Consider the following 55,377-nt stretch of genomic DNA (forward strand, 5'->3'; position numbering starts at 1 on the left):
TGCGATGGCGATGGCCTGAGCCACCTGCTCATCCACCAGGCCCTCGCGGTACTCCAGCCAGCCCGCAATGGCGCCATCGTCGCGCCCCTGGTCCAGCTCCAGCGTCAGATCGGCGCGGGCCACAGGCAGGGGAACGGCCTGTCCCGTCAGCAGGACATCGCCGGCCGCCTCGCGCAGCGCAGGCAGCGCCTGGAAGACAAGCATGGCCTGATACAGCGGCTGCACCCCCGGCAGGCGCGGCGGGTTGACCGCCTGCACCACGGCCTGCAGCGGCAGGTCCTGGTGGGCAAAATCCTCAAGGCAGGCTTCGCGCACGCGCTCCACCAGGGCTGCAAAGCCGGGGTCTGCGCGCAGGTCGGTGCGCAGCACCAGGGTCTCCACCAGAAAGCCCACGGTGCCGCCGGTGTGGGGACGGTGGCGGTTGGACACGGGCACGCCCACGGCCAGATCGTCCTGGCCGGTGAAGCGCGCCAGCACGGCATTGAAGGCGGCCAGCACCACGGTGAAAGGCGTGGTGCCACAGGCGGCGGCGAATCTTCCCAGTTCCGCCGCCAGCGCGGGCGCAAGCACCACCGCGATACGGCCGCACCGGTCCTGACCCGCCTCGCGCGGCCCGGCAAAGGGCAGCTCCAGCAGCGGCGGCAGGCCTGCAAGCCTGTTGCGCCAGTACGCTGTCAGGGCCGGCAAGGCCTGCTGCCGGGCGCTGTCGCCCAGCCAGGCGACGTAGTCGCCAAAGCGCTGCGGCTGCGGCAGGTCTGCGACCGCCCCGCCCAGTTGCGCGGCGTAGAGAGCGGCCAGCTCGCGCAGCACCAGCGAGGCCGACCACAGGTCGATGATGGCGTGGTGAAAACCCAGCAGCAGCACCTGCTCGCCGTGGGCGCGCAGCAGATCGGCCCGGAAGAGGCTGCCCCGCTCCAGCGAGAAAGGCCGGGCCGCCGCGTCCTGCAGCGCCTGCGGCATCGATGCCGGGCCGACATCGTGCACCGCCAGCGGCAATGCATCCAGCGCATCGAAGACCAGGCGCGCCGCTTCGCCATCGGCATCCTCGAAGCGAGCACGCAGGCTTTCATGGCGCTGCGCCAGGGCGGTCAGTGCGGCCTGCAGCGCGGCCACATCGGGCGTCGCGCCACCAAAGCGCACGGCAAGGCCAAGATTGAACTCGCCGCGAGCCCCGTGAATGCGCTCCATCATCCACAGCCGCTGCTGCGCCGACAGCGCGATCACGGGCGCATCTGCGGCACGTGGCGCGGCGCCTGGCGCGTGCGTGTCTGGCAGCTCGAAGCCATCCTCTGCCAGCAGGGCCGCCAGCAGATCGTCGTCGGAAAAACCGCCCGTGCTCATGGCAGCGCCTTGGTTGCTGCAGCGCCGTGGGCGGCCGCCTTTTGATCAGGGGTCATGCTTTCGATCTCGAACAGCCGGCCCGCAATGGCCAGCGTGATTCCCGGGCGGGATTCCAGCGCAATCACGCGCTGGCAAAAATCTGCCATGCAGGGGTGGCGCAACAGCTCGGCCATCGATATATCGACGCGAAACAGCTCCCGCGTGCGCGCCGCGATCTGCGCCGCCCCCAGCGAATTGCCGCCCAGCGAGAAGAAGTCGTCGTCCACACCACAGTCGGCCAGGCCCAGTGCCTTGCACCACAGGCGCACCATGTAGCGCTCGAACGCATTGCGTGGCGCTGCGCTGGATGCCATGCCCGCAGCCAGGCGCAAAAGGGCCGCGCGGTCCAGCTCCCCCCGGGCATCGGTGGGCAGGGATGCTACGTTCAGCACCGGCACGCTCATCGGCCGGCCACAGGCATCGTGCAGCCACCGATGCGGTGCGGACGGGTCACCGCTGCCGGCCACTTCATTCACTTGATCCACTTGATCCACTTCGCCGGCACGGCGCGCGTCGACCGCGGCGCCTTCACGCACCCAGACCAGCTCATCGGCACCGTAGATGGCGCCCTCGCGCAGCGCGGCATGGCGGGGATGGCCGAGGTCCAGGCCCACGGTCATGACAGGCTGCTCGCCGCGCACCGCCAATTCGAAGGCCTGCAGGCCCTGCGCCTCATCGATCGACAGATAGCCCGAGGCAGCGAACAGCGCCGGGTTCGACACCTGGCGGCTCAGGCCGATGTCCCGCCACGCCGAAAAACCGAGGTAGCGGCAGCGGGCGCCACCGGCGCTGTGCGCCTGTCGCTCCACAAAGGCCATCTGCCAGGCATCTCCCGCCGCATAGGCCGCCACGCGGCGCCCCCCCAGCAGGCCCATGACCGAGCCGGCCACCAGGAACAGGGCCCGGGGATCGTGGGCGATCAGGGCGTGCAAGTGGCGCGTTCCCTCCACCTTGGCGCGCTGCGCCCGGGCAAAGCATTGCTCGTCTTCCTCCGCACACAGGGCCAGGCGCGACTCGGCCGCCAGTTGCACCACGCCGGCCAGCGGCTGTCCGAAGTGCTGCTGCGCCTGGGCCACAGCGGCCTGCAGGGCGGCGGGGTCGGTGACATCGGCCTGCACGTACAGGAGCGCCCCGCTGCGCGCAAGCAGTTCCAGTGGCTGCCGGCGCTCCACAGCAGGGGCACGGCCGACGATGAGCAGCCGGGCGCGGTACCGGCCGAGCAGGTGCCGGGCCAGCAAAAAGCCCACGCCCCCCAGCCCACCGGCCAGCAGGTACAGCCCCTGCTCCTGGAATCCCTGATGCCCTGCAGCATCGGGAACCAGGGGCACCAGGCGCCGCACCCGCCGCACGCCGGCATGCCACAGCACCTCGGGCTCGCGCTGGCTGCAGCCCAGTTCCGCACACAGCCCGGCGGCATCAAGAACGGCGGCATCGGCAGCGACACTGGCGTCGGCGTCGGCGTCGGCGTCGGCGTCGGCGTCGGCAGAGGCACCGGCGTCGCCCCAGGCGACATGGCGGCAGCGCAAGGCAGGCATTTCAGACTCCAGACTGCGCAGTACCGCGCGCGCCATCGCCCGCTGGCCCTCGTCCTGAGCCGTACCTGCGCAGACCAGCAACCGGCCTGGCACATGCCCGCCGGGGGCGGCGAGCCAACGGGCTGCCTGCAGCAGGCCAGGGGCCAGCGCCTGTTCGCCGGCCAGCACCAGCACATCAGGCACCCACTCGCGCAACGCGGCCACGGCGTCGGCCGGTGACCCGGTATCGTCCAACACCATCCAGCGGTGACAGGGCTGCAGGGCCTGCAATTGCGCCAGCGCCTGGGCGCCGGCACCACACAGCGCCACAGTCAACGCATGCGCCTGCGCAGGCGCCATGGCCGGCAACGCATCGTGCTGGCGCGGGCGCCATACGGGCCGGGCAAACCAGTCAGGCACGGTGCCTGCACCGCCGATCAGGCAGGCGGCATCCTTGATTTCGCGATCGAAGGCCCCTGTCTCCACCAGGCGGCGCAGCTCCACGCGCTGCACCTTGCCGGCACCCGTGCGCGGCAGGCGCTCGGGCGGCACGGCAATGAAATGGTCCACGGCCAATCCCAGGTCCTGGCCCAGGCGCATGCGCAAGGCGCGCATGAGCGAACGGCGCAGTTGCGGCTCGCCAGCGCCCGGCGCGTGAAAGAACAGCACCAGCTGGTCGGTGGCCGCGCCGGCCGGGCGCACGCCGATGGCAGCCAGCCCCTGGCGGTCCAGGCCGGGCACGCGCGCAGCGACCTCCTCGATCTCGGCGCTGTAGAAATTGGCACCGTTGACGATGATCATTTCCTTGACGCGGCCCACGATGTGCAGCTCGCCCGAACGCAGGAACCCCATGTCGCCGGTCTGGAACCAGCCGTCGCGCAGCGCCTCGGCCGTGAGGTCGGGCCGGCCGTGATAGCCCGAGAACACCGAGGGCCCGCTGAGTTCGACCCGCCCGATCTCACCCTCCATCAGGGTGCGGCCTGCATCGTCCACGATGCGCTGTGCACCGCCTGCGATCGGGTGGCCCAGGCTGGTCACCGCCTCGCCGGACGCTGTCCAGCAACGCAGCGAGAACGCAGAGACCGTCTCGGTCATGCCAAAGGACATCCAGACGGCGCCCTGCCTGAGCCCGTCCTGCGCAAAGCGGCGCTCGAAATCCACGAGGACCGGCTCCGACACCGGCTCCCCGGCGTTGATGAGCATGCGCAAACAGGACAGGTCCCAATGGCCGGGGGCCTGGCCGCGGGCTGCACGCAGCAGCAGGTCGAATGCAAAGTTGGGCGCCCACACCGCTGTGACCCGGTGCTCGGCCACGAGGTCCAGCCAGCGCGCGGGAGCCTCGAGAATGGTGGCCGTATCCACCTGGACCTGGTCCAGGCCCAGCACCGTAGGCATCACGCACAGGAACACCACGCCGCCCACATGGTCCAGCGGCATCCAGTTCAGCGCGGTCTCGCCGGGCACGAAGCGCAGTTGCTGCTGCACGCCGCTGATCATGGCGGCCAGATTGCCGCGGCTCAGTACCACGCCCTTGGGCGTTCCGGTGCTGCCCGAAGTCAGCAGCATCAGTGCGGGCTGCCCCGGCCCGGCGCTGGCCGAGGGCTGCGCGGGCGCACCCGCCTGCAGTGCCTGGGCATCGAGCAGCTGCATGCCCTGCAGCGCTGCGGCATGGGGCCGCAAGCCGGCCAGGGCTGCCGCAGAGCCGACCACGGGCGCCCTGCCCGCCACCTCCCAGCAGTTGAGCAGCCGCTCCAGGCCGGCCCCCCCGGCCGCCGCCGGTCCCAGTGCCAGAGGCGCCGGCACCAGGCCGCCGAGCACACAGCCCCAGAACACGGGCAGCAGGTGACGACTGTCCCCGGCATCCACGATGACGGTGTCACCCGCCTTCAGCCCCAGGGCCAGCAGCCCGCCCAGGGTGCGGCAGGCCTCGTCGAGCAGCTGCGCATAGCTGGTGCGGGACTGGGAAAGATCGGCAGCCACATGGACGATGCCCGCTCCAGGACGCGCAGCCGCGCGCACCAGCGCCTGCTCCAGCGCATATCCGACACCCGCGTCCGGCAGCGCAGGCGAATGGTGGATGGCAGGAATGCGCTCGTGCAAAGGCACCGCGCCGCGCCGCGCCGCAGGTGCGGGCGCCGGATCGCCCAGCAAGGGCCGGCCGGGCAGCAGATCGCACAGGTGCAGGTGGGAAGCCGGCTGCACGGCAGGCCGGGTGACCAGCGCGCTGCCCCATTGCTGCTGCGCGGCGTCGACCGCGCCCGGCGACCAGACTGGCAGTTCGGCCAGGGCGGCCTCGTCGATGGCGCCCATGTCATCCAGCGGCAAGGCGCTGACCCGCACCACCGCATCGCCTGCGCCAGCCAGGGCAGCCTGCAGGGTATCGCGCTCTCCGCCCACCACGTAGGCGACCAGACCGTCGAACCCCGCAGCATTGCGCCGTGAAAGATGCACATCGGCGGCTCCCGCCGCCATCAGGCGGGCTTTCAGACCGCCCGCTTCCGCCCCGCTGTCCGTACCCGCCATCGATCCGATCCCTTCAAAGCTGTGGCTCCGACGCCGATTCACTGCCCTGCCCAAAGACCGGCCGGATAGTTACAAACATTTTCTTTAATGTCAATGCAGCCATTCTCATTAAGAGAAGGTTCAATGGAAACATTGGCATGCCAACGCAAGAGAAACGTCGAAAGCAAAGCCTGGCAAATTCAATTGATTATTGAAAATGGATTTTCAATATATTTTCACCACATGTATATCACTGAAATCAGTGATATCGACATCGTGGCGTCAAAGAGCGGCGCCAGGAAGAGCGGGCGGCAAGCTCACGGCGAAAGCCATGCAGGCCCGGGAACTGGAGGGTGACTGCAAGAGGGCTGCTGACCTGGAACGGGCAGGGTATAGGCAGGGCGTGGGCAGGACATGGGCAGGCGGCCAATGCACCATGGCTGTGCATGAAAAGGGTCATCAGTGGCAGCCCCGCCATGAATAAGCATGCCACCCATAAATCAGTGCTGCCAGGATCTTTTTTTTGACGCAAGTGCTTATTGAAGCAATTGCGCCACAGTCACGGAAACAGCACGGAAAGCCATCGAAACAAAACAATGCAAATTCCGAGCTGGCCAGGGGCCAGGATTTGCACGAGGAAGATCGTCCAGACGAAAAAAAGCCCCTCGGATTTTATCCGAGAGGCTTTTCACCAATATATTTGGTAGGCGCGATTGGACTCGAACCAACGACCCCCACCATGTCAAGGTGGTGCTCTAACCAGCTGAGCTACGCGCCTGTCGTTTGTTGAAGCCGCAAGTATAGCAGTGCAAAACAGGGCTTCCGGGCAAGTTGCGCAGTTTTTCCGATCACAGCACCCTGGCCCGTTCCAGCATGGCGTGCATCAGCACATTGCAGCCTGCGGTGATGTCGGCCGGCGTGGCGTCCTCGATCTCGTTGTGGCTGATGCCGTCCTTGCAGGGGATGAATACCATGCCGGCCGGCGCCAGCCGCGCCATGTAGACCGCATCATGCCCGGCGCCCGAGACGACGGGCATGTGCGAGTAGCCCAGGGCCTTGGCGGCGCGCGCCACCGCATCCACGCAGTCGGCATGGAAGGGTTGGGCGGGGTAGCTGGACACCAGGTTGATCGCTATGGGCAGGCCCGTCTCCCGGCTGATGCGGTCGGCCACGGCGCGGATGTCGGCGTCCATGGCTTCGCAGTCGGCATCGGTGGCGTTGCGCAGGTCGATGCTGAATTTGACCTGCCCCGGAATCACGTTGCGGCTGTTGGGATGGACCTGCACCATGCCCACCGTGCCGCGCCCGTGGGGCGGATGGCGGTGGGCGCAGGCCACCACTTCCTGCATGAGCTGCGCGGCCGCCTGCAGCGCGTCCTTGCGCAACGCCATGGGCGTGGGGCCGGCATGGGCCTCCATGCCCGTGACCACGCAGTCATACCAGCGGATGCCCAGCACGCCGGTGACCACGCCAATGGTCCTGGCGTTGTCCTCCAGCACCGGGCCCTGTTCGATGTGGGATTCGAAGTAGGCGCCGATCGGGTGGTCGCCAGGCTCCTGGCTGCCCACATAGCCGATGCGCTCGAGCTCGCCCTTGACGGTCTTGCCTTCGGAGTCGGTGGCTGCATAGGCATGCTCCAGCGTGAAGGCCTTGGCGAACACGCCCGAGCCCATCATCACCGGCACGAAGCGCGAGCCTTCCTCGTTCGTCCAGAAGGCCACCTCGATGGGCGCTTCGGTCTCGATGCCGTGGTCGTTGAGCGTGCGCACGACCTCCAGCCCCGCCAGCACGCCGTAGTTGCCGTCGAACTTGCCGCCCGTGGGCTGAGTGTCGATGTGGCTGCCCGTCATGATGGGCGGCAGGCTGTTGTCGCGCCCGGGCCGGCGCATGAAGCCGTTGCCGATCTTGTCGATGGTCACCGTCATGCCCGCCTCGCGCGCCCAGCGGGTCACCAGATCACGGCCCTGGCGGTCCAGGTCGGTCAGCGTCAGGCGGCACACGCCGCCCTTGGGCGTGGCGCCGATCTGCGCCAGCTCCATGAGTGAATCCCACAACCGGCTTCCGTTGACGCGCAGCTGCGCGATGTCCTGCTTCACTTGGGTATCTGTATCCATTGCGGTCTCCTTGTCATGCGGGCTTCAGCGCGCCACGGCCGTGGGCTGCAGCGTGGCGGCGCGGCGCTGCACCGCGTCGAAGTTGGGGCCGAAGGCCGGGCGCTTGATATAGCGCCCCTTGCCCATCTCGGCACGCAGATCGCCCTGCGCATAGGCCATCACGCCCTGGCTGATGGTGTGGCTGGGCATGCCTTGCACGGTGCGCCCCTCGAAGATGTTGTAGTCGCCCTTGGAATGCTGGGTCCTGACCGACAGGGTGTGGGTGGCGGCAGGGTCCCAGACGACCAGATCGGCATCGGCCCCCACGCCGACCAGGCCTTTGCGCGGATAGATGTTGAACAGCCTGGCGGTGTTGGCCGAGGTGATGGCCACGAATTCGCTGGGCGTCAGCCGGCCGGTGTTCACGCCCGCATCCCAGATCACGGCCAGGCGCTCTTCCACGCCGCCGGTGCCGTTGGGGATCTTGGCGAAGTTGTCCCGGCCCATGGCTTTCTGCGCGGCGCAGAAGGTGCAATGGTCGGTGGCCGTGGTGTGCAGCTGGCCCGACTGCAGGCCCTGCCACAAGGCCTCCTGGTGGCCCTTGGCGCGGAAGGGCGGGCTCATCACGTGGGCGGCGGCCTTGGCGAAGTCGGGGTCGCGGTACACGCTTTCGTCGATCACCAGATGGCCGGCCAGCACTTCGCCATACACGCGCTGGCCGCGCGCACGGGCAGCGGCAATGGCCTGCGCCGCCTCGGTGCAGCTGACGTGCACCACGTAGATGGGCACGCCCAGCACGCCGGCGATGGCGATGGCGCGGTTGGCCGCCTCGGCCTCCACCATGGGCGGGCGGGCCAGCGGATGGCCCTCGGGCCCGGTGATGCCCATCTTGGCCACTTCCTGCTGCAGCAGGTAGACCAGCTCGCCGTTTTCGGCATGCACCGTGGGCATGGCGCCCAGCTCCAGCGCGCGCTTGAAGCTGTTCACCAGCGTTTCGTCGTCGCACATGATGGCGTTCTTGTAGGCCATGAAGTGCTTGAAGCTGTTGATGCCCTCCTCGCGCACCAGCGTGCCCATGTCGGCATGGACGCTGTCGCTCCACCAGGTGACGGCCACGTGGAAGGAGTAGTCGGCCGCAGCCTTCTCGGCCCAGCCGCGCCATTTGCGGTAGGCATCCAGCAGCGGCTCCTGCGGATCGGGAATGACGAAGTCGATGATGCTGGTGGTGCCACCGGCCAGCGCCGCCGCCGTGCCGGTGTAGAAGTCATCGGCCGTGACCGTGCCCATGAAGGGCAGCTGCATGTGGGTGTGCGGATCGATGCCGCCGGGCATGACGAACTGCCCCGAGGCATCGATCACCTGCGCCCCGGCCGGCACCAGGGCCGCCACATCCGGCCCCACGGCCGCAATCGCCCCATCCACACACAGCACATCGGCCTTCTCCTGCCGGTCTGCATTCACCACCGTGCCGCCACGCACCCATACCGAACCCTGTGATTGACCCATAGCGTCATGCCTCCTGTTGGTTGGTCCGGCCTATGCCTTGCTCAGCGCGGGTGCGCCCTTGGTCACCTGGCCTGCCATGCCGATGCGGTAGACCACGCCGGCAATGAACAGGCCGATGAACCATGCGTAGTCATAGGCATGCTTGAAGAAATCACCCACGTTCGGGAATGCAGCGGGGAACGCCGCGTGCAGGAAGCCGGGCAGGTTGGGCGCCACGCCCAGGGCGAAGGCCGCCACGGCCACCCAGTTCCAGCCGTTGGAGTAGCGGTAGGCGCCCTCTTCCCTGTACAGGTCTTCCACCACCAGCTGCTTTTTGCGCACCAGGAAGTAGTCCACCATCAAAATGCCCGCGATCGGCCCCAGCAGGGCCGAGTAGCCGATCAGCCAGGTGAAGATGTAGCCCTCGGTCGATTCCAGGATCTTCCAGGGCATCATCACGATGGCAATCGCCACCGTCATGTAGCCACCCACGCGGTAGCTGATCTTCTTGGGCGCCAGGGCGGAGAAGTCATAGGCCGGCCCGACCAGGTTGGCCGCCAGGTTCACGCTCACGGTGTCGATCAGCAGCACGATCAGCGCGATCAGCACGGCCGCGCCTGTCATGCGGCTGGCGACATCCACGGGGTCCCACAGGGCCTTGCCGTAGATCACCACGGTGCCCGATGTCACCACCACCGCCAGCATGGCCAGCAGCCCCATGGGCACCGGCAGGCCGATGGCCTGGCCCACGACCTGATCCTTCTGCGACTTGGCAAAGCGCGTGAAGTCCGGAATGTTCAAGGCCAGCGTGGCCCAGAAGCCCACCATGGCCGTCAGCGACGGCCAGAACACCGACATGAACTGGCCCGCCTTGGGGCCGCCCGGCGCGTACTGCGAAGGCTGCTCCATGATGGGGCCGAAGCCGCCGGCCTTCTGGTAGACCCAGCCCAGCAGCACGAAGCAGATCAGGATCTTGAGCGGCGCAGTCCAGGTCTCCAGCTTGCGGATGGACTCGATGCCATGCACCACAAAGTAGAACTGGATCGCCCAGAACACCAGAAAGCACACCAGCTGCCCCACATTGATGCCCAGGCCCGCGATCTTCTCGCCTTCCAGCGGATGGCCCAGCAACACGCCCAGCAGGGTGTAGATCATCATGCCGCCGAACCAGGTCTGGATGCCGTACCAGCCACAGGCCACCAGGGCCCGCAGCAGTGCGGGCAGCTTGGCCCCGTGGGTGCCGAACGAGGCACGGGCCAGCACGGCGAAGGGAATGCCGTACCTGGCCCCGGCATGGCCGATGAGCAGCATGGGAATCAGCACGATGAGATTGCCCAGGAACACCGTCATCACCGCCTGCGACCACGACATTCCGTTCGTGATCATGCTGGCGGCCAGGGTGTACGCCGGAATGCACATCACCATGCCTATCCACAGGGCGGCGAAGTGGTACCAGGTCCAGGTGCGCTGGCTCGGCAGCGTGGGTGCGAGGTCGTGGTTCCACAGGCTGCCTGCGGACTCACCGGAATGCGGGGCATGCGACATTGCGAAGCTCCTTCTCGAAGAGAGAAATCACCAATCCATTGCTGATCCAGGGTCTGACCTTTTCCATCAAGCGCATTTCGTGCCAGGTCGGCCCGGATGCGGGCCGTGCGCCGACCTGCCGCAATGCCCCCTCTAGCCCTGCGCCGTCACGGCCTGGCGCATGGGGTTGTTCGGATGCGTGGTCCAGTTCGCATACTCCCCGGTGACCGTCTGGCCGGTGCGAGGGTCCACCTCGCCCGGCTGCAGGCTGCGCATGGTGATGCACTCGGGCACGGGGCAGATGGACACGCACAGGTTGCAGCCCACGCATTCGGTGTCATCCACCTCGAACCGGCGCACACCGCCCTCCTTGCTGAAGGTGATGGCCTGGTGGGAGGTGTCCTCGCAGGCCACGTGGCAGCGCCCGCACTGGATGCAGCTGTCCTGGTTGATGACGGCCTTTTCGATGTGGTTGAGGTTGAGGTCCTTCCAGTCCCTGACCGTGGGCACGGCCCGGCCCTGGAAGTCCTCGATGCGCGCAAAGCCGTGCGCGTCCATGTAGTTGGACAGCCCGTCGCACATGTCCTGCACGATGCGAAAGCCGTAGACCATGGCCGCCGTGCATACCTGGACATTGCCGCATCCCAGCGCAATGTATTCGGCCGCGTCCTTCCAGGTGGTGATGCCCCCGATCCCCGAGATGGGCAGGCCCGCCGTCTGCGGGTCGCGCGCGATCTCGGCCACCATGTTCTGGGCGATGGGTTTCACGGCCGGGCCGCAGTAGCCGCCGTGCGAGCCCTGGCCGTCGGTGCTGGGGTGCATGACCAGGGTGTCCAGATTCACGCCCATCAGCGAGTTGATGGTGTTGATCAGGGACACCGCATCCGCGCCCCCGGCCTTGGCCGCACGCGCGGGAAAGCGCACGTCGGTGATGTTGGGCGTCAGCTTCACGATCACGGGCAGCCGGCTGTACTGCTTGCACCACTGCGTGACCATCTGGATGTACTCGGGCACCTGGCCCACGGCCGCGCCCATGCCGCGCTCGCTCATGCCGTGCGGGCAGCCGAAGTTCAGCTCCAGCCCGTCGGCGCCGGTGTCCTCCACCATGGGCAGGATGCGCTTCCAGCTTTCCTCCACGCAGGGCACCATCAGCGAGGCGATCAGCGCGCGGTCAGGCCAGGCCTTCTTCACGCGGGTCATCTCCTCCAGGTTGGTGCGCAGCGGCCGGTCGGTGATCAGCTCGATGTTGTTCAGGCCCATCACGCGCCGGTCCTGCGCCATGAGGGTGGAGTAGCGCGGCCCGTTCACGTTGACCACATGCGGGTCCTCGCCCAGCGTCTTCCACACCACGCCGCCCCAGCCGGCCTCGAATGCGCGGGTGACGTTGATCTCCTTGTCCGTGGGCGGTGCCGAGGCCAGCCAGAACGGATTGGGGCTGGAAATGCCCAGAAAGCGGCTGCTGATGTCTGCCATGTCGATGCTCCTTGAAAAGCGCGGGCACAGCCGCTCAAACCCCGGCCGCCACGGCGCTGGTCAGCGCCTGGTGCATGGCCCGCGCGGCGACCTTGCCGTGCTCCACCGCCTGCACGGTCAGGTCCTGGCCACCGGCGCGGCAGTCGCCGCCGGCCCAAACGCGCGGCACGCTGGTGCGGCCTTCGTCGTCGGTGTCGATGCGGCCGTCACGCAGGGCAATGGCCGCGCCCGCCGGCGTGGCGACATAGGTCTGGCCAATGGCCTTGAGCACCATGTCGGCCGGCACGTCGAACACCTCCTGCGTCACCTGCAGCCTGTCGCCCTCCATGCGGGTGCTGGCCATGCGCACGCCGCAGACCTTGCCGTCCTGCACCAGGATCTCCTGGGGCGCGGCCCACAGCCGCAGATTGACGCCATGGGTCTGTGCCCATTCCTGCTCCACCCAGGAGGCGGACAGCGCATCCTTGCCCCGGCGGTAGAACATGGTGACCTCGTCGGCGCCCAGCAGCCGGGCCTGCACGGATGCATCCACCGCCGTCATGCCGCCGCCGATCACCACCACGCGCCGGCCCACCGGCACCGTGGATTTGTCGGCCGCCTGGCGGATGTCGGCAATGAAGTCCACCGCATTGCGCAAGCCTTCGGCCTGCGGCTCGGCCGTGCCCAGCGCATTGACGCCCGCCAGGCCCAGGCCGAGGAATACGGCGTCATGCTCTGCCAGCAGCGAATCCAGCGTGAAATCTCGCCCCAGCCGCTGGTTGTTGCGCGGCGTGATCCCGCCCACGGACAGCAGCCAGTCGATTTCCTTCTGCGCAAAATCGCCCGGGGTCTTGTAGCTGGCCAGGCCGTATTCATTGAGCCCGCCCAGCTTGGGCCGGGCATCGAACAGCACCACCTCATGGCCCTGCAGCGCCAGCTGATGGGCGCAGGTCAGGCCGGCAGGGCCAGCTCCGACCACGGCCACCTTGCGGCCCGTGGCGGCGGCACGCTGGAACAGCGGTGCACCACCGGAGGCCATGAAGGCATCGGTCGCATAGCGTTGCAGTGCACCAATTTCGACCGGCTTGTCTTCCTGGGTGTTGCGCACGCAGGCCTGCTCGCACAGCTGCTCCGTGGGGCAGACACGGGAGCACATGCCGCCCAGCGGGTTGGCCGTCAGGATCTCTCGCGCCGCGCCACGGACGTTGTCCTGGGCAATGCGGGCAATGAAGGCCGGCACATCGATGCTGGTGGGGCAGGCCGTGGTGCACGGCGCGTCATAGCAGTAGTAGCAGCGCTCGGCCTCGATCAAGGCCTGGGAACGGTTCAGCGCGGGATGGGCGTCGGAGAAATTGGCCGCGTAATCGGCCAGGTTCAGGCGGCCGGCGGCAATGCCGCAGGCGCGTTGCGCGGGGCTATCCATGGTGCATCCTCCAGGGTCAGGATTGAGGGCGTGAAAGGGGCCGCGGCATGCAGGTGCACGCCGAGCCATCTCGGACAACGCAAGGCGGGCCGCAGGAAGGACTCCTGAACGGCCCCGGATCCAACAACACAGTCTTCGGAGGTTTCATCGTGGTCCTCGCATGTGTAAGTGACGCCTCTTGTCGGGCGCACCGGGGGTGGAACGGAATTTACGCGGGTGAAAAAATTTACCAATCAGTAAAATCACCCAGAAAGTCGTCAGCAAGAAAGATGCCAGACAATCGCACCAAAATGGCGCCACTTATCCCGACTTACCATCTGCGCAATGGCAACCCTTTCTGACAATGCGCCCCCGTCCCTGGCGCGATCGGCCACGCGCAAACCCACGGCTGCACGCCTGCGCAAGGAACTGAACATCCTGCAGACGGCCGAGCTTCACTTTGCGCAATACGGCTTCGAAGGCGCATCGCTGGAACTGATCGCGCACGACGCCGGCCTGAGCCGCCACAACCTGCTGTACTACTTCGCCAGCAAGGAGGAGCTGTACCTGCGCGTACTGGGCGACGTGCTGACGCAGTGGCTGGCCGGCATGTCCGACCTGCTGCGCGGCGACGACCCTGCGGAGGCCTTGCGCATCTACATCCGGGCCAAGCTGCAGTCCTCGCGCGAACGGCCCCATGGCTCCCGTGTCTTCACGCGCGAGGTGATGGCCGGCGCGCCCCGATTCGGACAGGCCATAGCGAGCCAGGTAGGCCCGGCGCTGGCGGCAGACGTGCAGGCCTTCGAGCGCTGGGTGGCGCAGGGCAAGATTGCCCGCGTGGATTTCACCCACCTGATGTTCATCCTCTGGTCCGTGACCCAGGCCTATGCCGACCAGCAGGCCCAGTTCGCGCTGCTGCTGGGCCGGCCGGAACTGACCGCCGACGACTACGACACGGCGGCCGATCTGATCTACCGGCTGGTAATCCGTGGCCTGCAGCCGGATACCGCGGCTCTCGCACAATGAGCGCATGAATCACAGCATCCGCCTGAGACCCCTGGAGCGCGAAGATCTGCGCTCCGTGCATCTGCTCAACAACAATGCCGCCATCATGCGCTACTGGTTCGAGGAGCCTTACGAGACCTTCGACGAGCTTTCCGCGCTCTATGACGCCCACGTGCACGACCAGACCGAGCGCCGCTTCATCGTCGAGCACCAGGGCGATCGCGCCGGTCTCGTCGAGCTGGTGGAGATCGACCTGATCCACCGGCGCGCCGAGTTCCAGATCATCATCGCCCCCGAGCAGCAAGGCCAGGGCATCGCAGCCCAGGCAACGCGGCTGGCGCTGGACTATGGCTTCAAGACGCTCAACCTGCACAAGATCTTTCTCCATGTGGACCAGGAGAACGAGAAGGCCATCCACATCTACGCGCGCATAGGCTTCGTGCAGGAAGGCGTGCTGATCGACGAGTTCTTCGCCAACGGCCAGTACCGCAACGCCATCCGCATGTACCTGCTGCAAAACGACTACCTGCAGGCACAGGCCGGCATCGGCACCTGACCTCCTGACAGAGGAGCGCGGGCCCTGCCCGCCTCCTTGACCGGCAAGTCTCCCCATCATTGGCGGGCGTACAAACAAAAAAACCAAACAAAAAAGCCTTCTGAGTGATCAGAAGGCTTTTTGCATTCCATCTGGCAATGGAAAATTGGTAGGCGCGATTGGACTCGAACCAACGACCCCCACCATGTCAAGGTGGTGCTCTAACCAGCTGAGCTACGCGCCTGTGTTTGTTCGAGAAAGCGATTCTAGCACGGCTTTTTCAGCGTCCAGGCAAAAATGCCTGAACATGCTCAACGCCGCCGCGCCGAACGCACGCCCGCCACGGCGGCCACGATGCCCAGCACCTTGCTCAGGCGGCCCGAATCGGCCACCTCCACGGTGAAGGTCATCCAGGCCGTTCCCTTGACGGACTGGGTCTGCACGCCAATGACATTGGTCTTTTCGCGCGCAAAGACTTCCGAGATATCGCGCAGCAGGCCCTGCCGGTCCGCCGCCTCCACGGACACATCGACCGGGTAGACGGCCGAGGCCACGGTGGCCGCCTTGGGCTGACCCCAGGCCACATCGATCACGCGCTCGGAATTGCGCGCCGCCATCTCGCGGAAGTTGGAGCAGTCGGAGCGGTGCACGCTCACGCCCTTGCCGCGCGTGACGAAGCCCCGGATGTCGTCCGGCGGCGCAGGCTTGCAGCACTTGGCCAGCTGGGTCATCAGCGAGTCCACGCCAACGACCAGCACGCCGCCCTTGGGCGAGTCCGTGCCGCGCGCCTTGCGCACCGGGGAGAATTCCTCGACTTCTTCCTCCGCCTCGGCCGGTCGCAGCACGGTCTCGATGTTGCGCAGCGAGTACTCATCCTTGCCGACGACCTCGAACAAGGCATCGGCCGATTTGAAGCCGAGCTGAACGGCCAGCTCCTCCAGCTTGACGGCCGTCTTGCCCTCGCGCTGCAGCAGTTTCTCGACCGCCTCCCGGCCGCGCGCCACGGTCTCGTGCGTGGCCTGGGCATTGAACCAGGCACGCACCTTGGCCTTGGCACGGTTGCTGGTCAGATAGCCCAGGTCGGCATTGAGCCAGTCGCGCGAGGGGCGCCCCTCCTTGACCGTGGTGATCTCCACGGTCTGGCCGTTTTGCAGCGGCGTGTTCAGCGGCACCATGGCGCCGTCCACGCGCGCGCCACGGCAGCGGTGGCCCAGGCTGGTGTGCACCGAGTAGGCAAAGTCCACGGGCGTTGCGCCCTGCGGCAGTTCGATGACGGCCGCGTCGGGCGTGAGCACGTAGATGCGGTCCTCGAACAGGCCGCGATGGTGTGCGCCCGCCAGGTCGCTGCCCCAGGCCAGCAGCTGGCGCAGCACGGCGATCTTGGCGTCGTACTCGCTGCTGGCGGTGACGCCCGCATAGCCCTTGGTGCCCGCCTCCTTGTAGGCCCAGTGGGCCGCCACGCCGTGCTCGGCATGGTCGTGCATGGCCTGGGTGCGGATCTGGATCTCGATGGCACGGCCCGTCTCGTCGCGCACCACGGTGTGCAGCGACTGGTAGCCGTTGGGCTTGGGCTTGGCGATGTAGTCGTCGAATTCCGCCTCGATGGGCGTGAACTGCTCATGCACCCAGGACAGGGTGGCGTAGCAGTCCTTGATCGTGGGCACGACGACACGCATGGCGCGAATGTCGAAGACCTGGTCGAAGTTCAGCGACTTGCCGCGCATCTTCTTGACGATGCTGTAGATGTGCTTGGGCCGGCCCTGCACCGTTGCGCTGATGCTGTGCGCGCGCAGGTCGGCCTCCAGCCGTGCCCGCATCTGCTCCATGTAGGCTTCGCGCTCCACGCGCTTTTCATCGAGCAGGCGGGCCACTTCGCGGTAGGTCTCGGGCTCCAGGAAGCGCAGGGACAGATCCTCCAGCTCCCACTTGATCTGCCAGATGCCCAGGCGGTTGGCCAGCGGCGCGAACACCGTCAGCGCCTCGCGCGCAATGCCGGGAGAGACCGGGCGCTTGCTGGCCGCGTAGTAGCGCAGCGTCTGCAAGCGCGAAGCCAGCCGCAGCAGCACGACACGCAGATCGCGCGAGAAGCCCAGCAGCATCTTGCGCACGTTCTCGGTCTGCGTGGCCTCATCGTCCAGATACTGGCCGCCCAGCTCAGCGCCGCGCGCCTGCTGCTGCACGCGCATGAGCTTGTTGGTTTCCACGGCCAGGGTGGCGAAGTTCTCGCCAAAGGCCTTGGCGATCACTTCCTGCGGACGATTCAGGTGCACGCTGGCATGCACCAGATAGATCGCCGCCTGCATCGTTTCGGAACCACCGATGGTCTTGAGGATGGCGGCCACCGCATCGGCATGGGCCATCGTGTTCTCGCCGGACTCCATGGTCTCGGTGGCGATCAGCGGCTCGGCAAAGCTGCGCGCGCGGGCCAGCGCGTTGACCTGTTCGGGCAGGGTCTGCGACGTGGCCGTGATCAGGTGCGGCAGCACCGCCGGCACCTGGCCCTGCGCGGCTGCGGCGGGCGAAGGCGCCTGCACGGCGGCCTCGCTGCTGGCGGTCTTCATTCGTCACTCTCCCTGGCCTGCTCGGCAAGATTCATGGTGCTTGGCAAGCGCTCTTCTCCCCATAAGAACCGGCACAGCAAGGCCACCTGCCCTGCTGCGACGAAGGTGGGCGCATGCCCCACCCCTTCAAATTCCACGCAATGCGCCTTCGGGCCGCGCTGCGCCATGGCCTGCGCCGTGGCCGCAGTCAGCAGATCGGACTGCGCACCACGAACTAGCAAGACGCGTGCCTTGATCTGGTCATACAGCTGCCACAGCAGCGCTTCGCCGGCCTGGGCCATCTCGGGCGTCATCTGCTGCAGGGACACTGCAATCTGAGGGTCATAGTGCAAGACAAGGCCGCCATCGGCGGCCGGCCGCATCATAGGTCGCGTCAATCGCAACCATTGCCCTTCGCTATGTGGGCCGAAGCCTTCGGAAATCAAGAGCAGCGCATGGGCTGCCTGTTCAAGATTTTCAAAATGCACGCCCTTGCCCAGGTACTGCCCTATGCGCTCCAGGGCAGACCACTCGATGACAGGCCCCACATCGTTGAGCACCAGCCTGCGGATGGGCGCCGGCAGCGGCAGCCCCGGCTGGCCTGCAAGCGCCATGCCGATCAGCCCGCCCATGCTGGTGCCCACCCAATCCAATTGTTCGACGGGCGCCTGCGCATGCACCTGGGCCAGCAAGGCCAGCATGTCGGCTGCGTAAAGAGGCACCTGGTAGGCGGCCGGATCCTGCAGCCAGTCGCTTTCGCCACGCCCGACCACATCGGGGCAGATCACGCGGGCGCGTTCGCTCAGCCGCTCGGCCAGCACGTCGAAGTCACGCCCCTGGCGCGACAGGCCGTGCACGCAGACCACGACATGGGGATGGTGCGGATCGCCGGTGCGATTCCATTCCCAATAGGCCATGCGGTGCGACGCATTCTCTTGAGCAGCCGGGCTGGCAGTACGGCTCCAGGGTGAGGCACGCCCGGCAACTGCCGGGCAGGATACGTAGTTCAGCGTAGGATGATTCATGGAAACGCATTCGCGGAGCCGGCGCCGATAATGGCTGTGTTGCATCGTACATTCATTCGGAGACTCTCTATGTTGAAAGGCAAGACTGCCCTCGTGACCGGTTCGACCAGCGGAATCGGCCTCGGGATCGCGAAGGCGCTGGCCCGCCAGGGCGCCAATATCGTGCTCAATGGTTTCGGCGATGTGGACGGCCCGCGGGCCGAAGTGCTGGCCGCAGGCCAGGCCGCCGGCGCCCAGGTCGCCTACCACGGTGCCGACATGAGCCGCGTGGCAGACATCGAGGACATGGTCCAGTACAGCGTGCGCAACTTCGGCCAGATCGACATCCTCGTGAACAATGCCGGCATCCAGCACGTGGCACGCGTGGAAGACTTCCCGCCCGAGCGCTGGGATTCCATCATCGCCATCAACCTGTCCAGCGCCTTCCACACCTCGCGCCTGGTCCTGCCCATGATGCAGGCGGCCGATGGCGGCAAGGGCTGGGGCCGCATCATCAACGTGGCTTCGGTGCACGGCCTCGTGGGCTCGGCGCAGAAGTCCGCCTATGTGGCGGCCAAGCACGGCATTGTCGGGCTGACCAAGGTCACGGCCCTGGAGAACGCCACCTCCGGCATCACCTGCAACGCCATATGCCCCGGCTGGGTGCTGACGCCGCTGGTGCAAAAGCAGGTGGACGCCAAGGCCGAGCAGCACGGCATCAGCAATGAAGAAGCCAAGAAGCTGCTGCTGGGCGAAAAGGAACCCTCGATGCAGTTCACCACGCCCGAGGAGCTTGGCGAGCTGGCCGTGTTCTTCTGCTCGCCCGCTGCCGCCAACGTGCGCGGCGTGGCCTGGAACATGGATGGCGGCTGGGCTGCGCAGTAATCGCGGCCAGACAGGACCACTGCCAAAAAAGGAGCGCCACGGCGCTCCTTTTTTCATGGATGGGTCACCCGGTCAGTACATCTGCACCGAACCCGAAACATGGACCATCACCTGCGCCTTGCCCGCTTCCACGGACACGGCATCCATTTCCGCGCCGGCAGCCTTGGCGGACATGGCCATCATGCGCGGACGCGGCATGGGCACCGAGGTATCGCTGCTGCTCACGTTGACCTCGCGCAGGCTGTAGTTGGCAAAGCCGAAGCTCTTGGACAGCGTGGAGGCGCGCTGCTTGAACTGTTCGATGGCCTTGGCCTGGGCCTCGCCCTCGACCTTTTCACGGGCCTCGCGCGACAGGCCGAAGCCCACTTGCGACAGCGTCATGTCCTGCACCTGGGCCGCCGTCTGCGTGATGCGCGCGAAGTCGCGGCCCTGCAGAAGAATCTCGGCGCGGCCTTGCCAGCCTTCCACCTTGTTGTCCTTGCCATAGCGCGGATAGATGCCGAAGCTGCCGGTGCTCACATCCATCTGGCCCGACTGGGCGCTGCGCTTGGTCACTGCCATGGCGGCCTCGACCACTTTCTGCAGTTGGGACTGGACCGTGGCCGCATCGCGCCCTTCGCGCGTGGCCGACAAGGTAGCGGTCAGCAGGTCCTGCACCACATCCACCGAGCCTTCTGCAGACAACTGCACCACATTGGCCGGCTGTGCCTGCGCCGAGGCGGCGTTCTGCGCCCAGGCACCGCTGGCACAGGCCAGCGCAGTGGCCGCGACCACGGACTTGACCCAGGGGCGGGACAGCTGTTTGGAAAGCTTGCTCATGCGTTCACCCTTTGAAATGAAAGGTAGTTCAGGGATACAACTGCATGCCGCCCTTTCGCTACGGCATGCCGCCAGATGGTGACAGGTATGGAGCCGTTCAGGCCTATTCGCCCCGTCATTCACAACATTATTGCAACGATAAATGCATCAACGCGATGAACCCATAGTTAAATATTCTAAAGACACATTTTCCGTTCTAAATTTAAACGCAACATCTGTAACACACGGCAAAAGTTCGGGGTTTTGACCAGACTTTTCAGCGCAAGCTGGTAACAATGGCGGCTGTTACAAATGACCGACCGAGGATGAACATGGCCACTACGACCAACCGCACCGACAAGATCCTGGTGGTGGATGACGATGCGCGCATCCGCGACCTGCTGCGCCGCTACCTGACGCAGGAAGGCTTCGAGATCATGATTGCCGAAGATGGCAAGGCGCTGAACCGCATCCTGCTGCGCGAGACCGTGGACCTGATCGTGCTTGACCTGATGATGCCCGGCGAGGATGGCCTGTCCATCTGCCGCCGCCTGCGCTCGGCCAATGACCGCACGCCCATCATCATGCTGACCGCCAAGGGCGAGGACGTGGACCGCATCGTGGGCCTGGAAGTGGGCGCCGACGACTACCTGGGCAAGCCCTTCAACCCGCGCGAGCTGCTGGCCCGCATCCATGCCGTGCTGCGCCGCCGCCCGCCGCAGGAAGCGCCGGGCGCGCCTTCCGGCGACAACGAGGTGGTGAGCTTCGGCCCCTTCACCTTCGACCTGGGCACGCGCGTGCTGCAAAAGAACGGCGAGGAACTGCCGCTGACCACGGGCGAATTCGCCATGCTCAAGGCCCTGGTGCGCCACCCGCGCCAGCCGCTGTCGCGCGAGAAGCTGGCCCTGCTGGCGCGCGGCCGCGAGTTCGAGCCCTTCGACCGCAGCCTGGACGTGCAGGTCTCGCGCCTGCGCAAGCTGATCGAGGAAGATGCCGCCGCACCGCGCTATATCCAGACGGTCTGGGGTGTGGGCTACGTGTTCGTACCGGACGGCGCGAACTGAAATGCATCACCCCCTGAGGCGCTGCGCGCCTTCCCCCTCTCTCGCTCCGCGGGAGGGGGACGACGCCCTCGCCGCGAGGCGGCTCTTGCTCGGCGTCCCTGGCTTGGAGCCGTAATGTTTTAGGTGCCGTTGACAAATGCGCAGCGCCAAAACCTCACCCTGTCGTCCGAGACAACCGGTAACGCAGGCTGGCCGGCACAGGCGTAATCTCGCAGCCGGCCCCTAGAATGACGAACCGCATTCCATGAGTTCTTTCACCGTCCCGCCCCACGACGCCACCAGCCCTGCGCCGCTCGACTACGAGCGGCGCATGACTGCGCGCTCTCCGCTGGGACTCAATCTTTTCTGGCGTACCTTCTGCCTGCTGGCCCTGCTGCTGGTGGGCAGCATCCTGGCGTGGCTGCAGACGCTGCGTGCCTTCGAGTTCGAGCCGCGCACGCTGCACACCGCCCAGCAGATCGCCTCGCTGGTCAACCTCAGCCGCGCGGCCCTGGTGCATTCGGATGCCATCAACCGCGTCTCGCTGATCAAGACCATGGCCGACCAGGAAGGCGTGCGCATTCTGCCGCGCGAGCCTGGCGACAGCTTCGAGCTGCTGGACCAGAGCACGCTGGGCAAGCGCCTGACCGAGGAGCTCACGCGCCGCCTGGGCTACGGCACCATCGTGGCGCGCAGCGTCAATGGCGAACCGGGGCTGTGGGTGGGCTTCACCATCAATGGCGACCGCACATGGCTGCTGATGGACCGCTCGCGCTTCACGCCGGCCAGCGGGCGCACCTGGCTGATCTGGCTGATCACGGCCGGCCTGCTGTCCCTGGCGGGGGCGGCAGCCATCGCGCGCCTGATCAACCGGCCGCTCAAGCAGTTGAGCTATGCGGCCAACCGCGTGCGAGATGGCGACTTTGACGCCAGCCAGCTCGACGAGGAAGCCGTCACCAGCGAGATCCGCGAGGTCAACATCGGCTTCAACCGCATGGCGCAGAAACTGGCCCAACTGGAGCAGGACCGCGCGGTGATGCTGGCTGGCATCTCCCACGACCTGCGCACGCCGCTCGCCCGCCTGCGGCTGGAGACCGAGATGAGCGTGGTGGACGATGTGGCGCGCGAGCACATGGTGGCCGACATCGTGCAGCTGGATGCCACCATCGACAAATTCCTGGACTATGCCCGCCCTGACCATGTGACCCTCAACCCGGTCAACCTGCATGCCGTGGTGTCTTCCTGCGTCTATGCGGTGCAGGACCACCGCGAGCTGCAGATCAGCATGGCCGTGCCCGAAGGCGTCTATGTACTGGCCGACGAGGTGGAACTGGCGCGCGTGATCTCCAACCTGTTCGAGAACGCTCGCCGCTACGGCAAGACGCCCGAGACCGAAACCACCCACGTGGACGTGACGGCATCGGAGCGCGAAAGCTGGGTCGTGATTCGCATCCGCGACCATGGCCGTGGCGTGCCGCCCGAGCAGTTGGCCAGCCTGACCCAGCCCTTCTTCCGTGGCGACTCCGCGCGCACAGCCGCAGCGGGCGCGGGCCTGGGCCTGTCCATCGTGGACAAGACGGTGCAGCGCATGGGCGGCGTGTTTGCGCTGTCCAACTCCTCCACGGGCGGGCTGGTTGCCCATGTGCAGTTGCAGCGTGCCTCGGGCGTGGCCAAGGGTGCCGAGCCCGAGCAGCGTCTGCAGCGCCCGCAGATCAAGCGCCAGCTGCCCCCGCGTGCGCAGGACGGCGCCCTGGACGGAGAGGACTGAGCCCGCAGCGCGCGTTCGGCAGATACGTTCGGCAGACACAAAGGCCCCGGCGATCGTTGACCGATCGCCGGGGCCTTTTGCCATGGGGACGGCACCCCGCTGGTCAGGCGCGGAACAGCAAGGCGGCGGCGCGCGCCTCCATGGCCTGTTGCTGGCCCACGGGCCCGAGCTTCTCGGCCGTCTTGGCCTTGACGTTGACCTGGTCCAGCGCCAGCCCCAGCGCCGTGGCGATGCGCTCGCGCATGGCAGGAATGTGCGGCGCCAGCTTGGGGGCCTGGGCAATGATGGTGCTGTCGATGTTGCCAATCTCCAGGCCCGTGGCGCGCACGCGGCGCGCAGCCTCCACCAGCAGCACCAGCGAATCGGCGCCACGGAATTCGGGGTCGGTGTCGGGGAAATGCCGGCCGATGTCGCCCAGCGCCGCGCCGCCCAGCAGCGCGTCGGTGATGGCGTGCAGCAGCACGTCGGCATCGGAGTGCCCCAGCAGCCCCAGTTCATGCGGCACCTCGATGCCGCCCAGGATCAGCTTGCGCCCCGGCACCAGGGCATGCACGTCCCAGCCCTCGCCAATACGAAAATTCATGTGAAACATTCCAGGTTCAGAAAAACGGATTGCCCGACGCCTGCGGCTGGTCGCGCTTGCCCCGGTAGCGTTCCAGCGTCGCGCCATGCGCGCGCTGCGACAGCACGGCGGCAGCCAGCGCAAAGTCGTCGGGATAGGTGACCTTGAAGTTCTGCGCGCCGCCGGGCACCAGGCGCGGGCGCTGGCCCACGGCCTCCATGGCGCTGGCCTCGTCGGTCACGGCCGATCCCGCGTGTTCCAGGGCGTCGAGCAGCGGCGCGATGCGAAACATCTGCGGCGTCTGCGCCAGCCATTTGTCGCTGCGGTCCACCGTGCCCGCCACGCGCACACCGCCAGGCCCGGTCACGGCCGTCTTGAGCGTGTCGGGCAGCTTGTGCGCCAGCAGGCCGCCCACGGCATCGTGCTCGCAGGCGTCGATCAGGGCATCGATCAGTTCGGGCGTCACCAGGCAGCGCGCGGCGTCGTGCACCAGCACCCAGTCGTGCGCGCTCGCACCGCGCGCCAGCAGCTCCTTCAGGCCGTTGGTCACGGATTCGGCCCGCGTGGCGCCGCCGCAGGCCGCCGTGGAATAGCGCGTGGGCGACGGGCCCGGCAGGCCCTGGCGCCAGAAGTCGTCGCCAGGCGCGATCACCACCAGCGTGTGGCGCACACGCGCCGTGCCCGCAAAGGCGGCCAGCGTGTGCGCCACCATGGGCGCACCGGCCACCAGGTGGTATTGCTTGGGCAGTTCAGGCGCAGGCGCATCGGGTGCGATGGCGCGCGAGCCCGTGCCCGCGCAGGGGATCAAGGCCCACAGGCGGGCCGGCTCCAGGGACGCGGGCGCAGCCGCCGCAAGCAGATCTGTCATGGTGGCGCATTGTAGTGACGGCCATGCGCCACCATGGACATGCGGGCATGCCTGCATGGCCGTCATGCGCGCTGGCTAAAATGGTTCCATACCCCTCTGCGCGTGCCGAGGGGTTTTGTCGTTACTTCGCCCAGGCGCTGCGGCGCCAACGTCCAAGCACCATGGAACTGCCCAAGCTCACTCCCGGAAAACGCTTCACCCTGCCCCGCCCCGTGGGCAGCGCCGACGCCCTGCTGCTGGCCCGCCTGGGCGAGCGCGAGAAGGCTGCTGGCCGGGTGACGGCCATCGTCACGGCCGACGCCTCGGATGCCCAGCGGCTGATCGACGAGATGGCCTTCTTCGCCCCGGGCCTGCGCTGCGCGCTGTTCCCCGACTGGGAGACCCTGCCCTACGACAGCTTCTCCCCCCACCAGGACCTGATCAGCGAGCGCCTGGCCACGCTGTGGCGCATCAACCAGCGCGACAAGGAGCATGGTGCCGACGTGGTGCTGGTGCCCGCCACCACGGCGCTGTACCGGCTGGCGCCGCCCTCCTTCCTGGCCGGCTACACCTTCGAGTTCAAGAGCGGCCAGAAGCTGGACGAGGCCAAACTCAAGGCCCAGCTGACCCTGGCCGGCTACCAGCATGTCTCCCAGGTGGTCAGCCACGGCGAGTACGCGGTGCGCGGCGGCCTGATCGACCTGTTTCCCATGGGCTCGCTGCAGCCCTACCGCGTGGATCTGTTCGACGACGAGATCGACTCCATCCGCACCTTCGATCCCGACACCCAGCGCAGCCTCTACCCCGTGCCCGAGGTGCGCCTGCTGCCCGGCCGCGAGTTCCCCATGGACGAGGACGCGCGCGCCAAGTTCCGCCAGCGCTGGCGCGAGCTGCTGGAGGGAGATCCCACGCGCAGCCGCATCTACAAGGACATGGGCCAGGGTATTGCCACGGCCGGCATCGAGTACTACCTGCCGCTGTTCTTCGACGAAACGGCCACCGTGTTCGACTACCTGGGCGCCGATGCCACCGTGGTGATGCATGGGGAACTGGAGCCGGCCTTCCAGCGCTTTTGGCAGGACACCAAGGAGCGCTTCCGCCTGGTGCAGGGCGACCCCGAGCGCCCGGCCCTGCCGCCCGAGGTGCTGTTCCTGTCCGCCGACCAGTTCTACACGCGCGCCAAGGAGCACGCCCAGCTCGCGCTGCGCCCCGGCACCGAGGACGTGGCAGACAGCGCCATCTTCCAGAAGCTGGAGGACCTGTCCGTGGTGCGCGGCGCGGAAGACCCGCTGGCGCGCCTGCAAAGGCACATTGCCAGCAGCGCCCACCGCATCCTGCTGCTGGCCGAGTCCGATGGCCGGCGCGAAAGCCTGCTGGACTTCTTCCGCGCCTCGGGCGTGAACCCGCCGGTCTTCGACTCGCTGGCCGAGTTCCAGGGCGATGCGGGCGAGAAGGTGGGCATTGCCACGGCCGGGCTGATGAACGGCTTTGCCTGGGTGGAGGAAGGCCTGGACTTCGTCACCGAGACGGAGCTGTTCGCCACCAGCCCCACGGGCCGCAGGCGCCGCCGCCAGGAGCAGGTCAGCGATGTGGAGGCGCTGATCAAGGACCTGTCCGAACTCAAGGTGGGCGACCCCGTGGTGCATTCGGACCACGGCATCGGCCGCTACCAGGGCCTGGTCAACATGGACATGGGCCAGAAGAACCCTGACGGCACGCCGGCCGTGCAGGAGTTCCTGCACCTGGAGTACGCGGGCAACGCCGTGCTCTACGTGCCCGTCAGCCAGTTGCAGCTGATCAGCCGCTACACGGGCGTCTCGCCCGAGGACGCGCCGCTGCACAAGCTCGGCGGCACGCAGTGGGAAAAGGCCAAGCGCAAGGCGGCCGAGCAGGTGCGCGACTCGGCAGCCGAGCTGCTGAACATCTATGCGCGCCGCGCCGCACGCCAGGGCCATGCCTTCCGCTACTCGCCCCAGGACTACGAGCAGTTCGCCAACGACTTCGGCTTCGAGGAAACGGCGGACCAGCGCGCCGCCATCCACGCCGTGATCCAGGACATGATCAGCCCCCAGCCCATGGACCGCCTGGTCTGCGGCGACGTGGGCTTCGGCAAGACCGAGGTGGCGCTGCGCGCGGCCTTCGTGGCCATCACGGGCGGCAAGCAGGTGGCCTTTCTCGCGCCCACCACGCTGCTGGCCGAGCAGCATTACCAGACCCTGGTGGACCGCTTCTCCAAGTGGCCGATCAAGGTGGCCGAAGTCTCGCGCTTTCGCTCGGGCAAGGAGATCACGGCGGCCGTCAAGGGCATTGCCGACGGCTCGGTGGACATCGTCGTGGGCACGCACAAGCTGCTGTCGGAGTCCACGCAGTTCAAGAACCTGGGCCTGCTGATCATCGACGAGGAGCACCGCTTCGGCGTGCGCCACAAGGAAGCCATGAAGGCCATGCGCGCCGAGGTGGACGTGCTCACGCTGACGGCCACGCCCATCCCGCGCACCATGGGCATGGCGCTGGAAGGCCTGCGCGACCTGTCCGTCATCGCCACCGCGCCCCAGCGGCGCCTGGCCATCAAGACCTTTGTGCGCAACGAGGGCACGGGCGTGATCCGCGAGGCCGTGCTGCGCGAGCTCAAGCGCGGCGGCCAGTGCTACTTCCTGCACAACGAGGTCGAGACCATCGAGAACCGCAAGCAAAAGCTCGAGGAAATCCTGCCCGAGGCACGCATTGCCGTGGCCCACGGCCAGATGCCCGAGCGCGAGCTCGAACGCGTGATGCGCGACTTCGTGGCCCAGCGCTACAACATATTGCTGTGCTCGACCATCATCGAGACCGGCATCGACGTGCCCAGCTCCAACACCATCCTCATCAGCCGCGCCGACAAGTTCGGCCTGGCCCAGCTGCACCAGCTGCGCGGCCGCGTGGGCCGCAGCCACCACCAGGCCTATGCCTACCTGATGGTGCCCGACCTGGACAGCCTGACCAAGCAGGCCCAGCAGCGGCTGGAGGCCATCCAGCAGATGGAGGAACTGGGCTCGGGCTTCTACCTGGCCATGCACGACCTGGAGATCCGCGGCGCCGGCGAGGTGCTGGGCGAGAACCAGAGCGGCAACATGATGGAGGTGGGCTTTCAGCTCTACAACGAGATGCTGTCCGAGGCCGTGCGCAGCCTCAAGGCCGGCAAGGAGCCCGACCTGCTCAGCCCGCTGTCGGCCTCCACCGACATCAACCTGCACGCGCCGGCCCTGCTGCCCAACGACTACTGCGGCGACGTGCACCTGCGCCTGTCCTTCTACAAGAAACTGGCCACGGCCCGCACCAGCGACCAGATCGACACCCTGCTCGAAGAAATCGTGGACCGCTTCGGCAAGCTGCCGCCCCAGGCGCAGACGCTGATCGACGTGCACCGCCTGCGCGTGCTGTCCCAGCCCTACGGCGTGGTCAAGGTGGATGCAGCGCCCGGCGTCATCAACATCACCTTCAAGCCCCAGCCGCCCGTGGACCCGATGGCCATCATCCACCTCATCCAGAAGAACAAGCACATCAAGCTGGCCGGCAACGAGAAGCTGCGCATCGAGCGTGCCCTGGACAACCCCAAGGACCGCGCCCAGATGGTGCGCGACGTGCTGCGCAGCCTGGGCCAGCCGCTGGTGGAGGCGAAGGCAGCCCAGCCCGCATAGAACGCGTCGTTCCAGCCATGTTCCTCGAAGCGAGCATCGCCCTGCTGGCCCTGGCCACCGCGCTGTGGCTGCGCCCCTGGCGCATGCTGGCCGGCCGCCCGGGTCCGGGCGGCCCGCAGGACCGCATGGCCTCGCCCCTGGTCACGCCGCTGCTGGGCGTGCTCGTGCTGCTGCCCTGGATCTGGGCCCTGCCCACGCTGCACCGCATGCCGCTGCAATTGCAGTGGTCCTCGGCGCCGCTGGTGGTGCTCATGCTGGGCTGGCCTCTGGCCGTGCCGCTGCTGCTCATCGTGGGCGGGCTGGCCGCCCTGCTGTCGCCGGCCCTGGGCTGGGGCGATGCGCTGGGCATCTCGGTCTGGCAGGGCATCGTGCCCGCCACGCTGGCCATGCTCTGGGGCGCGGCGCTGCGGCGCTGGCTGCCGCACCAGATCTTTGTCTACATCCTGGCGCGCGGCTTTGCGGGCACGGTGCTGTGCGTTTTCATCTCGGCCCTGCTGGCCCAGGCGGCGGGCCACGCCCTGCCCGGCGTCAACGAGGATCTGTCGCGCATCGCGCGCTGGCTCATGGCCTGGGGCGATGCCGTGGTCACCGGCATGGTCACCGCCATCTTCGTGGTGTTTCGCCCCCAATGGCTGGCCACCTGGTCGGACGCCATCTACCTGCGCCAGCCGCCCGCAGCCTGACGGCGGGCCCGCCACTGGATATGATCTGCGCCTGTTTCCCGCCAGCCCGGCGGCCCGTCCCCTTTTTGCTGCCCCACCCATGACCGATGTCACCGAATTCGCGCCCGGACTGCTGATCCGCGGCATCCAGCCTCCGCTGAAGCTGGCCGACTACAAGCTCATCGCGTTCGACATGGACTCGACGCTGATCACCATCGAGTGCATCGACGAGATCGCCGACGCCACCGGCAAGAAGGCCGAGGTCTCGGCCATCACCGAAGCCACCATGCGCGGCGAGATCACCGACTTCAAGGACAGCCTGCGCCAGCGCGTGGGCAAGCTCGTCGGCGTGACCGAGGCCGACATGGCCCGCGTGCTGGCCGAGCGCCTGAAGCTCTCCCCGGGCGCCGAAACCCTGGTGCGCGCAGCCCAGGCTGCGGGCCTGAAGGTGCTGCTGGTCTCGGGCGGCTTCACCTACTTTGCCGAACATGTGCGCGGCATGCTGGGCATCGACTTCGTGCGAGCCAACGTGCTGGAGATGCGTGACGGCGCGCTGACCGGCGGCCTGATCGAGCAGCCCTGGGGCGACATCTGCGACGGCGCCGAAAAGCGCCGCACGCTGCTGGAAGTCGCCTCGCTGCTGGGCATTCGCCCCGACCAGTGCATCGCCGTGGGCGACGGCAGCAACGATATTCCCATGATGCAGGTCGCAGGCCTGTCCGTGGCCTACCACGCCAAGCCGCGCGTGCGCAACGAAGCCAAGGTCTCCATCACCGAAGGCGGCCTGGACCGCCTGCTGGAAGTCCTGCGCTGAAAACGGGTGGCAGCGGCGGGCGCAGGCCGCTGCGCCGCTCCGCAATCAATAGCTGAGAATGTTCTGTGGGCTTGCTTTTCCGGCAAGCCCCAGTCTTTTCTACAATGCTTCACGCAGCCCCATAGGCCACCGCCCCAGCGCCGGGTGGCCCACCTACAACAGCAGGCTGCACGCCGGCGCATCCGCGCGCCGGTGCTTGGAATCCCCTCCCCCATCCCCATGTGACACACAAGGCCGCAGGCCTGCCCGCATACGGGCAGCCTGTGGCGCGCCGACCGGCGCGGGCCCGCCTGCGCCGACCGTGTACATGACCACCATGATTGGAAAAAACTCCGTGAAGACTTCGTTCCGCGCCACTGCCTCCGTGATCGCCCTGGCCATTGCATCGCTGACCGTGCCCACGCTGGCCCAGGCCAAGCGCATGGGCAGCGGCGGCAAGTCCGTGCGCCCGGCGTCGATCGGCAAGGCCCCCGCTCAGCCCGCAGCGCCTGCGGCACCCACCGCCAGCAAGGCGGCAACGCCTGCCAGCCCTGCAGCTCCTGCCGCACCGGCCGCGCCCGCCGCAGCCGCCGCTCCGGCAGCGGCACCTGCCACTGCAGGTGCTGCAGGCCCGGGCATGATGGGCACGCTGGGCGCCGCCGCCGTGGGCGCCGTTGCCGGCTCCATGGCCGGCAATGCGCTGGCCGGCGCCATGACCCCTGAAAAGGACGCAGCCGCCAAGGAAGCCGAAGCCAAGGCCAAGGCCGCTGAAACCGAGGCAGCCGAGCTGCAGCGCAAGGCCGACGAAGCCAAGGCCAAGGCAGAAGCCGCCCGCGCCGCCGCCAAGTAAACCGCCTGCTCCTTGCAAAAGGCCGCGCCTGTCGCGGCCTTTCTGTTTTGTCCAGCGGCTGCTTCAACGGCCTTGCGCATGCTCTCCATGCAGCGTCATCACGGCGCTGGCAATGCTCGCAACGGTCTTGCCATCATCACGCTCGATTTCACAGCGGTAGTGGCTGATCGTGCGTCCACGGTGCTCGGCCCACGCCCGCGCGCACAGCCTGGAGCGCCAGACCGGGCGCAGGAAGGCCGCCTTCAGGTCGATGCTGGTGAAACTCTGGCCTGGCTCCATCAAAGTGGAATGCGCCGTGCCTATGGCAGCATCGGCCAGTTCGCACAGCATTCCGCCATGGACCGTGCCCTGCTGGTTGCCATGGCGCTGCGCATCGGCGTCGAACTCCACGACGGCCATGGCTTCGCCGACGGCCACTATGCGAAACCCCAGCATCTGCGAGATCGCGGTCGGATAGCGCATGTGCGTGGCCTCGTCTGCGGCAAGCCGCCCTTCGATCTGCCGCTGCAGATAGTCGAGCACGGGGAGATAAGTGCTGGGAAGATGCATGGATTTCCTGTCTGGAGAGGGAGGGCAAGGCCCGGGAATGCCCGTCTCGCCAGTGTGATGACCTAGACTGGAACAATCAAAAAATTGTCCTAGCTACACTCCATGGCTGCCTCTCGCGTTGCTCTGCTGACTGAACGGCTGGCCGAAGACATCCGCGCCGGCCGGCTCGCGCCCGGCACGCTGATGCCCACGCACCGCGACCTCGCGGCCCGCCATGGCATGGCCGTGGCGTCCGCCAGCAAGGTGTATGCGCGGCTGGCCTCCCTCGGCCTGGTCATCGGTGAAACCGGGCGCGGCACCTTTGTGCGGGATCGGCCGCAGCAGCGCGAATGGGATGGCGGCGACGAATCCCGCCTGAGTTCGGACACGGCCGACCTGTCCTTCAACCATCCCACCTGGCCCGGACAGGCCGGGCTGTTGCGCTCCATGCTGCGCGAACTGGCTGCTTCGGGCGACCTGGCTGCGCTCATGCACCAGCAGCCGCCCGGCGGCCGGTTGCACGAGCGGCGCATCGTGGCCGACTTCCTTGCCCGCGAACGCGGCCTGGCTGCCGAGCCGGAACGCATCTTCCTGGTCAACGGCGCGCAGCAAGGACTGGACGTTGCCGTGCGTGCGCTGCTGCGGCCCGGCGATGCGGTGGCCGTGGATGCGCTGACCTACCCGGGCTTCAGGATGCTGGCCGAGCTCCAGGACCTGGACCTCCAGCCGGTCCCTGCCCTTGACGAGGGTCCCGACCTCGATGCATTGGAGCGGCTGTGCGCACGCCGGCGCATACGCGCCATCCATGCCATGCCCACGCTGCACAACCCCCTGGGATGGGTGATGCCGCTGGCGCAGCGCCAGCGCCTGGTGGAGATCGCAAGGCGCCACGATTGCCTGCTGATCGAGGATGCTGCCTATGCCTTTCTTGCAGGCAAGGCGCCCGCAGCCCTCGCAACGCTGGCGCCAGAGCGCTGCATTCACGTCTCCAGCCTCTCGAAAAGCGTGGCCAGCGGGTTGCGCTTCGGCTTCATGGTGGTGCCCCAGGCATGGGCAGGCCGCGTCAAGGCCGTGGTGCGCGCCAGCCACTGGAGCATGCCGGGCCTGGTCACGGCCATGGCCACGCGCTGGATGGCCAGCGGCTCCGTGCGGCAGCAGGAACAACGCATGCGGCAGGAGGCGCGGCGCCGGCAGGCGATTGCGCGCAAGGCGCTGGCAGGAATGCAGATGCTGGCCCACCCCTGCTCGCTCTTCCTCTGGCTGCGCCTGCCCGGGGAGCTGCGAATGGACCGGGTGGCCACGGCGCTGGCCCAGTGCGGCATTGCCGTATCGCAGGCCCACGCCTACGCAACGACACCCCATGCCCCGCATGCGCTGCGCCTGGGACTGGGTTCGGTGTCTCTGCCGCAACTGGAGGCCGTACTCGTTCAGTTGCGGGATACCGTGGAAGGCTTTCCCCCCTGAGCCCGCCGGGCCAGGGCCCGGTTCAACGGCCTTGCGCTTCAGCGCGGCCCGGCGCGCAGCGGCTGCAGCAGGTGCGACAGGCCGTTGTGGTCCAGTTCCTGCATCAGTGCCAGCAACTGGCCCAGCTCTCCCTTGGGGAAGCCTTCGCGTGCGAACCAGTTCAGATAGTTGCCGGGCAGGTCGGCGATCAGCCGGCCCTTGTACTTGCCATAGGGCATGTGCACCTGCACCAGCTTTTGCAGCATTTCGGAGTCCATGGCGGCGATGGTACGCGCTGCGGCATCGCAAGAATCTGCATAAAAAGCCACAGCCTTATAACCAAATAGCAAAATTGTTCATTGCGGCCGCTGGCGCCGCACTAGACTATGCGCCTGCCTGCCGTACCGCCCGATACAGAACCACTCCACCGGGCCTGCGGCGTTTTTGCAACCCGTTGAAGAAAGTCCTCCGGTCATGTTGAAGAAAGCCCTCTCCGCAATCGCGATTGCCACGCTGGCCCTGACGGCCCTGACGGCCCAGGCCGCCGACGTGCTCAAGGTCGGCGCCACCGCCGTGCCCCATGCAGAAATCCTCAACCATGTGAAGCCGGCCCTCAAGGCCCAGGGCATCGACCTGCAGATCAAGGAATTCAGCGACTACGTGCAGCCCAATGCGGCCGTCGAGGACAAGCAGCTGGACGTGAACTTCTTCCAGCACCAGCCCTACCTGGACAGCTACAACAAGGACCGCAAGACCTCGCTGGTGGCCGTGCCCAATGGCAAGGTCCACGTGGAGCCCTTCGGCGGTTACTCGCAGAAGATCAAGAACGTGAAGGATCTGAAGGACGGCGCCACCATTGCCATCCCCAACGACCCCTCCAACGGCGGCCGCGCCCTGATCCTGCTGGCCAAGCAGGGCCTGATCGAGCTCAAGGACCCCAAGAGCCTGACCCCCACGCCGCTGGACGTGGCCAAGAACCCCAAGAAGCTCAAGTTCAAGGAACTCGAAGCCCCGCTGCTGCCGCGCGCGCTGGCTGACGTGGACCTGGCCCTGATCAACACCAACTACGCCATCGAGGCCAAGCTCAATCCCACCAAGGATGCGCTGTTCATCGAAGGCGCCGATTCGCCCTACACCAACATCGTGGTCTCGCGCCAGGACCGTGCCAACGATCCCAACATCGCCAAGCTGATGAACGCGCTGCACACGCCCGACGTGAAGAAGTTCATCCTCGAGAAGTACAAGGGCGCTGTCGTTCCTGCGTTCTGAGGCGCAGGGAATGCAGCCGCTCGGCTGCATCCTGTCCCCGCAAAAAAAGCGCTGCCTCGGCAGCGCTTTCTTCATTCCCCTTCCCTGGTATCGCCACTCAACCCGCAGGCGTCACCTCGGCCGGCGCCTTGGCTGCCGCAGCGGGCCGCGTGATGGCGCTGCCCATGGCCGCGCCCATGATGCAGGCGATGGCCAGCCACTGGGTGCCCACCAGGTGCTCATGCAGCAGCAGCATGCCCATGAGGGCGGCAATCGCAGGCTCCGTGGCCAGGGCAATGCCGAAGGTGGCCGGCGGCAGGCGGCGCAGGGCCATCATCTCCAGCGTATAGGGCAAGGCGCTGGAGATGGCCGCCACCACCAGGCCGAAGGCCAGGATGGACGGCTGCAGCAGCTTGGCCCCCGCCTCGGCCACGCCGAAGGGCACCACCACCATGGCGGCGAACACCAGGCCCAGCGACACGGCCTGGCCGCTGGGAATGCTGCCCAGGCGCTGCCCCAGCAGGATGTACAGCGCCCAGCAGATGGCAGCGCCCACGGCGCAGGCAATGCCCACGGGCTCCAGCACCAATCCGCCCGCGCCGGCGCCCCCTACCGGCAAAATCAGGGCCAGCCCCGCCACGGCCAGCGCCAGCCAGACAAAGTCCACCGGCCGGCGCGAGTGGTAGATGGCCACGGCCAGCGGGCCGGAGAATTCGATGGCCACGGCCAGTCCAAAGGGAATGGTGCGCAGCGCCATGTAGAACAGCAGGTTCATGGCGCCCAGCGCCACGCCGAAACGCAGCAGCGCCCAGGCCTGGGGGCGGGCCAGCGTCCAGCGCCAGGGCCGCCAGATGGCCACCAGGATCAGCGCGGCAAAGCCAACGCGCAATGCCGAAGTGCCCTGGGCGCCCAGCACCGGAAAAAGCTGCTTGGCAAGAGAAGTGCCCACGCCCAGTGCCGTGACCGAGCCCAGCACGGCCAGCAGGGGCCAGGCGCGGTTCCATGTGGTGTTTGTTGTCATGGCCCGTACGATATTGCAGGCCAGCGATGCAAAAGGCTCGTTTTGGGGCCTCTTCGCGCAATATTCGCTCTTTCCGACCGCTCCGCATCCGTTTTCTGCCCCTCCCCCATGCCCGCCATCGCACTCGATACTTTTGACCGCGCCATCCTCGACGTGCTCCAGCGCGACAACCTCACGCCGCAGCGCCTCATTGCCGAGCAGGTCCACCTTTCGGCACCGGCCGTGCAGCGGCGCATACGGCGCCTGCAGGAGCTGGGCGTGATCACGGCCAACGTGGCCGTGGTCGATCCCGTGCGCACGGGGCGTCCGCTCACCGTGCTCATCGACGTGCAACTGGCCAACGAGCGCCCGGACCTGTCCCTGGCCTTTCGCGCGCGCGTGGCGCGCGAGCCCGCCGTGCAGCAGTGCTACTACGTGACCGGGGAAGCCGACTATTCATTGATCGTCACGGCTGCCGATATGCAGGAGTACCAGGCGCTGGCGGCGCGGCTGTTCTCCGGAGACGACAACATCCGGCGCTACACCACCTCGATCGCTCTGGAACGCATCAAGACCGGGCTGCAGTTGCCGATGGCAGAACACAAGCCCGACAATGAAACAAGTTGACACAACCTAGACATACACCAGGAGACTGCTTTGAGCGCACCTTCACCGGACAGCATGGCCCGCCTCGTCGCCACACGCACCCTCGACAAGTACGAGCGTGACTACTATCCCAAGCGCGACCGCATCACCATTTCCTTCCGGGGCGACCTGGCCGAGCAATACAACTACGACAAGATCCAGCCCTTGTCCGAGGCCCAGCGCCATGGCCACAAGGTCGTCATCGAGGCGACCAGCCAGAAGACCGGCGCCACGGGCCACTACTGCATCGAATGCAACAGCTGGAACCTCATCGAGGCCGTGGGCACCTGGGCGCCCGGCGAACAAGCCCCGGCCGCAGACTGATCTGCGCCGTCAGCCAACTGCCGGTGCCAACGCGCTGCCAGCCACCCACCAGGCCAGCGCCAGCATCATCACGCCCGTGAGGCCATCGAGAACGCGCCAGGCCTGCGGCTTCTCGAACAGGCGCTTCATGCGGCGGCCCGCAAAGGCCAGCGCCACGAACCACGACAGGCTGGCCGATGCGGCGCCCACCACATAGACCCACTTGAGCACGCCTTCCTGGCGCGCGCCGATGGAGCCCATGAGCAGCACCGTGTCCAGATAGACATGGGGGTTGAACAGGGTGATCACGGCCAGCGTGGAGACCACGCCCAGCAGGCCACGCGGGGCCAGTTGCCCGCCCGATGCCGCCAGTTGCGCATCGGGCGCCATTGCCATGCGCCACAGCGCGATCAGTCCATAGGCCAGCAGGAACAGGGCGCCGCCCAGCGTCAGGTAGCGGGCCAGGTCGGGGTTGTCGCCCAGCAGCCGGGCCATGCCCGCCACGCCCAGGCCGATGAGCACCACGTCGCTCACCACGCACCAGGCCACGCAGGCGCGCACATGCTGGCCTTGCACGGCCTGGCGCAGCACATAGAGGTTCTGGGCGCCGATGGAGACGATGAGAGACAGGCAGACCGTGAAGCCCGCCAGCCAGGAAGAAGAAACATTTGCAGTCCACATGGCCGGGATTGTCTGGCCGGCAAATGGTTAAGTAAAATTACATTTACTCAACCAAATGAAGAATATCTAAATGCTCGACTACGCCGGACTCGAAGCCCTGGCGGCCGTGGTGCGCGAAGGCAGCTTCGAGCGCGCGGCGCGCAAGCTGCATGTCACGCCCTCGGCCGTTTCCCAGCGCATCAAGCTGCTGGAGGAGCGTGTGGGCCAGGTGCTGGTACTGCGCGGCCAGCCCTGCTCGGGCACCGATGCGGGCCGCAGGCTGTGTCTGCACCTGGAGCAGGTGGCCCTGCTCGAAAACGATCTGCGCCGCAAGAACCCGGAGCTGGTCCCCGAGGGGCAGACCGCCCTGCCCACGCTCAAGCTGGCCGTCAATGCCGACTCGCTGTCCACCTGGTTCATGGATGCCATGTCCGCCTTCACGCGCGACGGCAACGAGCTGCTGGACATCAGCATCGACGACCAGGACCACACGGCCAAGCGCATCCGCGAGGGCGAGGTGCTGGCCGCCGTCACGGCCACTTCCTCGGCCATTCCGGGCTGCAATACCTGGCCGCTGGGCCGCATGCGCTACGTGGCGGCCGCCAGCCCCGACTTCATCCGCCGCTACCTGAAGGACGGCATCACGCCCGAGGCCATGGCGCGCACGCCCATGATGAGCTACGGCCGCAAGGACAGCCTGCAGGACCAGTGGCTGCAACGCCTGGGCGCGGAGGGGCGGCGCAACACGCCGCGCCACTTTCTTCCCTCCAACCAGGGCTATACACGGGCCTGCGAGCTGGGCATGGGCTGGGGCATGCACCCGCCACTGATGATCGGCGCGCAGCTGGCCGAAGGCAGCCTGGTGGAGCTGCTGCCGGGCAACGACCTGGACATTCCCATGTACTGGGCCCATGCGCGCAATGCGCAGGCCAGCCTGCAGCGGCTGACGGACTGCGTGATCCAGGCCGCGGCGGCCTGCCTGGACCCGATGGAGTGAATGGGCTGCGGCGATGGCGACGGCGATGGCGGCGCCATCCGCGCCCGGCTCAGGGCTGGCGGCCGGTGTCGTCTGCCGGGGCGGACGGCTCAGCCTGGGCCTGGTCGTTGCGTTCCGGCCGCTGTATGGTGCGCACGGCCGCGCGCACGCGGGTCAGGGTGTGGAAGTCCAGCAGGCTGGTGGCCATGATGGTTTCCCAGAGAAAGCAGGCCAGGGCCGAGAGAAACATCAGCACGCCGAACAGAAAGCCCAGCACCGCATAGCCATGGCCGTTGATGCCGTAGGCCTCGCCCAGGAACAGCAGGGCAATGGTCAGGCCGATGCAAAAGCCGCAGACGGTCAGCAGCCCTATGCAGACATTGGCCAGCCGGCCGCGCTTGCGCAGAAAGTGCAGTTCCGTGAGGCTGCGCGCGATGAAGTCCTCTTCCTGCGGGTTGCGCAGCAGTTCTTCCAGCTTGCGCGCGCGGTCGATGATGCGGGCCAGCCGCCCGGCCACGGCGCCGATCATGCCGGCCACGGCCGTCAGGAAGAACACCGGCGCCAGCGCCAGCTGGATGCTGTGGGTGACGGTATCGGCGTCTAGCGACCAATTGATCATGCGGTCCTCTGCGTGCTTTCTGTTGTCTGGTGCGGCCATGCTGCCGTGTTTTCGCGCGGACAGTATTGTGGCCGCAAGCGGGGGCCGCAAGAAGCCATGTCGCCAGCTTTTGGCATTCAGCGGGCCGATGGCGCTGGCAGCATCTGCCGGCACAGCGACAGCATCTCGGTCAGCAAGGCGGGCGCCTGGTCGCGCCGGCAGACCACGCCCAGCGGCGCCAACCTGCCCGTCAGCCGCACATCGAGCCGGCACACGCGCGCATGGGTCTGCAGGCCCGGCGCAATGCTCAGCGGCACCAGGGCCACGGCGCCGGGCTGGCTCAACAGGCCCTCCAGTATCGGCAGGGAAACGGTGGAGACGGGAAACCAGGGCGCATCGGGCAGCGCCTGGAGCACCTCGGCCTCGAAAATCCCGCGCACGGCGATGTTGGCCGTGGGCAGCACCCAGCGTGCGCCAGTCAACGCCTGCAGCGGCACGTCACGGCGCCCGGCCAGCGCATGCGAGCGTGCGGCCACCACCACGGCCGTGTCGGCCAGCAGCGGCTCGAAGACGAAGGGGCCGGGCAGCAGCGCCGGCTCGCGGCAGAACACCGCGTCCAGCCCGCCGCCCAGCAGCTGGGACAGCAGCCGGGTGCTGGCGTCTTCGTGCACATCGACATGCACCTCGGGATGCTCGGCATAGAACCGCGCCAGCAGGGGCGAAAGAATGGCCAGGGCTGCCGCCGGAATGGCGCCCAGGCGTAGCGCGGCCGCCGCGCCCCGGCGAATGGCAGCCAGCGATTCCGCCACCTCCTCCAGCGCGGCCAGCACGCCGCGCACCGTGTCCACCAGGGTCTGGCCGGCCAGCGTGGGGCGTATGCCGCGCGCATGCCGCTCGAACAGGCGGATGTCCAGCACGCGCTCCATCTCGGCCAGCGCCTGGGTGGCGGCCGACTGGCTCATGTGCAGCGTGGCGGCGGCCTGCACCACCGAGCCGCATTGCTGCAGCGCCACCAGCAGTTGCAGCTGGCGCAGGCGCACATGCTTGGTCAGGCGCGAATACAGCAGCCGCCCCTGGGGCGTGGCCGCATCGTCCAGGCCGTCGCGGTCATCGAAGTCATTGCTCATGGGAGTCTCAGTGTTTTCCCCAGGCAGGCCCTGGCGCGCCACAGGCGGCGCAGGGCAAGCTATCGGAATGGCTTATAGCTTGGCACAAATACCGTGGCCCACTCGGGCGGCAGGATTTCTATAGTCGCCTGCATCGGGAGCCGGCGCGGCCCAGGCCTGCGGCTCCTTCCCCCGTAGATGGAACCCATGCCATGCAAGCCAAACCCCTCTTTCAGCTGCCGCGGCGCACCCTGCTCTCGCTGGGCACGTCCGGTCTTGCCGCCGTGTTGTGCGGCCTCACCCTGGCCCACACGGCCTCCACGGCCCATGCGGCCGATGCCTATCCGAACAAGCCGGTCAAGCTCATCGTGCCCTTTGCGGCAGGCGGCTCCACCGACATCGTTGCGCGCGTGATCGCAGAGGGCCTGCGCAGCACGCTGGGCCAGCCCGTGGTGGTGGACAACAAGGCCGGCGCTGGCGGCCTGATCGGCACCGAAAGCATGGCCCAGGCCGCGCCTGACGGCTACACCATCGGCATGGCCACGGTGAGCACGGCCACCATCAATCCCTCGCTGTACACGCGCGCCGCCAAGCTGGAAGGCAGGCTTTTGCCCGTGGCCAATCTGGTGACCATGCCGTCGGTCTACATGGTCCACCCCAAGATGGGCGTCAAGGATTTCCCGGGCTTTCTGGCCAGGCTGCGCGCCCAGCCCGGCGCCTACAGCGCGGGCGTGCCGGGCCTGGGCACGCTGGGCCATCTGATGGTGGCGTCCTTCAACGAGACCATGAAGACCCAGGTGCAGATCGTGCCCTACCGCGGCAACGGGCCGGCGCTCAACGATGCGCTGGCCGGCATGGTGCAGGTGATGACCGACCAGCTGCCTTCGGCCATGCCCCAGATCAAGGGCGGCAAGCTCATCCCCGTGGCGCTGTCGGGCGACAGCCGCTCGCCCGACCTGCCCGATGTGCCCACCTTCAAGGAGCTGGGCTACGCGCAGCTCAACGAACTGGGCATCAGCTGGTTCGGGCTGGTCGTGCCGGCCGGCACGCCACCGGCCATCGTCCGGCAGTTGCAGGATGCGTCGGTGAAGGCCGTGCGCCTGCCCGAGGTGCAAAAGCACCTGAAGCTGCTGGGCGCCTCGGTCACCGAGATGGACCAGAGCCGCTTCCCGGCCCAGATCGCCAGCGAACTGCAGCGCAACAAGGCGCTGCTGGACAAGGCAGGAGTGAAGCCGGAATGAGCGCAGTCGAGCATCTCCAGGACTTCTTCCAGCAGCAGTCCCCGCGCATGGCGGCCCTGGCCGACAGCATCTGGTCCCTGGCCGAGCTGCGCTATGCCGAAACCGCTTCTGCCCGGCTGCACATCGATGCGCTGGAGCAGGCCGGGTTTCGCATCACGCGCGGCGTGGCCGGCATTCCCACGGCCTTCCTGGCCGAATGGGGCGACGAGGGCCCGGTGCTGGCCTTCCTGGGCGAGTACGACGCGCTGTCGGGCCTGAACCAGCAAAGCGGCGCCCTGGTCTGCACGCCTTCCACCGACAGCCCGGGCCTGGCGGGCCACGGCTGCGGCCACCATCTGCTGGGCACCTCGGCGCATTTCGCGGCCGTTGCGCTGCAGGAGCACCTGCGCCGCAGCGGTGCCAAGGCACGCGTGCGCTACTACGGCTGCCCGGCCGAGGAAGGCGGATCGGGCAAGACCTTCATGGCGCGCGCCGGGGTCTTCGACGATGTGGACGCGGCGCTGACCTGGCACCCGGCCAGCTTCACCGGCGTGTTCAGCCAGAGCACGCTGGCCAACATCCAGGCGAAATTCATCTTCCACGGCAAGGCCGCGCATGCCGCGCATTCCCCGCACCTGGGCCGCAGCGCGCTCGACGCCGTGGAGCTGATGAACGTGGGCGTGAACTACCTGCGCGAGCACATGCCCACCGATGCGCGGGTGCACTACGCCATCACCGACTCGGGCGGCCTGTCGCCCAACGTGGTGCAGGCGCGCGCCGAGGTGCTGTACCTGGTGCGGGCAGCACGCAACCACGAGGCGGCAGCGCTGTACGAGCGCGTGCAGAACGTGGCGCGCGGCGCCGCGCTGATGACGGACTGCCGGCTTGAGATCATCTTTGACAAGGCCTGCTCCAACCTGCTGCAGAACCGCACGCTGAACCAGGTGATGTATGCGCAGATGCAGGCCCTGGGCCCGCTGCGCGTGGACCCCGGCCTGCATCGCCTGGCCGGAGACTTCCAGGCCACGCTGGACAGCAACGACGTGGACCAGGTCAGCCGCCCGCTGGCCAGCGTGCTGCGCGGCAAGGTGCCGGCGGTGTTCGAAGGCCTGGCGCCCTACGATCCTGCCGTGGAGGACACCCTGTTCGGCTCCACCGACGTGGCCGATGTGAGCTGGATCACGCCCACCGTCCAGGCCTGGGTGGCCTGCTACGCCTTCGGCACGCCGCTGCACTCCTGGCAGATGGTCTCGCAAGGCCAGTCCGGCCTGGCCCACGCAGGCATGGTGCGCGCCGCCCAGGTGCTGGCGGCCACGGCCATCTCCTTGCTGGAGCAGCCCGAACGCATTGCCCAGGCCAAGGCGGAGCTGCTTGAGCGCCGCGGCGGCCGACCCTATGCGTGCCCGATTCCTGCGGAGGTGCCCTTGCCGTTCATGCGGGGGTGATGGGCTTGGCTCGCCCTGGATGATCGACTCGTGCCCCATGCCCAGTTCCCGGGCTTGCCGGGGCTTGCCCCTTTGCGCTGCCGCAAACCCACCCCGCCGCCGCGTTGACCCATCACAAGCCCTCCGCGCCAGGCCACGGCGATAGTTGGATCGGGACCCCACCGATACCAACAAACCACAGGAGGACTTGTGAAGCTGATGATTGATCTTTTTTCCACCGACTACGGCCTGATGAGCCTGGGCGCCATCGTCTTCATGCTGATCATGGCGGGCTTTTTCCTGCGCCTGTTCCTGGGCAAGATGAAGCACGTGGCCAACAAGCCGCTTGAATGAAGAAATGCCCAGGCAGGGGCTGGCCTGGGCATTCGCACGCAGCAGCCCTGCGCACTCAATAGTGCGGGGGCAGCTCGTCGCGCAGATGGGTCGCGCCGCCGGCGGGTCCGCCTTCGGGCACCCGGCGGCGCAGGTCGCGCAGCTCGTCAAGCAGCCGGTCGATCTGCTGCTGCTGGCGGTAGATGGTCAGGTTCAGCTGCTCCAGCAGGTCATCGGTGTAGCTGGCCTTGATCTCCAGCTCCATCACGCGCGCCTGCAGGGCATCGGCGTCTGCGTGCCCGCCGCCGTGTTCTGCGTCGTCAGCCACGCTCATGCCTTGAGCGCCTGGGCCAGGCGGGCGATGCCTTCGCGGATCTTGTCCTCGTCAGCCGTGGCGAACGAGAGGCGGAAGCTGGTGGCATCGGGGTTTTGCGCAAAGAACGGCGCACCCGGCACAAAGGCCACGCCCTGGGCAATGGCCCGCTTGGCCAGCTCACCGGCATCGGCCAGCGCGCCGCCCTTGCCGGTCAGGCGCACCCACAGGAACAGGCCGCCCTGGGGCTGCAGGAATTCCACGGCATCGCCGAGGTGCTCGCGCAGCGCATCGCCCATGGCCTTGGCGCGGCGCGCGTAGACCTCGCGCACATGGGCCAGCGTGGCGGGCATGGCGCCGGACTTCAGGTACTGCGCGGCCGTGGCCTGGGCAAAGGTGCTGGTGTGGGCATCGCTGAACTGCTTGCACATCACGGCGCGGCCCAGCAGCTCGGCCGGGGCCACCAGCCAGCCAATGCGCAGGCCGGGGCTGAGCACCTTGCTCAGCGAGCCGCAGTGCGCCAGCCAGTCGCGGCTGCCGGGCACCTCGCTGGACAGCGCCAGCAGGCTGGGCGGAGGCGCTTCGCCAAAATACAGGTCGCCGTAGGGATCGTCCTCCACCACCAGGGTCTGGTACTTGACGGCCAGCTCCAGCACCTTCTTGCGGCGCTCCAGGCTCAGCATGGCGCCGCTGGGATTGCCGAAGGTGGGGATCAGGTAGACCAGCTTGGGGCGGTGCTCGGCAATGAGTTGCTCCAGCGCATCGACCTGGGCGCCTTCGGCGTCGATGGGCGCGCTGATGACTTCGGCGCCGTACAGGCGGAAGCACTGGATGGTGGCCAGGAAGGTCGGGCCTTCCACGATGACCTTGTCGCCGGGGTTGATCATGGTCTTGCCCAGCAGGTCCAGCGCCTGCTGGCTGCCCGTGGTCACCACCAGTTGCTCGGGGGCCAGCTCGCGCACGCCCTTGCCGGCCATGAAGGCGGCGATCTGCTCGCGCAGCGGCTGGTAGCCCTCGGTCGCACCGTACTGCAGCGCGGCGCCCGGCTCCTGCTGCAGCGCAGCCTGGGAGGCGGCGCTGATGCCGGCCACGTCGAACATGGCGCTGTCCGGGAAACCACCCGCAAAGCTGATGATGCCGGGCTTGCCCAGCAGCTTGAACAGCTCGCGGATGGCGGAGGTTTCTACGTTGTTCAGACGGTCGGCGAATTGCATGGGCAGGAGTCTCTTTGTCGGTGCAATGAAAAGGCGAAGCCTGCATTGTCGCCAATCCTGCCGCAGCTTTCCTGCACGATTAGAAGCCCCCTGAGTCGATTCGCGCCTCCCCCCTCTCTCCCGGAAGGCAGCTGCGTTCAATCCACCTTGATGTCGGCTCTGGCGGCCACGGCGCGCATTTGCGGCAGTTCGCGCTCTATGCGCTCCTGCAGCGCGCTGGCCGGACCCCATGCGGGCGACAGGCCGATGTCCACCAGCTTCTTCTTCATGGCCGGCTCGGCCATGGCGTCGGCCAGCGCCTTTTCCAGCTTCTTCTGGATGGGTGCGGGCAGGCCCGCCGGGGCGAGGAAGGCAAACCAGGTGTCCATGGCAAAGCCCGGGTAGCCGCTTTCGGCCACGGTGGGCACCTGGGGCAGCAGGGCCAGGCGCTGCGGGCCCAGGGCTGCGATGGGACGGATCTTGCCGGCCTTGATCAGCGGCGTGGTGGCCACCACCGTGTCCACGGCCACCTGCACCTGGCCGCCCATCAGCGCGGTGAGGCTGGGCGAGCTGCCATTGAAGGGCACATGCACCATGCGCATGCCCGTGGCGGTCTTGAGCATTTCGCCGCCGAAGTGCACCGAGGATCCCGTGCCGAAGGAGCCGTAGGACAGCTTGTCGGGGTCGGCCTTGGCCAGGGCCACGAGTTCGGGCAGCGTGCGTGCAGGCGTTTCGTTATGGGCCACCAGCACCAGGCCCATGTCGGCCACCAGCCCCAGCGGCGTGAAGCTGCGCAGCGGGTCATAGGGCAGCGGGTTGCGGATGGCGGGGTTGAGCGTCAACGTGGTGCTGGCGCCCAGCAGCAGCGTGTAGCCGTCGGGCGGCGCCTTGGCCACCAGCGCGCCCGCCACCACCGTGCCTGCACCAGGGCGGTTTTCCACGACCACGGGCTGGCCCAGCCGTTCACCCAGCGAGGTGGCCAGCAGCCGGCCCAGGATGTCGGTGGCGCCGCCCGGCGCAAACGGCACGACCAGCTTGATCGGGCGATCCGGGTAGGACTGGGGCTGGGCTTTGGCTGCGGGCAGCGCAAGTGCCGTGGCACCGGCCATCAGACACGACAGAAAACGGGAACGGGACAAGGCCATGGCGCGGATCTCCTGGGGGACGAGGGAACGGGAACCTGGGAAAACTCGATGCAACGGTTTCAGTCGAGCAGCGGGCTGCGCACGCGCGAGAAGCCACCGGCCTGGTCATAGGCATGGCCGATCTGCAGCACGGCCAGATCGGCCTGTGCCGGGCCGATGATCTGCAGCCCGGCAGGCAGCCCCTGCGGCCCCAAGCCTGCGGGCGCGGCCAGGGCCGGCAAGCCGGCCATGGTGGCGGGCACCACGGCCTGCATCCAGCGGTGGTAGGTGTCCATCTCGCGGCCGCCCACGGCATGCGGCCAGTCCAGCGCCGCATCGAACGGGAAGACCTGGGCGCAGGGCAGCACCAGAAAGTCGTAGCTGTCGAACAGGCGGCGCAGGGTTTCGTACCAGGCCGAGCGCACACGCGCCGCGTCATAGACCGCCATGGCCGGCAGCGCCAGGCCGCGCTCGATTTCCCAGAGGGCCTCGGGCTTGAGCAGGGCATGCGTGACCGGGTCGCGGTACAGGGCGGCGTTGGCCCCGGCCACGCTGAAGCTGCGCAGGTCGATCCAGGCGCGCCACAGGCGCTCGAAGTCAAAGACCGGCACGGCCTCTTCCACCGTGCAGCCGATGGTCTTGAAATGCCGCAGCGCCGCGCGGCAGGTCTCCAGCAGGCCGGGCTCGGTGGGCAGGTGCCCGCCCAGGTCCCCCAGCCAGCCGATGCGCAGGCCCTTGCAGTCGCGCGCCAGGTGGGCAGTCCAGTCCTTGGGCGGCTCGCTGCGGCGGGTCAGCGGCAGGCGTGCATCAAAGCCTGCCTGCACGGACAGCAGCAGGGCCAGGTCGGGAATGTCCCGCGCCATGGGGCCGGCCACGCTGAACTGCTGGAAGAACACCTCTTCCGAAGGGCCATGCGGCACGCAGCCCGCCGAGGTGCGCAATCCATAGACATGGTTGAAGGCGGCCGGCGTGCGCAGCGAGCCCATCATGTCCGAGCCATCGGCCACGGGCAGCATGCGCAGCGCCACGGCCACGCCGGCCCCGCCGCTGCTGCCGCCAGCGGAGCGCGAGGGATCGAAGGCATTGCGCGTGGTCCCGTAGACCGGGTTGTAGGTATGGCCGCCCAGGCCGAACTCGGGCGAATTGCTGCGCGCCACAAACAGCGCACCGCCTGCGCGCATGCGCTCGAACACCACGCAATCGGTCTGCGAGACCTGGCCCGCGAAGATGGGCGATCCCTTGGTCGTCACCATGCCGGCCGCCGGCATGATGTCCTTGGGTGCCTGGGGAAAGCCGTGCAGCGGCCCCAGGCTCTGGCCGCGCGCCAGCAGCGTGTCCAGCTCGCGGGAGCGGCCGCGCAGCCAGTCGCGGTCCAACGGAGACACCAGCGCGTTGACCACGGGGTTGAGGCGGTCGATCTGTGCGCAATAGGCATCCAGCACCTCCACGCAGGACAGATCGCGGCCCTGGATGGCCTTTGACAGCGCGACGGCCGACATCTCCACGACGCCACCACCCCCGGTGGCCAGATCCGGCTGCTGCGTTGCGGTGCTTGCGTTTGACTCCATGGATTTCCTCGTTTTTGTGACGGAACGAAGTCAGCATAAGCAGGCGAAATTATTTCGACAATCGCCTTTTTCTTGGCTTATCGTTGCGTTTTTCGCAAACCATGAGCAGACCCTCATGCTTTCCAACCGCCTACAGGACACGGCCTTGCGCTACTTTCTCGAAGTGGTGCGCAGCGGCTCGGTCAGCGAAGCCGCCACGCGGCTCAATGTCTCGCCCTCGGCCGTGAGCCGCCAGGTCGCCGGACTGGAAGAGATGCTGGGCGTGCCGCTGTTCGAGCGCCGCCCGCGCGGCATGGCGCCCAGCCCGGCAGGCGAACTGCTGGCCGCCCACGCACGCCGCGGTGCGCTGGAGGCCGACCGTGTGGTCTCCGACATCGAGGCCCTGCAGGGCCTGCGCCGGGGCGTGGTGCGCGTGTGCAGCTCGGGCGGCTTTGCCATCGAATTCCTGCCACGCGCCATGGCGCTTTTCCGCGAGCAGTACCCGGGCATGCAGTTCCACCTGCGTGTGGAGGCGCCTGCCGCCGTGACCCAGGCCGTGCTGGGCGGCGAGGCCGATGTGGGCCTGACCTACAGCCGCGCGGCGGCACGTGACATCGAGGTCTGGCACCGCCAGGTCTCGCCCGTGGTCGCCATCATGCGGCCCGACCATGCGCTGGCCCGACATGCCAGCATCACCCTGGCCCAGATGCATCCCCATGCCATTGCCCTGCCCGAGGACGCCAACACCGCGCGCCAGCTGTTCGACATCGCCTGCAGCCACCGCCGCCTGGTGTTCGAGCCCGCCCTGGTCAGCGGCCAGTTCGAGACCCTGGTGCACTTCGTGCTGCACGGCGGCGGACTGTCGCTGGGCGGTGAGGTCACCATGCGCGAGCGCGTGCGCCGAGGCGAGCTGCATGCGGCGCCCATCCGCGAGCGCGGCATGAATGCGCGCGCCATCGAGCTGCAGACGCTGTCCGGACGCACCCTGTCCAAGGGCGTGCGGGCCTTTGTGGAGCACCTGCGGGAACTGCTGCCGCCTGGGTAGGAGGAAGAGGAGAAGGGAACGAAGGAAGAAAAAGAAGGGGAACGGGTCTCAAGCGCAGTGGCAGGCGCTCAGGCCGGCCCGCCTTCCAGCTGGCGCTGCGCCCAATGCCACTGCGCCCGGCGTGTGGCCTGCCGCAGCCGCTGTGCCAACGCCTGGCGCTCAGGCAGGCCGGGCAGGTACTCGGCCATCTGCACGCCGCGCAGTCCCAGCTCCAGCAGCTCGATCTGCTCGGAGCTGTTGCCCGTGCACAGCACCATGCCCATCGGCGTGTTCTCGCCCTGCTCATGCTCATGCCGGTCCAGCCAGCGCAGGTATTGCTCCATCTGCTCCTTGTCCTCGGCCGTGAATTCGCCCACCTTCAGCTCCACCGCCACCAGCCGCCGCAGCTTGCGGTTGTAGAACAACAGATCGAGGTGGAAGTCCTGCTCATCCACATGCATGTGCATTTGCCGCGCGACCAGGGTGAAGCCCGTGCCCGACCGCAGCAGGAAGGCCTCCATCTCGCGGATGATGGCGGCCTGCAGGTCGCCCTCCTGCCAGGCATCGTGCAGCCCCAGAAAGTCGAAGATGTAGGGATCGCGCATGAACAGCGCCGGCGACATGCGCTCGGTGCTGCGCGGCGTGACCGGCTCCTGCGCGATCAGCGCCTCGGCATCGCAGGGCAGCGCCAGGCGTTCATAGAGCTGGGAGTCGATGCGGCTGCGCAGCGTGCGTGCGCTCCAGCGCTCGAGGCTCGCCATGCTGGCGTAGTACTCGCGCTGCACCGGGTCCTTGATCGCAATCAGCACGATGAAATGCGCCCAGCTCAATTTCCGGGTCGGCGAGACGACCAGGGGCTGGTCGGGAAACGCGGTGGAGAACTGCGTCATGCGCCACAGGTTCTTCTCCGAGAAGCTGCTGCCATAGTCCTGGACCAGATGCCCGGCCAGCACCGGCAGGACCTCATCGCTGCAGCCTGCCTGCCGCACCTCGGATTCATGGCCATGGATGTGCTGGCCGATGTGCCAGTACAGCAGGGTGAGTTCACTGTTGACGTTGGCTGCCACGCGAAGCCGCGCGGCCTCGATCAGGTCCCGCACATTGCCCAGCAGGGCCTGTGACGATGCGAGCGCGGGAGAAACGGATATCTTGCGAGTGGCCATGTGGTCGCCCCCCTCCTGGTGGCGTGATGTCTGGATGTCTGGTGTCGGCGGAATCGATCCGGCCGACTATTGCGATGCGGCCCTGGCCAGTCAACGCCGCATCTGCATAACCAGACGATCTGACCCTGGCAGACATGAAAAATCAGAACATTCCTAGAGCCTGTTACGCACTTTCAAATACCCGCGCTTGCATGACAATGCACGCCACATCGATGGATACGCGCTCCCCACAATGAAAACCACCAGCATCGAACCCTTCTTCGCCACGCTCAAGGCCGCCAATCCCTCGCCCCAGACCGAGCTGGAATACACCAATGTGTTCGAGCTGCTGTCTGCCGTGCTGCTGTCGGCCCAGGCCACGGACGTGGGCGTGAACAAGGCCACGCGCAAGCTGTTTCCCGTGGCCAATACGCCCCAGGCCATCCTGGACCTGGGACTTGAAGGGCTGGAGGGATACATCAAGACCATCGGCCTGTACCGCAGCAAGGCCAAACACCTGATGCAGACCTGCCAGATCCTGGTCGAGCGCCACGGCGGCCAGGTGCCGCGCACGCGTGAGGAACTGGAAGCCCTGCCCGGCGTGGGCCGCAAGACCGCCAACGTGGTGCTCAACGTGGCCTTTGGCGAGCCCACCATGGCCGTGGACACGCACATCTTCCGCGTGAGCAACCGCACGGGCCTGGCGCCGGGCAAGACGCCGCTGGCCGTGGAGATGCAGTTGATGAAGCGCGTGCCCCCGGCCTATGCCGTGGACTCGCACCACTGGCTCATCCTGCTGGGCCGCTACGTCTGCCAGGCCCGCAAGCCACGCTGCTGGGAGTGCGTGGTGGCACCGTACTGCGACTACTCGCCCAAGACGCCTGCCCCGGCTGCGGGCAAGCGCTGAGCCTCAATCGGCCTTGAAGCCCGTGGCCGCCACGGCCTTGCCCCAGGTGGCCGTGTCGGCGCGCATGATGCGGGCGAGTTCGTCGCCCGTGGTGCCCGTCACGCGGAAACCGGCTTCTTCCAGCCGGCTGCGGCTGTCGGGCTGCTGCAGGGCGCGCACGATGTCGGCCTGCAGCCTGGCCACGATCTCGGGCGGTGTCTTGGCGGGCGCGACCACGCCGAACCAGGAATTGAACTCCAGCGACGGATAGCCCTGCTCCCGGATGGTGGGCAGCTCGGGCATGGACTGGGTGCGCGTGGCGCCCGTGCTGCCCAGGGCCGTGAGCTTGCCGGCCTTGACCTGGGGCGCGGCCAGGGCCGCCGTGGCGAAGACGGCCTGCACGTCGCCGCTGAACAGGCCGCCCAGGGCATCGTTGGTGTTCTTGTAGTGCACGGGCTCGGGCTTGAGCTGCACGGCGCTGCCGAACATGAAGGCGCCGAAGTGGCCGGGCGTGCCGGCACCGAAGGTGGCGATGAACAGCTCCTTGCGCTGGCGCGCCCAGGCCACGAAATCGGGCACATTGCGGGCCGGCACTTTCTGCGGATTGACCAGCAGCACGAAGTCGGAGGTGACGACCTGGCTGACGGGCACAAAGTCCTTTTGCGGGTCGTAGGGCAGGCGCTGGTAGGTGTTGGGCGCAATGCTGAGCTGGCCGGTCTCGCCCAGCATCAGCGTGTAGCCGTCAGGCACGGCGCGTGCCGCCTCGCTGGCGGCGATGAGGCCGCCAGCGCCCGGCTTGTTGTCCACGACCACGCCCAGGTTGCCCCATTGCTCGGAGAGTTTCTGCGCGAGCAGGCGCGCCACGATGTCCGGCCCCGTTCCCGCAGGAAAGCCGACGAGCAGGCGCACGGGCTTGCTCGGGAAGGCCGGCTGGGCGCCGGCCACGGTCCAGGGAGCCAGCCCGGTGGCCAGCACGGCGGCAAGTGCGCAGGCCACGGCGGTGCGGCGCGGCTTCGATGCCTGGTTTTTCATGTGTCTTGTCTCCTGCATTGTGGGTATCGAGAGGGGAAAGGCGCGGCTCAGAGCAGTTCGTGAAAGCGCATCTGCACGCGGTCGGGATGGCGCGCGCCGGTGCCGAAGAACAGGCGCTCGTTGATCCAGGCCAGCGCACGGCTGGCCGTCTCCATGCGGGGCGCGCAGCGGAAATAGATGTGCGCGGGGTCCACGGGCTCGCCGCGCGCCAGCTTTGCCATGAGCGCCGGGTCGCCGCTGCGCAGCGCCTGGTTGCAGACATAGATCAGGTCGCCGGCATCGGTCTCCAGCACATAGCGCGCATCGAGCTCGGCCAGCCCGCCGTGCACGATGCGCTGGAAGTCCGCGCCTCCGGGCAGCACGCGCGCGCTCCAGCCGTCGCCCCGGGCCGTGCCGCCCAGGATGGGTATCAGTCGGCGCCCGCCGTGCGCCGTGGCACCGACCTCCTGCGGCGGGCCCACCTGCACGCTCAGGTCGGCGAAGAAGCGAAAGCGCGGATCGGGCAAGGCCGCAAGCTGCGGCACGTCATCTGGCATGGTTCTGGGGCTCCGGTGGATGGAATCGGGACCTAGCATAAGCACCATTGCCCGGGCCGGCCGTCATCCCGGAAGATGACAACGCCCTGCCCGCCCCTGCCATCCCTTGAGACACTGGACCGCCCCCTCCGACACCCCTGACGCCAGCGCCCTGGGCGCCCATGCGTCCGGCCATGCGTCCGGCCACGCGCCCAGCCACGCCATCGGCCACATGGTCGCCAGCCTGGGCGAGCCCGGCTTCGCCCGGCAGGTGCTGGAGGCCATGAACCCGCTGCTGCCCGCCGCCTCCTGGTCGGTCTACCGCACGGGCCCGCGCAGCCGGCCGCAGCTGTTCCTGTCGGCCAGCAGCGAGGCGCGCGACACCACGCGCGACTGCTGGTGGGCCTATCTCTCGGGTCCTTATCTGCGCGACAGCACCTGGAACCACGGCGACGCCGGCCCGGCACGCGCCACGGTGCTGTGCCACATCACGGCCCAGGAGGTGGAAGGCGAGCACCGCGCCCTGGTCTACGACGCGCACGGCATGGCCGAGCGCGTATCCATCGTCGAGCACCAGGACGACGGCGGTGTGTTTGCCGTCAATTTCTATCGCCACCAGCACCAGAGGGCACTGGGCGATGCGCAGATCGACCGCTTCGGGAGCATGGCGCCCGTGCTGCTGGCCCTGGCGCACAAGCACATCGCGCTGACGCAGGCGCAGCCCGCCGTGGTAACGGCCTTGGCCTCGGCCCCGGCCGCCCCACCCAGCCAGCCCCGGCAGCGGCAGACACTGCCGGCCCTGCGCATGCGCCTGCTGCAGGCACAGCCCGACCTGACGCCGCGCGAACTCGATGTCTGCGCCCGGCTGCTGCAGGGCATGACGCATGAGGGCATTGCCTGCGACCTGTGCCTGAGCCTGCCCACCGTCAAGACCTACCGCAACCGCGCCTTCGCGCGGCTGGGCATCCACTTTCGCAGCGAGCTGTTCGCGCTGGCCATGGAGCCGCAGGGCTGAGGCCTTGCGTCAATCCAGCGATGCGCCGGACGCCTTGACGATGCGCGCCCACTTGGCGATGTCCTCGCGCAGCAGGGCCGCCATCTGGGCGGGCGGCACGGGCCTGTCCGCCGGCCCGGCCAGCTCCACGCCCGAGGCTTCCAGCCGGGTGCGCAGATCACTGGCCGCCAGCGCGCGGGCCATGCCGTCCTGCAACTGCGCCAGCACCGGCGCGGGCACGCCTTCAGGCGCAAACAGACCCACCCACAGCGTGCCGTTGTAGCCGGGCACGGTCTCGCCAATGGTGGGCACATCGGGCAGCAGCGGCGAGCGCGCCGCGCCGCTCACGGCCAGTGCGCGCAGCCGGCCGGCCTGGATATGGGGCAGGGTCGATGGCAGGCTGCCGAACAGCAGCGGCACCTGCCCGCCCAGCACATCGTTGAGCGCGGGCGCCACGCCCTTGTAGGGCACATGCTGCAGCTGGATGCCCGCCATGCTGTTGAGCATCTCGCCCAGCAGATGGTTGAGCGTGCCGTTGCCGGCCGAGGCATAGCGGAACTCGTCGGGCCGGCCCCGGGCCATGGCGACCAGCTCGGGCACGGATTTGGCCGCAAAGCCGGGATGGGCCAGCAGCACATTGGGCACGGAGCCGATCAGGCCGATGGGCCGGAAGTCCTTCACCGGATCGAAGCCCGGCTTGCGGTACAGCGCGGGGTTGATGGCCTGGCTGCTGCTGATGGTCATCAGCAGCGTATGCCCGTCGCGCGGCGCCTTGGCCACGGCCTGGGTGCCGATGTTGCCGCCCGCGCCGGGCCGGTTCTCGACCACCACGCTGGCGCCCAGCACCTCGGCCAGCTTCTGGCTCACCAGCCGGCCCACGATGTCATTGGTGCCACCGGGCGCCTGCGGGACGATCATCACGATGGGCCGCGCAGGCCAGGCCTGGGCATGGCCCAGCAGGGGCAAGGCGAGTGCGGCGGCCACCAGGCTTCGGCGGCGCAAAAGGCTCGACGGCAGGGGAAAGGAAGAATCCGGCATGGTCATGTCTCCATTTGTTCTTGTCGCAAGCCCGCATGGTTGCCCGTGCCGGGCCAGCGCACAATCGCGCATTTCCTGACCCGGCCTTCGGAATTGACAAAGCCTTGACCCAGCCCATGCCCTCTTCGCCCTTCATGCCCCTCATGCATTTCGACCTGACGGACCTGCGCCTGTTCGTGCATGCCGCCGAACTGGGCAGCCTCACGCGCGCCTCGCAAAGGCAGCACCTGTCCCTGGCCGCAGCCAGCCTGCGCATCAAGGCGCTGGAGGAGCAGGCGGGCATGCCCCTGCTGTACCGCGAGGCGCGCGGCGTGCGCCCCACGCCGGCCGGCGAAGCCTTCCTGCACCATGCGCGCGGCATGCTGCTGCAGTCCGAGCAGCTGCGCCACGACCTGCAGGAGTACGGCGCCGGCCTGCGCGGCCATGTGCGGGTGTTTGCCAACACCACGGCCGTGACCGACTTTCTTCCCGAGATCCTGCCCGCCTTTCTTGCCGACCACCCGCGCGTGAACGTGGACCTGCAGGAGCGGCCCAACGCCGAGATCGCACGCGGCGTGCTCGACGGCCGGGCCGACCTGGGCATCGTGGCCGGCCAGGTGGACACGCTGGGCCTGCAGACCATCCACTTCAGCACCGACCGGCTGGTGCTGGCCACGCCGCGCGGCCACCGCTTTGCGCGGCGCAAGCGCATTGCGTTTGCCGAGACGCTGGACGAGGACGCCATCGGCATGCAGCAGGGCAGCACGCTGCAGACATTTCTGGCAGGTGTGACCGAGCGCCTGGGCAAGCCCATGAAGCTGCGCATACAGCTGTCCAGCTTCGACGCCATGTGCCGCATGATCGGCGCCGGCGTGGGAATCGGCATCGTTCCCGAGAGCGCCGCGCGGCGCAACCGCGAAAGCATGGGGCTGGCACTCATCGATCTGACCGACGCCTGGAGCGTGCGCGAGCGCCGCATCCTCGTGCGCGACCAGGGCCGGCTGCCGCGCCATGCGCAGGCCCTGATCGAGGTGCTGCAGGCCTACTACGCCGCGCCTGCCGTCTCCTGAGCCTGCGGCGCACCCTGCTCCATCAGGCTGGACAGCGAAAGAACCTGCCCGCCGCCCGCATCGAAGTTGCCCGGCTCCAGCCAGCGCTGGTAGGCCGCGCGCAGCGCCGGCCATTCGCTGTCGATGATGGAGAACCAGGCCGTGTCGCGGCTGCGGCCCTTGTAGACCACGGCCTGGCGGAACACCCCCTCGAACTGGAAGCCCAGGCGCGCCGCTGCGGCACGCGACGGCGCATTCAGGCTGTCGCACTTCCACTCGTAGCGGCGGTAGCCCAGCTCGTCGAAGGCGCGCTGCATCAGCAGGAACTGCGCCTCGGTGGCCGCACGCGTGCGCTTGAGCTGGCGCGAGTAGCAGACAAAGCCCACCTCCACCACGCCGCTGGCCGTGTCCACGCGCATCAGCGCCAGCGAGCCGATGGCACGGCCCGTGGCCAGGTCGATGACGGCGTGGTGCAGCGGGTCATCGCTGGCCTGGGCGGCCTCGGCAAAGCGCAGATAGGCCTGGGCATCCGCGAAGGGGCCCACCGACATGTAGGTCCAGTCGCTGGCGTCCGGCGCCTGGCTGAAGGCATCGAACAGATCGGCTGCATGGCGCGCGGCGGACAGCGGCTCCAGCCGGCAGTAGCGGCCTTGCATGGGCGTGCGCGGCGGGCGCTGGCGCGGGGTCCAGCCGGGAAGGTCGTGGCCTACGGGTTGGGAGTGGGCGTTGAGTGCGGGGGGCATGGGAGATTCCTGGTCAGGTCATTTGGCAGGGCCACGATAGCGCTGGCGTGGCATCATTGAAAGCGCCATATCCCTCTTATTTCATGGTGCCACGTCACCCATTGCATGCACGCCCCTGACCTGCTGACCAGTCCCTTGCAATCCGGCCCTGGAGCGGCTCCCCGCCAGCGCCAACTGATCCAGCGCCTGAAGCAGGCCATCCTGGCGGGCCGCCTGCCGGCCGGTGACCGCCTGCCGGCCTCGCGCGCCCTGTCGGAGGATCTGGGAGTCTCGCGCAACACCGTGCTCATCGCCTACGAGCAACTGGCGGCCGAAGGCTATGTGGTCGCCGACCGGCAGGGCACGCGCGTGGCGGCTGTATCCACCCATTCCACGGCAGCCGCCGAGGCGGCCGCCGCGCCTCCCTGCGCACCCCGCACGGCCCGCCGCCTGGACCGCATCGCGCCCACGCGCCATGCCATCGACCGCAGCCTGCCGCTGACACCGGGCACGCCCGCGTTGGACAGATTCCCCCTGCCCGCCTGGCGCCGTTCGCAGGACCGCGCATTGCGCCTTCCCGCCAGCGCCACGCTGGACTATGGCGATCCTGCGGGCGAGCCCGCACTGCGCCAGGCCATTGCGCAGCACCTGCGCATCTCGCGCGGCGTGCGCTGCGATGCCTCGCGCATCATCGTCACCGAAGGCGCCCAGGGTGCGCTGGACCTGTGCGTGCAACTGCTCACCAACCCGGGCGACCATGCCTGGCTGGAGGAGCCCGGCTACCGGGGCGCCAAGTCGGCCTTTGCGGGGGGAGACCTGTGCGTCAGCACACTGCGCGTGGATGCGGATGGCGCAGCCATTGCGCCCGGCCTGTGGGACAGCCATCCTCCACGGCTGATCCAGATCACGCCGTCGCACCAATATCCCACGGGCGCCGTGCTGTCGGTGGCGCGCCGGCTGGACCTGCTGGAGCGCGCGCGCCGTGCCGGCGCCTGGATCATCGAGGACGACTAC

The 55,377-nt window shown here is 67.7% G+C and carries 50 protein-coding genes and 2 tRNA genes (1 of these 52 only partly in view); 23 read left to right on the forward strand and 29 right to left on the reverse strand.

Annotated elements, in window-relative coordinates:
• Positions 1 to 1,341, reverse strand: a 1,341-nt coding sequence (locus JHD82_RS13215; protein WP_233174723.1) for a condensation domain-containing protein, incomplete at its 3' end; no start/stop codon positions are given.
• Positions 1,338 to 5,417 carry an SDR family NAD(P)-dependent oxidoreductase gene (locus JHD82_RS13220; RefSeq protein ID WP_199136881.1) on the reverse strand — a complete coding sequence of 1,360 codons (4,080 nt, stop codon included), beginning with the start codon at positions 5,415 to 5,417 and terminating at the stop codon, positions 1,338 to 1,340. The genes JHD82_RS13215 and JHD82_RS13220, both read right to left, overlap by 4 nt.
• A gap of 123 nt (positions 5,418 to 5,540) precedes the next feature.
• Between JHD82_RS13220 and JHD82_RS13225 the strand changes: the two genes are divergently transcribed.
• Positions 5,541 to 5,753: a hypothetical protein gene (locus JHD82_RS13225; protein ID WP_199136884.1), complete on the forward strand. Its 213-nt coding sequence runs from the start codon at positions 5,541 to 5,543 to the stop codon at positions 5,751 to 5,753.
• Positions 5,754 to 6,097: 344 nt separating this feature from the next.
• Here JHD82_RS13225 and JHD82_RS13230 read toward each other — a convergent pair.
• From JHD82_RS13230 to JHD82_RS13255, 6 genes are all read right to left on the reverse strand, one after another.
• A tRNA-Val gene (locus JHD82_RS13230) sits at positions 6,098 to 6,174 on the reverse strand.
• 70 nt (positions 6,175 to 6,244) lie between these two features.
• Positions 6,245 to 7,510, reverse strand: coding sequence for a Zn-dependent hydrolase (locus JHD82_RS13235; RefSeq protein ID WP_012204713.1), 1,266 nt, complete (start codon positions 7,508 to 7,510; stop codon positions 6,245 to 6,247).
• A 24-nt stretch (positions 7,511 to 7,534) separates the two neighbouring features.
• On the reverse strand, positions 7,535 to 8,995 hold the full coding sequence (gene hydA, locus JHD82_RS13240; protein WP_199136886.1) for a dihydropyrimidinase: 1,461 nt from the start codon (positions 8,993 to 8,995) through the stop codon (positions 7,535 to 7,537).
• Positions 8,996 to 9,025: 30 nt separating this feature from the next.
• Positions 9,026 to 10,519, reverse strand: a complete 1,494-nt coding sequence (locus JHD82_RS13245; protein ID WP_199136888.1) for an NCS1 family nucleobase:cation symporter-1 — start codon at positions 10,517 to 10,519, stop codon at positions 9,026 to 9,028.
• Between the two features lie 132 nt (positions 10,520 to 10,651).
• Entirely contained in the window at positions 10,652 to 11,971 is a 1,320-nt protein-coding gene (gene preA, locus JHD82_RS13250; protein WP_012204710.1) for an NAD-dependent dihydropyrimidine dehydrogenase subunit PreA, read from the reverse strand.
• Positions 11,972 to 12,005: 34 nt separating this feature from the next.
• Positions 12,006 to 13,373: an NAD(P)-dependent oxidoreductase gene (locus tag JHD82_RS13255; protein ID WP_012204709.1), complete on the reverse strand. Its 1,368-nt coding sequence runs from the start codon at positions 13,371 to 13,373 to the stop codon at positions 12,006 to 12,008.
• A 324-nt stretch (positions 13,374 to 13,697) separates the two neighbouring features.
• On the opposite strand from JHD82_RS13255, the gene JHD82_RS13260 reads away from it, so the two are divergent.
• Complete coding sequence (locus tag JHD82_RS13260; RefSeq protein WP_013803152.1) at positions 13,698 to 14,378, forward strand: TetR/AcrR family transcriptional regulator; 681 nt, start codon at positions 13,698 to 13,700, stop codon at positions 14,376 to 14,378.
• Positions 14,379 to 14,382: 4 nt separating this feature from the next.
• Complete coding sequence (gene speG / locus JHD82_RS13265) at positions 14,383 to 14,913, forward strand: spermidine N1-acetyltransferase (RefSeq protein ID WP_012204707.1); 531 nt, start codon at positions 14,383 to 14,385, stop codon at positions 14,911 to 14,913.
• Between the two features lie 146 nt (positions 14,914 to 15,059).
• Here speG and JHD82_RS13270 read toward each other — a convergent pair.
• The 3 genes from JHD82_RS13270 to JHD82_RS13280 all read right to left on the reverse strand — a co-directional run bounded on the left by JHD82_RS13270 (position 15,060) and on the right by JHD82_RS13280 (position 18,457).
• A tRNA-Val gene (locus tag JHD82_RS13270) sits at positions 15,060 to 15,136 on the reverse strand.
• 67 nt (positions 15,137 to 15,203) lie between these two features.
• Positions 15,204 to 17,453, reverse strand: coding sequence for a bifunctional (p)ppGpp synthetase/guanosine-3',5'-bis(diphosphate) 3'-pyrophosphohydrolase (locus JHD82_RS13275; RefSeq protein WP_012204704.1), 2,250 nt, complete (start codon positions 17,451 to 17,453; stop codon positions 15,204 to 15,206).
• On the reverse strand, positions 17,450 to 18,457 hold the full coding sequence (locus JHD82_RS13280; RefSeq protein WP_199136932.1) for an alpha/beta fold hydrolase: 1,008 nt from the start codon (positions 18,455 to 18,457) through the stop codon (positions 17,450 to 17,452). Before JHD82_RS13280 ends, JHD82_RS13275 begins: the two co-directional genes overlap by 4 nt.
• A 69-nt stretch (positions 18,458 to 18,526) precedes the next feature.
• On the opposite strand from JHD82_RS13280, the gene JHD82_RS13285 reads away from it, so the two are divergent.
• Positions 18,527 to 19,321, forward strand: a complete 795-nt coding sequence (locus tag JHD82_RS13285; protein ID WP_012204702.1) for a 3-hydroxybutyrate dehydrogenase — start codon at positions 18,527 to 18,529, stop codon at positions 19,319 to 19,321.
• A 72-nt stretch (positions 19,322 to 19,393) separates the two neighbouring features.
• On the opposite strand, the gene JHD82_RS13290 is transcribed toward JHD82_RS13285, so the two are convergent.
• Entirely contained in the window at positions 19,394 to 20,140 is a 747-nt protein-coding gene (locus JHD82_RS13290; protein WP_043781482.1) for an SIMPL domain-containing protein, read from the reverse strand.
• 305 nt (positions 20,141 to 20,445) lie between these two features.
• Between JHD82_RS13290 and ompR the strand changes: the two genes are divergently transcribed.
• Together ompR and JHD82_RS13300 are read left to right on the forward strand one after the other, a co-directional pair.
• On the forward strand, positions 20,446 to 21,183 hold the full coding sequence (ompR, locus tag JHD82_RS13295; protein WP_017404718.1) for a two-component system response regulator OmpR: 738 nt from the start codon (positions 20,446 to 20,448) through the stop codon (positions 21,181 to 21,183).
• 244 nt (positions 21,184 to 21,427) lie between these two features.
• Entirely contained in the window at positions 21,428 to 22,930 is a 1,503-nt protein-coding gene (locus tag JHD82_RS13300) for an ATP-binding protein (protein WP_012204699.1), read from the forward strand.
• Positions 22,931 to 23,033: 103 nt separating this feature from the next.
• On the opposite strand, the gene ispF is transcribed toward JHD82_RS13300, so the two are convergent.
• Complete coding sequence (ispF, locus tag JHD82_RS13305) at positions 23,034 to 23,513, reverse strand: 2-C-methyl-D-erythritol 2,4-cyclodiphosphate synthase (protein ID WP_013803157.1); 480 nt, start codon at positions 23,511 to 23,513, stop codon at positions 23,034 to 23,036.
• Positions 23,514 to 23,529: 16 nt separating this feature from the next.
• On the reverse strand, positions 23,530 to 24,360 hold the full coding sequence (gene ispD / locus JHD82_RS13310; RefSeq protein WP_199136890.1) for a 2-C-methyl-D-erythritol 4-phosphate cytidylyltransferase: 831 nt from the start codon (positions 24,358 to 24,360) through the stop codon (positions 23,530 to 23,532).
• Between the two features lie 161 nt (positions 24,361 to 24,521).
• Between ispD and mfd the strand changes: the two genes are divergently transcribed.
• The 4 genes from mfd (at position 24,522) to JHD82_RS13330 (ending at position 30,321) form a co-directional block, all read left to right on the forward strand.
• On the forward strand, positions 24,522 to 28,016 hold the full coding sequence (mfd, locus tag JHD82_RS13315) for a transcription-repair coupling factor (RefSeq protein WP_199136892.1): 3,495 nt from the start codon (positions 24,522 to 24,524) through the stop codon (positions 28,014 to 28,016).
• A gap of 17 nt (positions 28,017 to 28,033) precedes the next feature.
• Positions 28,034 to 28,699 (forward strand): hypothetical protein, encoded by a 666-nt coding sequence (locus tag JHD82_RS13320; RefSeq protein WP_199136894.1) that lies wholly within the window; start codon positions 28,034 to 28,036, stop codon positions 28,697 to 28,699.
• A gap of 79 nt (positions 28,700 to 28,778) precedes the next feature.
• A complete protein-coding gene (gene serB / locus JHD82_RS13325; protein ID WP_012204694.1) occupies positions 28,779 to 29,492 on the forward strand; it encodes a phosphoserine phosphatase SerB in 714 nt (237 codons plus the stop codon).
• Positions 29,493 to 29,799: 307 nt separating this feature from the next.
• Positions 29,800 to 30,321 (forward strand): ABC transporter substrate-binding protein, encoded by a 522-nt coding sequence (locus tag JHD82_RS13330; protein ID WP_197942996.1) that lies wholly within the window; start codon positions 29,800 to 29,802, stop codon positions 30,319 to 30,321.
• Between the two features lie 63 nt (positions 30,322 to 30,384).
• Here the strand turns inward: JHD82_RS13330 and JHD82_RS13335 are convergent, their stop codons facing one another.
• Positions 30,385 to 30,870: a PaaI family thioesterase gene (locus JHD82_RS13335; RefSeq protein ID WP_199136896.1), complete on the reverse strand. Its 486-nt coding sequence runs from the start codon at positions 30,868 to 30,870 to the stop codon at positions 30,385 to 30,387.
• Positions 30,871 to 30,972: 102 nt separating this feature from the next.
• On the opposite strand from JHD82_RS13335, the gene JHD82_RS13340 reads away from it, so the two are divergent.
• Positions 30,973 to 32,313 carry a PLP-dependent aminotransferase family protein gene (locus JHD82_RS13340; protein ID WP_199136898.1) on the forward strand — a complete coding sequence of 447 codons (1,341 nt, stop codon included), beginning with the start codon at positions 30,973 to 30,975 and terminating at the stop codon, positions 32,311 to 32,313.
• 38 nt (positions 32,314 to 32,351) lie between these two features.
• Here JHD82_RS13340 and JHD82_RS13345 read toward each other — a convergent pair whose 3' ends face one another.
• Positions 32,352 to 32,570 (reverse strand): DUF3820 family protein, encoded by a 219-nt coding sequence (locus tag JHD82_RS13345; protein WP_063326593.1) that lies wholly within the window; start codon positions 32,568 to 32,570, stop codon positions 32,352 to 32,354.
• 196 nt (positions 32,571 to 32,766) lie between these two features.
• Here JHD82_RS13345 and JHD82_RS13350 point away from each other — a divergent pair, with 196 nt between their 5' ends.
• Positions 32,767 to 33,561 carry a MetQ/NlpA family ABC transporter substrate-binding protein gene (locus JHD82_RS13350; protein ID WP_199136900.1) on the forward strand — a complete coding sequence of 265 codons (795 nt, stop codon included), beginning with the start codon at positions 32,767 to 32,769 and terminating at the stop codon, positions 33,559 to 33,561.
• Positions 33,562 to 33,658: 97 nt separating this feature from the next.
• Here JHD82_RS13350 and JHD82_RS13355 read toward each other — a convergent pair whose 3' ends face one another.
• Positions 33,659 to 34,561: an EamA family transporter gene (locus JHD82_RS13355; protein WP_199136902.1), complete on the reverse strand. Its 903-nt coding sequence runs from the start codon at positions 34,559 to 34,561 to the stop codon at positions 33,659 to 33,661.
• A 108-nt stretch (positions 34,562 to 34,669) separates the two neighbouring features.
• Between JHD82_RS13355 and JHD82_RS13360 the strand changes: the two genes are divergently transcribed.
• A complete protein-coding gene (locus JHD82_RS13360; protein ID WP_199136904.1) occupies positions 34,670 to 35,167 on the forward strand; it encodes an Lrp/AsnC family transcriptional regulator in 498 nt (165 codons plus the stop codon).
• Positions 35,168 to 35,197: 30 nt separating this feature from the next.
• Positions 35,198 to 35,509 carry a hypothetical protein gene (locus tag JHD82_RS13365; protein WP_012204686.1) on the forward strand — a complete coding sequence of 104 codons (312 nt, stop codon included), beginning with the start codon at positions 35,198 to 35,200 and terminating at the stop codon, positions 35,507 to 35,509.
• A gap of 9 nt (positions 35,510 to 35,518) precedes the next feature.
• On the opposite strand, the gene JHD82_RS13370 is transcribed toward JHD82_RS13365, so the two are convergent.
• Positions 35,519 to 36,169 (reverse strand): LysE/ArgO family amino acid transporter, encoded by a 651-nt coding sequence (locus tag JHD82_RS13370; RefSeq protein ID WP_012204685.1) that lies wholly within the window; start codon positions 36,167 to 36,169, stop codon positions 35,519 to 35,521.
• Between the two features lie 70 nt (positions 36,170 to 36,239).
• Here JHD82_RS13370 and JHD82_RS13375 point away from each other — a divergent pair, with 70 nt between their 5' ends.
• Entirely contained in the window at positions 36,240 to 37,145 is a 906-nt protein-coding gene (locus JHD82_RS13375) for an HTH-type transcriptional regulator ArgP (protein ID WP_012204684.1), read from the forward strand.
• A gap of 49 nt (positions 37,146 to 37,194) precedes the next feature.
• On the opposite strand, the gene JHD82_RS13380 is transcribed toward JHD82_RS13375, so the two are convergent.
• Both JHD82_RS13380 and JHD82_RS13385 read right to left on the reverse strand, forming a co-directional pair.
• Positions 37,195 to 37,743 carry a DUF2721 domain-containing protein gene (locus tag JHD82_RS13380; protein ID WP_012204683.1) on the reverse strand — a complete coding sequence of 183 codons (549 nt, stop codon included), beginning with the start codon at positions 37,741 to 37,743 and terminating at the stop codon, positions 37,195 to 37,197.
• 116 nt (positions 37,744 to 37,859) lie between these two features.
• Entirely contained in the window at positions 37,860 to 38,849 is a 990-nt protein-coding gene (locus tag JHD82_RS13385; RefSeq protein ID WP_199136906.1) for a LysR family transcriptional regulator, read from the reverse strand.
• A 191-nt stretch (positions 38,850 to 39,040) separates the two neighbouring features.
• On the opposite strand from JHD82_RS13385, the gene JHD82_RS13390 reads away from it, so the two are divergent.
• From JHD82_RS13390 to JHD82_RS13400, 3 genes are all read left to right on the forward strand, one after another.
• Positions 39,041 to 40,069 (forward strand): tripartite tricarboxylate transporter substrate binding protein BugE, encoded by a 1,029-nt coding sequence (locus tag JHD82_RS13390; RefSeq protein ID WP_199136908.1) that lies wholly within the window; start codon positions 39,041 to 39,043, stop codon positions 40,067 to 40,069.
• Positions 40,066 to 41,493, forward strand: a complete 1,428-nt coding sequence (locus JHD82_RS13395; protein WP_199136910.1) for a M20 family metallopeptidase — start codon at positions 40,066 to 40,068, stop codon at positions 41,491 to 41,493. Before JHD82_RS13390 ends, JHD82_RS13395 begins: the two co-directional genes overlap by 4 nt.
• A 198-nt stretch (positions 41,494 to 41,691) precedes the next feature.
• On the forward strand, positions 41,692 to 41,826 hold the full coding sequence (locus JHD82_RS13400; protein ID WP_012204679.1) for a DUF3149 domain-containing protein: 135 nt from the start codon (positions 41,692 to 41,694) through the stop codon (positions 41,824 to 41,826).
• 55 nt (positions 41,827 to 41,881) lie between these two features.
• Here JHD82_RS13400 and JHD82_RS13405 read toward each other — a convergent pair whose 3' ends face one another.
• The 4 genes from JHD82_RS13405 to JHD82_RS13420 form a co-directional block, all read right to left on the reverse strand.
• Positions 41,882 to 42,139, reverse strand: coding sequence for a SlyX family protein (locus JHD82_RS13405; RefSeq protein WP_065346289.1), 258 nt, complete (start codon positions 42,137 to 42,139; stop codon positions 41,882 to 41,884).
• Positions 42,136 to 43,332, reverse strand: a complete 1,197-nt coding sequence (locus JHD82_RS13410; RefSeq protein ID WP_065346290.1) for a PLP-dependent aminotransferase family protein — start codon at positions 43,330 to 43,332, stop codon at positions 42,136 to 42,138. The genes JHD82_RS13405 and JHD82_RS13410 overlap by 4 nt, the downstream gene beginning before the upstream one ends.
• A 137-nt stretch (positions 43,333 to 43,469) precedes the next feature.
• On the reverse strand, positions 43,470 to 44,456 hold the full coding sequence (locus JHD82_RS13415; protein ID WP_065346291.1) for a tripartite tricarboxylate transporter substrate binding protein: 987 nt from the start codon (positions 44,454 to 44,456) through the stop codon (positions 43,470 to 43,472).
• 59 nt (positions 44,457 to 44,515) lie between these two features.
• Entirely contained in the window at positions 44,516 to 46,003 is a 1,488-nt protein-coding gene (locus tag JHD82_RS13420; protein ID WP_199136912.1) for an amidase, read from the reverse strand.
• Positions 46,004 to 46,118: 115 nt separating this feature from the next.
• On the opposite strand from JHD82_RS13420, the gene JHD82_RS13425 reads away from it, so the two are divergent.
• Positions 46,119 to 47,027, forward strand: a complete 909-nt coding sequence (locus JHD82_RS13425; RefSeq protein WP_013803186.1) for a LysR family transcriptional regulator — start codon at positions 46,119 to 46,121, stop codon at positions 47,025 to 47,027.
• A 68-nt stretch (positions 47,028 to 47,095) separates the two neighbouring features.
• Here the strand turns inward: JHD82_RS13425 and JHD82_RS13430 are convergent, their stop codons facing one another.
• A complete protein-coding gene (locus JHD82_RS13430; protein WP_199136914.1) occupies positions 47,096 to 48,169 on the reverse strand; it encodes a YhcG family protein in 1,074 nt (357 codons plus the stop codon).
• 232 nt (positions 48,170 to 48,401) lie between these two features.
• Between JHD82_RS13430 and nth the strand changes: the two genes are divergently transcribed.
• Positions 48,402 to 49,055 (forward strand): endonuclease III, encoded by a 654-nt coding sequence (gene nth, locus JHD82_RS13435; protein WP_199136916.1) that lies wholly within the window; start codon positions 48,402 to 48,404, stop codon positions 49,053 to 49,055.
• A 3-nt stretch (positions 49,056 to 49,058) separates the two neighbouring features.
• On the opposite strand, the gene JHD82_RS13440 is transcribed toward nth, so the two are convergent.
• Positions 49,059 to 50,066, reverse strand: a complete 1,008-nt coding sequence (locus JHD82_RS13440; protein WP_199136918.1) for a tripartite tricarboxylate transporter substrate binding protein — start codon at positions 50,064 to 50,066, stop codon at positions 49,059 to 49,061.
• Positions 50,067 to 50,113: 47 nt separating this feature from the next.
• Positions 50,114 to 50,602, reverse strand: a complete 489-nt coding sequence (locus JHD82_RS13445; protein WP_043819387.1) for a DUF3237 domain-containing protein — start codon at positions 50,600 to 50,602, stop codon at positions 50,114 to 50,116.
• Between the two features lie 106 nt (positions 50,603 to 50,708).
• On the opposite strand from JHD82_RS13445, the gene JHD82_RS13450 reads away from it, so the two are divergent.
• Positions 50,709 to 51,596: a LuxR C-terminal-related transcriptional regulator gene (locus JHD82_RS13450; RefSeq protein WP_374191647.1), complete on the forward strand. Its 888-nt coding sequence runs from the start codon at positions 50,709 to 50,711 to the stop codon at positions 51,594 to 51,596.
• Between the two features lie 9 nt (positions 51,597 to 51,605).
• Here the strand turns inward: JHD82_RS13450 and JHD82_RS13455 are convergent, their stop codons facing one another.
• Entirely contained in the window at positions 51,606 to 52,613 is a 1,008-nt protein-coding gene (locus tag JHD82_RS13455; RefSeq protein WP_199136920.1) for a tripartite tricarboxylate transporter substrate binding protein, read from the reverse strand.
• A 143-nt stretch (positions 52,614 to 52,756) separates the two neighbouring features.
• Here JHD82_RS13455 and JHD82_RS13460 point away from each other — a divergent pair, with 143 nt between their 5' ends.
• Positions 52,757 to 53,662, forward strand: coding sequence for a LysR family transcriptional regulator (locus JHD82_RS13460; RefSeq protein ID WP_026062687.1), 906 nt, complete (start codon positions 52,757 to 52,759; stop codon positions 53,660 to 53,662).
• Here the strand turns inward: JHD82_RS13460 and JHD82_RS13465 are convergent.
• Entirely contained in the window at positions 53,638 to 54,384 is a 747-nt protein-coding gene (locus JHD82_RS13465; RefSeq protein WP_065346296.1) for a GNAT family N-acetyltransferase, read from the reverse strand. The two genes, JHD82_RS13460 and JHD82_RS13465, sit on opposite strands and share 25 nt — an antisense overlap.
• A gap of 105 nt (positions 54,385 to 54,489) precedes the next feature.
• Here JHD82_RS13465 and JHD82_RS13470 point away from each other — a divergent pair, with 105 nt between their 5' ends.
• Positions 54,490 to 55,377, forward strand: partial view of a PLP-dependent aminotransferase family protein gene (locus JHD82_RS13470; protein ID WP_199136922.1) — the 5' portion only. It continues 576 nt past the right edge of the window; only the first 888 of its 1,464 coding nucleotides appear in the window; it begins with the start codon at positions 54,490 to 54,492; its stop codon lies beyond the right edge, outside the window.

This window comes from Delftia sp. ASV31 (genome assembly GCF_016428765.1).
GTDB classification, from domain to species: Bacteria; Pseudomonadota; Gammaproteobacteria; order Burkholderiales; family Burkholderiaceae_C; genus Comamonas; species Comamonas acidovorans.

What these genes read in the sequence shown, in the direction of transcription:
- JHD82_RS13465 (WP_065346296.1), bottom strand. Translation starts at nt 54,384, where the DNA reads ATGCCCCCCGCACTCAACGCCCACTCCCAACCCGTAGGCCACGACCTT.
- JHD82_RS13455 (WP_199136920.1), bottom strand. Translation starts at nt 52,613, where the DNA reads ATGCCGGATTCTTCCTTTCCCCTGCCGTCGAGCCTTTTGCGCCGCCGA.
- JHD82_RS13355 (WP_199136902.1), bottom strand. Translation starts at nt 34,561, where the DNA reads ATGACAACAAACACCACATGGAACCGCGCCTGGCCCCTGCTGGCCGTG.
- speG (WP_012204707.1), top strand. Translation starts at nt 14,383, where the DNA reads ATGAATCACAGCATCCGCCTGAGACCCCTGGAGCGCGAAGATCTGCGC.
- JHD82_RS13345 (WP_063326593.1), bottom strand. Translation starts at nt 32,570, where the DNA reads ATGGACTCCGAAATGCTGCAAAAGCTGGTGCAGGTGCACATGCCCTAT.
- mfd (WP_199136892.1), top strand. Translation starts at nt 24,522, where the DNA reads ATGGAACTGCCCAAGCTCACTCCCGGAAAACGCTTCACCCTGCCCCGC.
- JHD82_RS13390 (WP_199136908.1), top strand. Translation starts at nt 39,041, where the DNA reads ATGCAAGCCAAACCCCTCTTTCAGCTGCCGCGGCGCACCCTGCTCTCG.
- JHD82_RS13405 (WP_065346289.1), bottom strand. Translation starts at nt 42,139, where the DNA reads ATGAGCGTGGCTGACGACGCAGAACACGGCGGCGGGCACGCAGACGCC.
- hydA (WP_199136886.1), bottom strand. Translation starts at nt 8,995, where the DNA reads ATGGGTCAATCACAGGGTTCGGTATGGGTGCGTGGCGGCACGGTGGTG.
- JHD82_RS13380 (WP_012204683.1), bottom strand. Translation starts at nt 37,743, where the DNA reads ATGATCAATTGGTCGCTAGACGCCGATACCGTCACCCACAGCATCCAG.
- JHD82_RS13330 (WP_197942996.1), top strand. Translation starts at nt 29,800, where the DNA reads ATGACCACCATGATTGGAAAAAACTCCGTGAAGACTTCGTTCCGCGCC.
- JHD82_RS13235 (WP_012204713.1), bottom strand. Translation starts at nt 7,510, where the DNA reads ATGGATACAGATACCCAAGTGAAGCAGGACATCGCGCAGCTGCGCGTC.
- JHD82_RS13285 (WP_012204702.1), top strand. Translation starts at nt 18,527, where the DNA reads ATGTTGAAAGGCAAGACTGCCCTCGTGACCGGTTCGACCAGCGGAATC.
- JHD82_RS13415 (WP_065346291.1), bottom strand. Translation starts at nt 44,456, where the DNA reads ATGGCCTTGTCCCGTTCCCGTTTTCTGTCGTGTCTGATGGCCGGTGCC.
- JHD82_RS13395 (WP_199136910.1), top strand. Translation starts at nt 40,066, where the DNA reads ATGAGCGCAGTCGAGCATCTCCAGGACTTCTTCCAGCAGCAGTCCCCG.
- JHD82_RS13375 (WP_012204684.1), top strand. Translation starts at nt 36,240, where the DNA reads ATGCTCGACTACGCCGGACTCGAAGCCCTGGCGGCCGTGGTGCGCGAA.
- JHD82_RS13445 (WP_043819387.1), bottom strand. Translation starts at nt 50,602, where the DNA reads ATGCCAGATGACGTGCCGCAGCTTGCGGCCTTGCCCGATCCGCGCTTT.
- JHD82_RS13220 (WP_199136881.1), bottom strand. Translation starts at nt 5,417, where the DNA reads ATGGCGGGTACGGACAGCGGGGCGGAAGCGGGCGGTCTGAAAGCCCGC.
- JHD82_RS13410 (WP_065346290.1), bottom strand. Translation starts at nt 43,332, where the DNA reads ATGCAATTCGCCGACCGTCTGAACAACGTAGAAACCTCCGCCATCCGC.
- JHD82_RS13320 (WP_199136894.1), top strand. Translation starts at nt 28,034, where the DNA reads ATGTTCCTCGAAGCGAGCATCGCCCTGCTGGCCCTGGCCACCGCGCTG.
- JHD82_RS13335 (WP_199136896.1), bottom strand. Translation starts at nt 30,870, where the DNA reads ATGCATCTTCCCAGCACTTATCTCCCCGTGCTCGACTATCTGCAGCGG.
- JHD82_RS13260 (WP_013803152.1), top strand. Translation starts at nt 13,698, where the DNA reads ATGGCAACCCTTTCTGACAATGCGCCCCCGTCCCTGGCGCGATCGGCC.
- JHD82_RS13225 (WP_199136884.1), top strand. Translation starts at nt 5,541, where the DNA reads ATGGAAACATTGGCATGCCAACGCAAGAGAAACGTCGAAAGCAAAGCC.
- serB (WP_012204694.1), top strand. Translation starts at nt 28,779, where the DNA reads ATGACCGATGTCACCGAATTCGCGCCCGGACTGCTGATCCGCGGCATC.
- JHD82_RS13340 (WP_199136898.1), top strand. Translation starts at nt 30,973, where the DNA reads ATGGCTGCCTCTCGCGTTGCTCTGCTGACTGAACGGCTGGCCGAAGAC.
- JHD82_RS13425 (WP_013803186.1), top strand. Translation starts at nt 46,119, where the DNA reads ATGCTTTCCAACCGCCTACAGGACACGGCCTTGCGCTACTTTCTCGAA.
- ispF (WP_013803157.1), bottom strand. Translation starts at nt 23,513, where the DNA reads ATGAATTTTCGTATTGGCGAGGGCTGGGACGTGCATGCCCTGGTGCCG.
- JHD82_RS13275 (WP_012204704.1), bottom strand. Translation starts at nt 17,453, where the DNA reads ATGAAGACCGCCAGCAGCGAGGCCGCCGTGCAGGCGCCTTCGCCCGCC.
- JHD82_RS13255 (WP_012204709.1), bottom strand. Translation starts at nt 13,373, where the DNA reads ATGGATAGCCCCGCGCAACGCGCCTGCGGCATTGCCGCCGGCCGCCTG.
- JHD82_RS13430 (WP_199136914.1), bottom strand. Translation starts at nt 48,169, where the DNA reads ATGGCCACTCGCAAGATATCCGTTTCTCCCGCGCTCGCATCGTCACAG.
- JHD82_RS13370 (WP_012204685.1), bottom strand. Translation starts at nt 36,169, where the DNA reads ATGTGGACTGCAAATGTTTCTTCTTCCTGGCTGGCGGGCTTCACGGTC.
- JHD82_RS13385 (WP_199136906.1), bottom strand. Translation starts at nt 38,849, where the DNA reads ATGAGCAATGACTTCGATGACCGCGACGGCCTGGACGATGCGGCCACG.
- JHD82_RS13440 (WP_199136918.1), bottom strand. Translation starts at nt 50,066, where the DNA reads ATGAAAAACCAGGCATCGAAGCCGCGCCGCACCGCCGTGGCCTGCGCA.
- JHD82_RS13460 (WP_026062687.1), top strand. Translation starts at nt 52,757, where the DNA reads ATGCATTTCGACCTGACGGACCTGCGCCTGTTCGTGCATGCCGCCGAA.
- JHD82_RS13245 (WP_199136888.1), bottom strand. Translation starts at nt 10,519, where the DNA reads ATGTCGCATGCCCCGCATTCCGGTGAGTCCGCAGGCAGCCTGTGGAAC.
- JHD82_RS13280 (WP_199136932.1), bottom strand. Translation starts at nt 18,457, where the DNA reads ATGAATCATCCTACGCTGAACTACGTATCCTGCCCGGCAGTTGCCGGG.
- nth (WP_199136916.1), top strand. Translation starts at nt 48,402, where the DNA reads ATGAAAACCACCAGCATCGAACCCTTCTTCGCCACGCTCAAGGCCGCC.
- JHD82_RS13400 (WP_012204679.1), top strand. Translation starts at nt 41,692, where the DNA reads ATGATTGATCTTTTTTCCACCGACTACGGCCTGATGAGCCTGGGCGCC.
- JHD82_RS13420 (WP_199136912.1), bottom strand. Translation starts at nt 46,003, where the DNA reads ATGGAGTCAAACGCAAGCACCGCAACGCAGCAGCCGGATCTGGCCACC.
- preA (WP_012204710.1), bottom strand. Translation starts at nt 11,971, where the DNA reads ATGGCAGACATCAGCAGCCGCTTTCTGGGCATTTCCAGCCCCAATCCG.
- JHD82_RS13350 (WP_199136900.1), top strand. Translation starts at nt 32,767, where the DNA reads ATGTTGAAGAAAGCCCTCTCCGCAATCGCGATTGCCACGCTGGCCCTG.
- JHD82_RS13290 (WP_043781482.1), bottom strand. Translation starts at nt 20,140, where the DNA reads ATGAGCAAGCTTTCCAAACAGCTGTCCCGCCCCTGGGTCAAGTCCGTG.
- JHD82_RS13360 (WP_199136904.1), top strand. Translation starts at nt 34,670, where the DNA reads ATGCCCGCCATCGCACTCGATACTTTTGACCGCGCCATCCTCGACGTG.
- ispD (WP_199136890.1), bottom strand. Translation starts at nt 24,360, where the DNA reads ATGACAGATCTGCTTGCGGCGGCTGCGCCCGCGTCCCTGGAGCCGGCC.
- ompR (WP_017404718.1), top strand. Translation starts at nt 20,446, where the DNA reads ATGAACATGGCCACTACGACCAACCGCACCGACAAGATCCTGGTGGTG.
- JHD82_RS13300 (WP_012204699.1), top strand. Translation starts at nt 21,428, where the DNA reads ATGAGTTCTTTCACCGTCCCGCCCCACGACGCCACCAGCCCTGCGCCG.